Annotated in this window: 61 protein-coding genes, 2 pseudogenes and 1 other annotated feature; of the genes and pseudogenes, 51 read left to right on the top strand and 12 right to left on the bottom strand. The window is 38.7% G+C overall.

Annotated features, from left to right (window positions below; translation table 11 throughout):
• Positions 1 to 118 precede the first annotated feature (118 nt).
• Both J0J33_RS10135 and J0J33_RS10130 read left to right on the top strand, forming a co-directional pair.
• Positions 119 to 976, top strand: a complete 858-nt coding sequence (locus J0J33_RS10135; protein ID WP_117517750.1) for a methionyl aminopeptidase — start codon at positions 119 to 121, stop codon at positions 974 to 976.
• 51 nt (positions 977 to 1,027) lie between these two features.
• Positions 1,028 to 1,930 (top strand): YihY/virulence factor BrkB family protein, encoded by a 903-nt coding sequence (locus J0J33_RS10130; protein WP_086583086.1) that lies wholly within the window; start codon positions 1,028 to 1,030, stop codon positions 1,928 to 1,930.
• Positions 1,931 to 1,971: 41 nt separating this feature from the next.
• Here the strand turns inward: J0J33_RS10130 and J0J33_RS10125 are convergent, their stop codons facing one another.
• Together J0J33_RS10125 and arr are read right to left on the bottom strand one after the other, a co-directional pair.
• A complete protein-coding gene (locus J0J33_RS10125) occupies positions 1,972 to 2,427 on the bottom strand; it encodes a GtrA family protein (protein ID WP_003134318.1) in 456 nt (151 codons plus the stop codon).
• A 293-nt stretch (positions 2,428 to 2,720) separates the two neighbouring features.
• Complete coding sequence (gene arr, locus J0J33_RS10120) at positions 2,721 to 3,134, bottom strand: NAD(+)--rifampin ADP-ribosyltransferase (protein WP_206887770.1); 414 nt, start codon at positions 3,132 to 3,134, stop codon at positions 2,721 to 2,723.
• Positions 3,135 to 3,324: 190 nt separating this feature from the next.
• Here arr and J0J33_RS10115 point away from each other — a divergent pair, with 190 nt between their 5' ends.
• The 7 genes from J0J33_RS10115 to gndA all read left to right on the top strand — a co-directional run bounded on the left by J0J33_RS10115 (position 3,325) and on the right by gndA (position 8,636).
• On the top strand, positions 3,325 to 3,504 hold the full coding sequence (locus J0J33_RS10115; RefSeq protein WP_014025241.1) for a hypothetical protein: 180 nt from the start codon (positions 3,325 to 3,327) through the stop codon (positions 3,502 to 3,504).
• A 175-nt stretch (positions 3,505 to 3,679) separates the two neighbouring features.
• On the top strand, positions 3,680 to 4,603 hold the full coding sequence (hprK, locus tag J0J33_RS10110; protein WP_019293392.1) for an HPr(Ser) kinase/phosphatase: 924 nt from the start codon (positions 3,680 to 3,682) through the stop codon (positions 4,601 to 4,603).
• Between the two features lie 33 nt (positions 4,604 to 4,636).
• A complete protein-coding gene (gene lgt / locus J0J33_RS10105; RefSeq protein WP_207785850.1) occupies positions 4,637 to 5,398 on the top strand; it encodes a prolipoprotein diacylglyceryl transferase in 762 nt (253 codons plus the stop codon).
• Positions 5,399 to 5,529: 131 nt separating this feature from the next.
• Positions 5,530 to 5,883 (top strand): hypothetical protein, encoded by a 354-nt coding sequence (locus J0J33_RS10100; RefSeq protein WP_117517756.1) that lies wholly within the window; start codon positions 5,530 to 5,532, stop codon positions 5,881 to 5,883.
• 183 nt (positions 5,884 to 6,066) lie between these two features.
• Complete coding sequence (locus J0J33_RS10095; RefSeq protein WP_206921730.1) at positions 6,067 to 6,492, top strand: DUF948 domain-containing protein; 426 nt, start codon at positions 6,067 to 6,069, stop codon at positions 6,490 to 6,492.
• A 1-nt stretch (position 6,493) separates the two neighbouring features.
• Positions 6,494 to 7,093, top strand: a complete 600-nt coding sequence (locus J0J33_RS10090; protein WP_117517758.1) for a YtxH domain-containing protein — start codon at positions 6,494 to 6,496, stop codon at positions 7,091 to 7,093.
• A gap of 121 nt (positions 7,094 to 7,214) precedes the next feature.
• A complete protein-coding gene (gene gndA, locus J0J33_RS10085) occupies positions 7,215 to 8,636 on the top strand; it encodes an NADP-dependent phosphogluconate dehydrogenase (protein ID WP_061414650.1) in 1,422 nt (473 codons plus the stop codon).
• Positions 8,637 to 8,905: 269 nt separating this feature from the next.
• Here gndA and J0J33_RS10080 read toward each other — a convergent pair whose 3' ends face one another.
• From J0J33_RS10080 to J0J33_RS10065, 4 genes are all read right to left on the bottom strand, one after another.
• Positions 8,906 to 9,835: a metal ABC transporter substrate-binding protein gene (locus J0J33_RS10080; protein WP_165707050.1), complete on the bottom strand. Its 930-nt coding sequence runs from the start codon at positions 9,833 to 9,835 to the stop codon at positions 8,906 to 8,908.
• On the bottom strand, positions 9,832 to 10,686 hold the full coding sequence (locus J0J33_RS10075) for a metal ABC transporter permease (protein WP_206887767.1): 855 nt from the start codon (positions 10,684 to 10,686) through the stop codon (positions 9,832 to 9,834). Before J0J33_RS10075 ends, J0J33_RS10080 begins: the two co-directional genes overlap by 4 nt.
• A gap of 6 nt (positions 10,687 to 10,692) precedes the next feature.
• Positions 10,693 to 11,427 (bottom strand): metal ABC transporter ATP-binding protein, encoded by a 735-nt coding sequence (locus tag J0J33_RS10070; RefSeq protein WP_086583091.1) that lies wholly within the window; start codon positions 11,425 to 11,427, stop codon positions 10,693 to 10,695.
• Positions 11,428 to 11,780: 353 nt separating this feature from the next.
• Positions 11,781 to 12,713, bottom strand: coding sequence for a dihydroorotate oxidase (locus J0J33_RS10065; RefSeq protein WP_206887763.1), 933 nt, complete (start codon positions 12,711 to 12,713; stop codon positions 11,781 to 11,783).
• 159 nt (positions 12,714 to 12,872) lie between these two features.
• Between J0J33_RS10065 and J0J33_RS10060 the strand changes: the two genes are divergently transcribed.
• Genes J0J33_RS10060 through J0J33_RS10050 form a run of 3 tightly spaced genes read left to right on the top strand, consistent with a single transcriptional unit; the run spans position 12,873 to position 13,832 of the window.
• On the top strand, positions 12,873 to 13,199 hold the full coding sequence (locus J0J33_RS10060; protein ID WP_206887760.1) for a PadR family transcriptional regulator: 327 nt from the start codon (positions 12,873 to 12,875) through the stop codon (positions 13,197 to 13,199).
• Entirely contained in the window at positions 13,199 to 13,558 is a 360-nt protein-coding gene (locus J0J33_RS10055; RefSeq protein WP_061414632.1) for a DUF1048 domain-containing protein, read from the top strand. Before J0J33_RS10060 ends, J0J33_RS10055 begins: the two co-directional genes overlap by 1 nt.
• Position 13,559: 1 nt before the next feature.
• Complete coding sequence (locus tag J0J33_RS10050; RefSeq protein ID WP_019294245.1) at positions 13,560 to 13,832, top strand: DUF1048 domain-containing protein; 273 nt, start codon at positions 13,560 to 13,562, stop codon at positions 13,830 to 13,832.
• A gap of 39 nt (positions 13,833 to 13,871) precedes the next feature.
• Here the strand turns inward: J0J33_RS10050 and J0J33_RS10045 are convergent, their stop codons facing one another.
• Positions 13,872 to 14,042 (bottom strand): DUF3042 family protein, encoded by a 171-nt coding sequence (locus J0J33_RS10045; protein WP_014025228.1) that lies wholly within the window; start codon positions 14,040 to 14,042, stop codon positions 13,872 to 13,874.
• A 32-nt stretch (positions 14,043 to 14,074) separates the two neighbouring features.
• Positions 14,075 to 14,254: a DUF3042 family protein gene (locus J0J33_RS10040; protein WP_117517836.1), complete on the bottom strand. Its 180-nt coding sequence runs from the start codon at positions 14,252 to 14,254 to the stop codon at positions 14,075 to 14,077.
• Positions 14,255 to 14,441: 187 nt separating this feature from the next.
• On the opposite strand from J0J33_RS10040, the gene J0J33_RS10035 reads away from it, so the two are divergent.
• From J0J33_RS10035 to J0J33_RS09980, 12 genes are all read left to right on the top strand, one after another.
• Positions 14,442 to 15,863: a polysaccharide deacetylase family protein gene (locus tag J0J33_RS10035; protein ID WP_206887757.1), complete on the top strand. Its 1,422-nt coding sequence runs from the start codon at positions 14,442 to 14,444 to the stop codon at positions 15,861 to 15,863.
• Between the two features lie 132 nt (positions 15,864 to 15,995).
• Positions 15,996 to 16,889, top strand: coding sequence for a tRNA (adenosine(37)-N6)-dimethylallyltransferase MiaA (miaA, locus tag J0J33_RS10030; protein WP_019294242.1), 894 nt, complete (start codon positions 15,996 to 15,998; stop codon positions 16,887 to 16,889).
• The gene (locus J0J33_RS10025) at positions 16,879 to 17,547 is read left to right on the top strand and encodes a hypothetical protein (protein ID WP_165719931.1); all 669 of its coding nucleotides are present in this window, start codon (positions 16,879 to 16,881) and stop codon (positions 17,545 to 17,547) included. The genes miaA and J0J33_RS10025 overlap by 11 nt, the downstream gene beginning before the upstream one ends.
• A 48-nt stretch (positions 17,548 to 17,595) precedes the next feature.
• Positions 17,596 to 18,489: an SPFH domain-containing protein gene (locus tag J0J33_RS10020; RefSeq protein ID WP_017368540.1), complete on the top strand. Its 894-nt coding sequence runs from the start codon at positions 17,596 to 17,598 to the stop codon at positions 18,487 to 18,489.
• A 94-nt stretch (positions 18,490 to 18,583) separates the two neighbouring features.
• Positions 18,584 to 19,744, top strand: coding sequence for a family 20 glycosylhydrolase (locus tag J0J33_RS10015; RefSeq protein ID WP_206921729.1), 1,161 nt, complete (start codon positions 18,584 to 18,586; stop codon positions 19,742 to 19,744).
• A gap of 90 nt (positions 19,745 to 19,834) precedes the next feature.
• Positions 19,835 to 19,961 (top strand) — a sequence feature (ribosomal protein L20 leader region).
• Between the two features lie 55 nt (positions 19,962 to 20,016).
• Positions 20,017 to 20,511 (top strand): translation initiation factor IF-3, encoded by a 495-nt coding sequence (gene infC / locus J0J33_RS10010; protein WP_003136834.1) that lies wholly within the window; start codon positions 20,017 to 20,019, stop codon positions 20,509 to 20,511.
• 29 nt (positions 20,512 to 20,540) lie between these two features.
• The gene (rpmI, locus tag J0J33_RS10005; RefSeq protein WP_003133063.1) at positions 20,541 to 20,741 is read left to right on the top strand and encodes a 50S ribosomal protein L35; all 201 of its coding nucleotides are present in this window, start codon (positions 20,541 to 20,543) and stop codon (positions 20,739 to 20,741) included.
• 254 nt (positions 20,742 to 20,995) lie between these two features.
• Positions 20,996 to 21,355 (top strand): 50S ribosomal protein L20, encoded by a 360-nt coding sequence (gene rplT, locus J0J33_RS10000; protein WP_003133061.1) that lies wholly within the window; start codon positions 20,996 to 20,998, stop codon positions 21,353 to 21,355.
• A gap of 61 nt (positions 21,356 to 21,416) precedes the next feature.
• Complete coding sequence (locus J0J33_RS09995) at positions 21,417 to 21,902, top strand: GNAT family N-acetyltransferase (RefSeq protein ID WP_206921728.1); 486 nt, start codon at positions 21,417 to 21,419, stop codon at positions 21,900 to 21,902.
• 128 nt (positions 21,903 to 22,030) lie between these two features.
• The gene (eno, locus tag J0J33_RS09990) at positions 22,031 to 23,332 is read left to right on the top strand and encodes a surface-displayed alpha-enolase (protein WP_003133057.1); all 1,302 of its coding nucleotides are present in this window, start codon (positions 22,031 to 22,033) and stop codon (positions 23,330 to 23,332) included.
• Between the two features lie 137 nt (positions 23,333 to 23,469).
• Positions 23,470 to 24,201: a demethylmenaquinone methyltransferase gene (locus J0J33_RS09985; RefSeq protein WP_165719990.1), complete on the top strand. Its 732-nt coding sequence runs from the start codon at positions 23,470 to 23,472 to the stop codon at positions 24,199 to 24,201.
• 122 nt (positions 24,202 to 24,323) lie between these two features.
• Complete coding sequence (locus J0J33_RS09980) at positions 24,324 to 25,160, top strand: glyoxalase (protein WP_206887747.1); 837 nt, start codon at positions 24,324 to 24,326, stop codon at positions 25,158 to 25,160.
• A gap of 48 nt (positions 25,161 to 25,208) precedes the next feature.
• Here the strand turns inward: J0J33_RS09980 and J0J33_RS09975 are convergent, their stop codons facing one another.
• Positions 25,209 to 26,189, bottom strand: coding sequence for an aromatic acid exporter family protein (locus J0J33_RS09975; protein WP_086583146.1), 981 nt, complete (start codon positions 26,187 to 26,189; stop codon positions 25,209 to 25,211).
• A 224-nt stretch (positions 26,190 to 26,413) separates the two neighbouring features.
• Here J0J33_RS09975 and J0J33_RS09970 point away from each other — a divergent pair, with 224 nt between their 5' ends.
• Positions 26,414 to 26,944: a hypothetical protein gene (locus J0J33_RS09970; RefSeq protein ID WP_206887744.1), complete on the top strand. Its 531-nt coding sequence runs from the start codon at positions 26,414 to 26,416 to the stop codon at positions 26,942 to 26,944.
• A 48-nt stretch (positions 26,945 to 26,992) separates the two neighbouring features.
• Here the strand turns inward: J0J33_RS09970 and J0J33_RS09965 are convergent, their stop codons facing one another.
• Positions 26,993 to 27,391, bottom strand: coding sequence for a VOC family protein (locus J0J33_RS09965; protein ID WP_206887741.1), 399 nt, complete (start codon positions 27,389 to 27,391; stop codon positions 26,993 to 26,995).
• Positions 27,392 to 27,576: 185 nt separating this feature from the next.
• Here J0J33_RS09965 and J0J33_RS09960 point away from each other — a divergent pair, with 185 nt between their 5' ends.
• A complete protein-coding gene (locus tag J0J33_RS09960; RefSeq protein ID WP_003133025.1) occupies positions 27,577 to 28,494 on the top strand; it encodes a magnesium transporter CorA family protein in 918 nt (305 codons plus the stop codon).
• A gap of 41 nt (positions 28,495 to 28,535) precedes the next feature.
• Positions 28,536 to 30,227 (top strand): bifunctional lysylphosphatidylglycerol flippase/synthetase MprF, encoded by a 1,692-nt coding sequence (locus tag J0J33_RS09955; RefSeq protein WP_206921727.1) that lies wholly within the window; start codon positions 28,536 to 28,538, stop codon positions 30,225 to 30,227.
• Between the two features lie 69 nt (positions 30,228 to 30,296).
• Here the strand turns inward: J0J33_RS09955 and J0J33_RS09950 are convergent, their stop codons facing one another.
• Positions 30,297 to 30,734, bottom strand: a complete 438-nt coding sequence (locus tag J0J33_RS09950) for a universal stress protein (protein ID WP_003133021.1) — start codon at positions 30,732 to 30,734, stop codon at positions 30,297 to 30,299.
• A gap of 353 nt (positions 30,735 to 31,087) precedes the next feature.
• Between J0J33_RS09950 and J0J33_RS09945 the strand changes: the two genes are divergently transcribed.
• The 9 genes from J0J33_RS09945 to J0J33_RS09905 all read left to right on the top strand — a co-directional run bounded on the left by J0J33_RS09945 (position 31,088) and on the right by J0J33_RS09905 (position 39,302).
• Positions 31,088 to 33,442 (top strand): helicase C-terminal domain-containing protein, encoded by a 2,355-nt coding sequence (locus J0J33_RS09945; protein WP_206887736.1) that lies wholly within the window; start codon positions 31,088 to 31,090, stop codon positions 33,440 to 33,442.
• Positions 33,443 to 33,624: 182 nt separating this feature from the next.
• A complete protein-coding gene (locus J0J33_RS09940) occupies positions 33,625 to 34,068 on the top strand; it encodes a DUF5590 domain-containing protein (RefSeq protein WP_206887733.1) in 444 nt (147 codons plus the stop codon).
• Between the two features lie 3 nt (positions 34,069 to 34,071).
• Positions 34,072 to 35,265, top strand: coding sequence for a pyridoxal phosphate-dependent aminotransferase (locus J0J33_RS09935; protein WP_206887731.1), 1,194 nt, complete (start codon positions 34,072 to 34,074; stop codon positions 35,263 to 35,265).
• Entirely contained in the window at positions 35,255 to 35,584 is a 330-nt protein-coding gene (locus J0J33_RS09930) for a GIY-YIG nuclease family protein (RefSeq protein ID WP_003133012.1), read from the top strand. The genes J0J33_RS09935 and J0J33_RS09930 overlap by 11 nt, the downstream gene beginning before the upstream one ends.
• A 20-nt stretch (positions 35,585 to 35,604) precedes the next feature.
• Positions 35,605 to 36,942 carry an asparagine--tRNA ligase gene (gene asnS, locus J0J33_RS09925; protein WP_019294316.1) on the top strand — a complete coding sequence of 446 codons (1,338 nt, stop codon included), beginning with the start codon at positions 35,605 to 35,607 and terminating at the stop codon, positions 36,940 to 36,942.
• A gap of 123 nt (positions 36,943 to 37,065) precedes the next feature.
• Positions 37,066 to 37,413 (top strand): nucleoside triphosphate pyrophosphohydrolase family protein, encoded by a 348-nt coding sequence (locus J0J33_RS09920; RefSeq protein WP_206887728.1) that lies wholly within the window; start codon positions 37,066 to 37,068, stop codon positions 37,411 to 37,413.
• Complete coding sequence (locus tag J0J33_RS09915; RefSeq protein ID WP_165719999.1) at positions 37,410 to 38,027, top strand: thiamine diphosphokinase; 618 nt, start codon at positions 37,410 to 37,412, stop codon at positions 38,025 to 38,027. Before J0J33_RS09920 ends, J0J33_RS09915 begins: the two co-directional genes overlap by 4 nt.
• 9 nt (positions 38,028 to 38,036) lie before the next feature.
• Complete coding sequence (locus tag J0J33_RS09910; protein WP_061414580.1) at positions 38,037 to 38,957, top strand: Gfo/Idh/MocA family protein; 921 nt, start codon at positions 38,037 to 38,039, stop codon at positions 38,955 to 38,957.
• An 18-nt stretch (positions 38,958 to 38,975) separates the two neighbouring features.
• Positions 38,976 to 39,302, top strand: coding sequence for a heavy metal-binding domain-containing protein (locus J0J33_RS09905; protein ID WP_019294313.1), 327 nt, complete (start codon positions 38,976 to 38,978; stop codon positions 39,300 to 39,302).
• A gap of 50 nt (positions 39,303 to 39,352) precedes the next feature.
• On the opposite strand, the gene J0J33_RS09900 is transcribed toward J0J33_RS09905, so the two are convergent.
• Positions 39,353 to 39,652, bottom strand: coding sequence for a GIY-YIG nuclease family protein (locus J0J33_RS09900; protein ID WP_019294312.1), 300 nt, complete (start codon positions 39,650 to 39,652; stop codon positions 39,353 to 39,355).
• Between the two features lie 106 nt (positions 39,653 to 39,758).
• Here J0J33_RS09900 and uvrA point away from each other — a divergent pair, with 106 nt between their 5' ends.
• The 15 genes and pseudogenes from uvrA (at position 39,759) to fba (ending at position 55,857) form a co-directional block, all read left to right on the top strand.
• On the top strand, positions 39,759 to 42,578 hold the full coding sequence (gene uvrA, locus J0J33_RS09895; protein WP_191673183.1) for an excinuclease ABC subunit UvrA: 2,820 nt from the start codon (positions 39,759 to 39,761) through the stop codon (positions 42,576 to 42,578).
• A 156-nt stretch (positions 42,579 to 42,734) separates the two neighbouring features.
• Positions 42,735 to 44,657, top strand: a complete 1,923-nt coding sequence (locus tag J0J33_RS09890) for a fructose-1,6-bisphosphatase (RefSeq protein ID WP_206887718.1) — start codon at positions 42,735 to 42,737, stop codon at positions 44,655 to 44,657.
• Between the two features lie 46 nt (positions 44,658 to 44,703).
• A complete protein-coding gene (locus J0J33_RS09885; RefSeq protein ID WP_019291601.1) occupies positions 44,704 to 45,456 on the top strand; it encodes a MurR/RpiR family transcriptional regulator in 753 nt (250 codons plus the stop codon).
• Positions 45,457 to 45,586: 130 nt separating this feature from the next.
• Positions 45,587 to 46,735: an N-acetylglucosamine-6-phosphate deacetylase gene (gene nagA, locus J0J33_RS09880; protein ID WP_206887717.1), complete on the top strand. Its 1,149-nt coding sequence runs from the start codon at positions 45,587 to 45,589 to the stop codon at positions 46,733 to 46,735.
• Positions 46,736 to 46,876: 141 nt separating this feature from the next.
• A complete protein-coding gene (locus tag J0J33_RS09875; RefSeq protein WP_086583161.1) occupies positions 46,877 to 47,299 on the top strand; it encodes a PTS sugar transporter subunit IIA in 423 nt (140 codons plus the stop codon).
• Positions 47,300 to 47,575 carry a preprotein translocase subunit YajC gene (gene yajC, locus J0J33_RS09870; RefSeq protein ID WP_061415105.1) on the top strand — a complete coding sequence of 92 codons (276 nt, stop codon included), beginning with the start codon at positions 47,300 to 47,302 and terminating at the stop codon, positions 47,573 to 47,575.
• An 89-nt stretch (positions 47,576 to 47,664) separates the two neighbouring features.
• A complete protein-coding gene (agaV, locus tag J0J33_RS09865) occupies positions 47,665 to 48,141 on the top strand; it encodes a PTS N-acetylgalactosamine transporter subunit IIB (protein ID WP_003132995.1) in 477 nt (158 codons plus the stop codon).
• 151 nt (positions 48,142 to 48,292) lie between these two features.
• Positions 48,293 to 49,102, top strand: a complete 810-nt coding sequence (locus tag J0J33_RS09860; protein WP_019294305.1) for a PTS sugar transporter subunit IIC — start codon at positions 48,293 to 48,295, stop codon at positions 49,100 to 49,102.
• Positions 49,092 to 49,700, top strand: a pseudogene (locus J0J33_RS09855) (PTS system mannose/fructose/sorbose family transporter subunit IID); the annotation flags it as partial. The gene J0J33_RS09860 and the pseudogene J0J33_RS09855, both read left to right, overlap by 11 nt.
• Positions 49,691 to 50,137: pseudogene (locus J0J33_RS09850) on the top strand (PfkB family carbohydrate kinase); the annotation flags it as partial. The pseudogenes J0J33_RS09855 and J0J33_RS09850, both read left to right, overlap by 10 nt.
• Before the next feature lie 9 nt (positions 50,138 to 50,146).
• On the top strand, positions 50,147 to 52,075 hold the full coding sequence (locus tag J0J33_RS09845; RefSeq protein WP_206921726.1) for a fructose-specific PTS transporter subunit EIIC: 1,929 nt from the start codon (positions 50,147 to 50,149) through the stop codon (positions 52,073 to 52,075).
• Position 52,076: 1 nt separating this feature from the next.
• A complete protein-coding gene (locus J0J33_RS09840; protein WP_191673085.1) occupies positions 52,077 to 52,724 on the top strand; it encodes an HAD family phosphatase in 648 nt (215 codons plus the stop codon).
• Between the two features lie 154 nt (positions 52,725 to 52,878).
• A complete protein-coding gene (locus J0J33_RS09835; RefSeq protein ID WP_206921725.1) occupies positions 52,879 to 54,030 on the top strand; it encodes an SIS domain-containing protein in 1,152 nt (383 codons plus the stop codon).
• 14 nt (positions 54,031 to 54,044) lie between these two features.
• Positions 54,045 to 54,974: a tagatose-6-phosphate kinase gene (lacC, locus tag J0J33_RS09830; RefSeq protein ID WP_191673083.1), complete on the top strand. Its 930-nt coding sequence runs from the start codon at positions 54,045 to 54,047 to the stop codon at positions 54,972 to 54,974.
• A 25-nt stretch (positions 54,975 to 54,999) separates the two neighbouring features.
• Entirely contained in the window at positions 55,000 to 55,857 is an 858-nt protein-coding gene (gene fba, locus J0J33_RS09825) for a class II fructose-1,6-bisphosphate aldolase (RefSeq protein WP_086583168.1), read from the top strand.
• The last annotated feature ends 669 nt before the right edge of the window (positions 55,858 to 56,526 follow it).

Here is a 56,526-nt window from a genome sequence, read left to right as displayed (position 1 = left end):
AAGAAATTCCAGAAAAATCAGCTCCTGTGCATTTTTCGGGGCTTTCTACCACAGTATTTTTATGATAAAATAGGATTATCATTGCGATTAAAGAAATATTTAGAAGAAGGTAAAAATAGTGATTACATTAAAATCTCAACGTGAAATAGATCAAATGGATCGTGCCGGCTCTTTGTTGGCAAGTATCCACATCGGTTTGCGTGATTTGATAAAACCAGGTATCGACATGTGGGAAATTGAAGAGTATGTACGAAAAGTATGTAAAGAAAATAATACTCTTCCTCTCCAAATTGGTGTAGATGGTTCAATTATGGATTATCCTTATGCCACATGTTGTTCATTGAACGATGAGGTTGCGCATAGTTTCCCTCGTCACATGAAATTAAAAGATGGCGATCTTATCAAAGTAGATATGGTTTTGGGCATGGTTGAAGATGGTTCTGTCGATGTTTCAAAACTTGATTTTGATAATGTTCCTGAGATGAAGAAATATACCGAGGGTTTCAGCGGAGCTATTGCAGATAGCTGCTGGGCTTATGCTGTAGGCACACCATCAGAAGAAGTTAAAAATCTTATGGATGTGACACGTGAGTGTCTCTATCTTGGAATCGAACAAGCTGTCGTTGGTAACCGTATCGGGGACATTGGAGCAGCTATTCAAGAACATGCAGAAAGTCGTGGTTATGGCGTAGTTCGTGACCTTGTCGGACATGGCATGGGCCCAACCTTCCACGAAGATCCACTTGTGCCTCATTACGGAAAAGCTGGACGTGGTTTACGTTTGCGTGAGGGTATGGTTTTGACCATTGAACCAATGATTTCGACAGGAACTTGGGAAATTGATACGGATATGGAAACAGGCTGGATGCATAAGACATTGGATGGTGGTTTATCATGTCAATATGAACATCAGTTTGTCATTACCAAAGATGGCCCAGTAATTTTGACAAGCCAAGGAGAAGAAGGCACTTACTAATAAGTTTCTCCTATTTATTAAGACGTAAAAATGAAAGGAGGAGAAGACCAGATGAAAGCTCTTTTTCAACGTGTGTCGTCTTGGCAAACTTTGAAGGACTTTATGAACTTTTATAAAAGTTCAGAGATGTCCTTATCAAGTATTGCTGTGGCTTATTACTTGCTTTTATCCATTTTCCCGCTACTTTTGATTTTTGCCAACATTCTCCCCTTCTTAAATCTTGATATTGATATGATTTTGGATGTGCTTCATGATCAGATTCCGGAGCAGATTTATGATATGAGTGTTGGATTTATCCGAAATGTCTTGGAAAATCCCAATACAGGATTACTTTCGATTTCCGTTTTGGCTGGCTTCTGGACATTTTCCCGTGCACTTGCGACCTTACAGATGGCTATGAATAAAGCTTATGAGGTTTCAGAACATCGAGACTTCATTCTCAGCCGAATTATTGGTTTAGTTGTTGGCTTGGGGCTCATGGTTATGCTCTCTTTAACTATTTTAATTTCAACATTTGGTCAGGTGATTTTGACCTATGTGCATGAGAATCTCTTTGCCTTTGATGATCGACTGTACCGGACTTTGCAAACAGCTACCTTACCAGTTGTCATCATTGTTGTGCTTATTTCTTTGATTTTACTGTACTTTGTCTTACCCAATGTCAAAATACATAAACTCCGCTATATTATGCCGGGGACCATTTTCTCTACCTTGGTCCTTGTGGCACTGCCTCATTTTTTTGGGGCCTATTTAAGTCGAGCTTTAGGGCAAATGCGTGACTTTAAACTGGTTGGTTCCTTGCTTATTTTTGGTTTAATGATTTGGTTTATTTTTATTGCTAAAGTTATTATCATCGGAGCAGTATTCAATGCTACTTATCAGAAAAAGTCCTTTGGTCAAATCGAAACCCGACGTGGTGAGATTGTTGCATTTATTAAAGAAATTAGAAAATAAAAAAAACGCTCTGTTTTGGCAGACGTTTTTTTATTATACATTTATACTTTCGCTTTTTTACGGAAAACAATAAATTTAGAATAGAAGTAGTTCAAGACAATATTCAATACTTGGATTGCCAGTGAAAGGGCAAGAACAACTACTGGTTTTTTCAAGTGCAAGAGATCCATCAAAATTTCTGGATGACTATCAATAAACCACCACTTCAGAACGATGGCCAAAAGCATGAAGAATAAACGTCCGGCAGCAAAGTTAAGGAAATCGCGGAAAATGTGCGTAGATTTATGCTTGAAAACCCAAATTTTATTGGTAAAGAAAGCGAAGATAATACTAACAATTTGTCCGATAGCCTCTGAAATCGCCCCAGCGTTTATTCCGGGGTGATTAAGCAGGTAAAAGCTTGACTGCATAAAGACGTAATAGACAAGGGTCGTCAAGACGCCGAAGACGAGATAAGTGAAAGCTTCAGTCTTAGCAAAGTTTTTAATTTTTTCCATAGCACCTCATTTTACCAAATTTGTAGTTTTTTTGCTAGATGATATAGGAGAATAAGATTCAGTTGCCTTAGATTTTTAAGGCTTTAATCTTATTAACTTTTAGTTTATCTCCGTTTGTGGTAAAAGACCAGCGTTGCTTGAAGGCATCACGTGTCATATTGTTCCCTTTAATGATACGCTGTGTATTGAGTTCAATAAGAAAATCAATAGCTACAAATGAAATATCTATTTCAAACCGAGAGCTATCTTTTGGCTTTAAGCCGCTTTAAAATTTAGTTGGATGTAAGTGGGATTTAATTAATGATAGTTGATTTATTATTTGTAGTACGTGCAGCTATTTTTTCACGTAAACTATCAATCTTATCTTGAGGTTGCTCCACCCAATCGGTCACCTCAGCAATTATTTTTAGGGGTGCAGTAGAGCGATAAGAACGAGTTGGGTTACCAGGAAATTTTTTATCGGTCACATTGGGATCATTTTCATAAGGGCCTGTTGGTTCCACCAGATAGACATGCGGTACCTCAGCTTTTCCAGCAGCGATTTGTGCAGCAAAGCCAGCGCCATCTTTTAAAGCTGTAAAATAGATATGATTCATAGTCACACGTGAATCATAATTAGAGGCAAAACCCGCCCTTAAATAATCCCCTATTTTAAGTTTGGCTTTCGTCCCATGGTAGAAAGGACCTTCATCATGTACTTTTTCCATCAAGTAATCTTCTTTCTAAAATTGATCTCAAAGCTGCTGATGTGCTATGATCATAATGTATTATACAGTATCCCCAAACTTTTTTCTATCAGGAAGCGAAGGAAAAAACTATTGTAAAGAAAGTTACGTTGTGATGGAAATTTCGTTTAGCATATTTGACCTCAGTTCTTGGGTATGATATAGTTAATCTATGTTAAAATCACGATTTTACTCTTTTATACTTGGAACAATCATTGAAGCATGGATTTTTTCCATCGCCTTTTTCCAGGCCCAATGGTTTTGGTTCTTTATTGCAAGCTTCCTTTTAGGTCGCAGAATTTACGTGGCTTATAAAGTAGACAAGTTTGTAAAACTCAGCAAAATCAAATAATGGATAACATCCATTATTTTTTTTACTATTTTTAGCTCTAAGATGAACCAGTATGCCAAGTTATACTTTAGCTATCAAACTGGAATAAAATATTACACTTTTCTAGCCTAAGCAAAAAGGATTATTATCTATATTTTGATATAATAAGGGGAGAAAATGACAAGAGGAGACATATATGACAGTCACAGTGCAAGATCTCATCAAAAAAATCAAGTTTAATGTTATCTACTCGACAGAAACAGCACTTCAAAAAGAAATTACCACCTCAGATATTTTACGCCCCGGTTTGGAAATGTCTGGTTATTTTGAATACTTTACGCCTGAACGGATACAACTTTTCGGGATGAAGGAATGGTCCTACATGATGAACGAGGTAGGCGATGCGCGTTATGATATTCTTAAAAAAGTAATGACAGAGATAACTCCTGTCGTTATCGTGGCACGTAATCTTGAAATTCCGGAAGAGATGGTGAATGCTGCACGTAAGCATGATATTGTCTTATTGCAATCACGTGAGACAACTAGCCGTCTGAACAGTATTCTGACCTCTTACTTAGATGAAGAGTTGGCAGAGCGTGTCAGTGTACACGGTGTGCTGATGGATATTTATGGTGTTGGTGTTTTGATTCAGGGAGCAAGTGGAATCGGGAAATCAGAAACGGCTTTGGACTTGGTGGCGCGTAATCACCGACTTGTAGCTGATGATCGTGTTGATGTTTTCCAAAGAGATGCCTTTACTTTAGCAGGGGAACCTGCGCCAGTCTTGCAAAATTTCTTGGAACTTCGCGGTGTCGGGATTATTGATGTGATGAGCTTGTACGGTGCGCGTGCAGTCAAAGATCAGACGGATATTGATTTAACAATCTATCTTGAGCCTTACGAAGTTGGGGGCGAATTTGACCGTTTGGGCAATGGTGTGAAAAATATTATCCTCGCCGATGTTGAAGTGCCACAAATTAAGATTCCTGTCAAAACAGGGCGTAATGTTTCGACTATCATTGAAGCTGCTGTGATGAACTACCGTGCCAAAGATATGGGCTATGATGCAACAGCGCTTTTTGAAGATCGTTTGACACATTTAATCGAAAACAATAGCTAAGGAGTTAAAGTGAACAATTTTCCATATTTAGCAATGAATAAGATTGCTTTAGAGTTGGGCCCTTTTTCCATTCATTGGTATGCGATTTTTATTGTGACGGGGGCTGCTCTCGGTGTCTGGATAGCGTGTAAGGAAGCACCGCGGCGAGGTTTGACCTCAGATGATGTGATTGACTTTATCTTGTGGGCTTTCCCCGTCGGACTTATCGGTGTCCGGGCCTACTATGTTGCTTTTCAATGGGATTATTATAGCCAACATCCAAGTGAAATTATCGCTCTTTGGGATGGTGGTGGTGCCATTTATGGCGGACTGATTGCAGGAGCAATTGTCCTGTTTGTCTTTTCTTATTATCGGATGATTAATCCTCTGGATTTACTGGATGTGAGTATTCCGGGTGTACTTATTGGCCAAGCTTTTGGACGTTGGGGAAATTTTGTTAATCAGGAAGCCTATGGCGATGCGGTAAACAACTTAAATTATCTGCCGACCTTTATTCGGGAGCAGATGTTTATTGATGGAGCTTATCGAATACCTACTTTCCTCTATGAAAGTATCGGAACCTTTTCAGGTTTCCTCCTCATTATGATTTTCCGTCATCGTATTCCAGGACTCAAGCGTGGGGAAATCTTTGCTTTCTATCTTATCTGGTATGGGGCAGTACGCTTTATTGTGGAAGGCATGCGGACAGACAGTCTGATGTGGGGAGCATTCCGCGTATCACAGGTCTTCTCAGCTTTAATGATTATTGCCGGGATAGCGTTTGTGCTTATCAGACGTTTGAAAAAAATTGATTAAGAAAAGAATGTAAAAGTGTATCTTTTGTAGCAAGGCAAAAGATACATTTTTTTTATATTACAAAAAAGTAAGTTCAACTTCAGGATAGTAAGCGTAAAATAGAGGTATTAAGAGGAGAAGAGGAGCGAAAAATGAAACGTACACTTGCACTTGTGACAACTGTTGGACTCATCACATTTGGTATTTTTAATATACTCCATCAGCAAACGAGGACCGTCCGTACCATTCCCTCAGATACTCTCAACATTCACAAAACAACTGTCCCACTGAAAAAGACAAATAAAGATGCGCTTAACATTTATACCCCAAATATAACAAAACGAAGCGTTTCACTAGATAAAGATAAATTGTTTGACGAAAGAGGACAAAAAGAAGCACCTATACAAAAAGCCAAGAATTCCGAAAAATTTTACAGCAAAAGCTACACTTTCATCACTGAGCTTGTCAAAGAAGCTGGCAATCTCTCACATAAACTTTTACGGTAAGGACGAGTTTTTTCTGAGGAAAGAATAAAAAAGGGATAAAGCTAAAAATCCTCCAAAACGCTGGTACGAGTGCCCTAAATACCGAGGTGAAATTTATGTGCCAAATTAGTTTATAAAAAATATTAATTTTGCTATAATAAAGTAAAATTACCGTTTGAATTTAAGCGGTTTCGGAGGTGAAGTATGGGAGAAATTAGTGTACAAAATATAGCCTGGCTGATCATTGCAATTGCTTTTGCAGCTTTGGTTATCTTCTTAGTTGTACTTTTAGTTAAAGTTTCAAAAGTTGTTGAGGAAGCCAATCGTACGGTGAAACTCGTTTCTAGTGATGTCGATGTTTTGCTTCACCAAGCGGATGGCTTGATGGCAAAAGCCAATGTTCTTTTAGACGATGTTAATGGAAAAGTTGCAACAATTGACCCTCTCTTCGTTGCAGTAGCAGAGCTTTCAGAGAGCGTTACTGCGGTGAATAAGAGCAGTCGCGACATGGTTGAACGTTTCTCAAGAAAATCGGGAACCGTGGGTCGTTCAGCTTCAACCTTAGTATTGGCTAAAACAGCAAATAAATTTATGAAGAAGAACAAGAAAAAGAAAGTGGAGGATAAATAATATGTCTAAAAAATCAGGATTTTTAGCAGGAGCTTTGATTGGTGCCGCTGCAGCTTTGTTTTTCGCCCCTAAAAAAGGAAGCGAAATGCGTGAAGATGCGAGCAAGATGTACGACGACTTTAAAGATGATCCAGAAGCCGCATTGAACAACTTACGCGATTTTTCGACAGAAAAATTCAATGATATTAAAGAACGCTTTGAATCAGGAGAAATTTCTGCAGACTCAGCAAAAGATTATTTAACAAGCAAACGTGATCTGATTAAAGAAAAAGTTGACTCAGGTGAACTTTCAAAAGACTCTGTTATCGAATTTTTCAATAGTACACGTGATGCGATTGTTGATAAAATCAATCAAGCCAAAGAAGACACCGAAGAACTTTTCGATGAAAACGAATCAGAAATTACTGACGAAGTAGTGGAAAAAACTGCTGAGTTTAAAGAAAAGTTGGATGACAGTGCGGATGCTGTAGCAGATAAGGTTGAAGATGTTAAAGAAGATGCTGCAGAAGTAGTAGAAGATAATGTTGACTTTGGTAAGATTTCTGAAGAAGCTGAAGAGCTTGAAAAAAAAGCTAAAGACCTCTCAGGTACAGAGTGGTAAAAGAGATACTGTCTACGGGCAGTTTTTCTTTTTGTAAAAATGTTACAGTGTTTATTTGAGCTTTTGTAAAGAAATTGCGTTATAATGGTTTTATCAAAAATAAAAAATCGGAGGATTTACAATGACTCAAGCTAATTTTGGCGTAGTCGGTATGGCCGTAATGGGTAAAAACTTAGCCCTCAATGTTGAATCACGTGGATATACGGTTGCCTTATTTAATCGTACGACTGCAAAAACAGAAGAAGTTGTAGCTGAACATCCAGATAAAAATTTTGTCTTGACAAAAACAATCGAAGAATTCGTAGCTGCGATTGAAAAACCACGCCGTATCATGCTTATGGTACAAGCTGGTCCAGCAACTGATGCGACAATTCAAGCACTTTTACCACATTTGGATAAAGGGGACATCTTAATTGATGGTGGAAATACACATTTCCCAGATACAATGCGTCGTAATGCAGAGCTTGCAGACTCAGGCATTAACTTTATCGGTACAGGTGTTTCAGGTGGTGAAAAGGGTGCTCTTGAAGGTCCTTCAATCATGCCTGGCGGACAAAAAGAAGCTTACGATTTGATTGCACCAATCTTTGAACAAATCGCAGGTAAAGCACCTCAAGATGGTAAACCATGTGTGGCTTATATGGGTCCTAATGGTGCAGGTCACTATGTAAAAATGGTCCACAATGGTATCGAGTATGGCGATATGCAACTCATTGCTGAATCTTATGATCTTTTGAAACGTGTACTTGGTCTTGATAATGCTGAAATCCAATCGATCTTTGAAGAATGGAATGAAGGTGAGTTAGACAGCTACCTTATCGAAATCACAAAAGAAGTACTTAAACGTAAAGATGATCAAGGTACAAACGGTTATATCGTGGATAAAATCCTTGATAAAGCCGGTAATAAAGGTACAGGTAAATGGACGTCACAAAGTTCACTTGACTTGGGAGTTCCATTGCCATTGATTACTGAATCCGTGTTTGCCCGTTTCATCTCAACTTATAAAGATGAACGTGTGAAAGCAAGCTCTATCTTATCAGGTCCAGAAGTGAAATTTACAGGCGACAAAGCTGAAATTGTCGAAAAAATCCGTCAAGCGCTCTATTTCTCAAAAATTATGAGCTATGCCCAAGGTTTTGCTCAACTTCGTCAAGCTTCTAAAGAATACGATTGGGATCTTCCTTACGGTACAATCGCTCAAATCTGGCGTGCAGGATGTATCATTCGTGCGGAATTCTTGCAAAACATTACAGATGCTTTTGACAAAGATGCTGACCTTGAAAATCTTCTCTTGGATGAATACTTCATCGATATTACAAAACGTTACCAAGCAGCAGTACGTGATGTTGTAAGCCTTGCTGTTCAAGCAGGTATCCCAGTACCAACATTCACAAGTGCAATCAGCTACTATGATAGCTACCGCTCAGCAAACTTGCCAGCAAACCTTATCCAAGCACAACGTGACTACTTCGGTGCGCACACATATGAACGTACTGACATGGATGGAATTTTCCACTATGACTGGTATACAGAAGACTAAGAGGGAAAACCTTGCTGAGCTAAAGCTCAGTCTTCGTTCACAAGCTCACTACGCTGTCCACTTTTTCTAAGTGCTAAAGCACTAAGACAAGTGGCACTTCGGTGCGCACACATATGAACGTACTGACATGGATGGAATTTTCCACTATGACTGGTATACAGAAGACTAAGAGGGAAAACCTTGCTGAGCTAAAGCTCATGTTTTGAAAGAACAAATCAAAAAACTACCAAGACATTGGTAGTTTTTTGATATTCTTAAGAAAATGACGATTACTTACCACTCAACCCATCGGTAATATGCTCAATATTCCATTGGAGCATATCGTAATAGGTATCACCTTTCTGACCTTCGTCTGCAAGAGAGTCAGTAAAGATTTTTGAGTAGATTTTTACACCAGTTTGTCTAGAGACAGATTCCATCGTTTTTGGTGAAACACTGGTTTCCACAAAGAGTGCTTTGACATTTTTGTCTTTGACAATCGTGTTAATGCGGTTGAGTTGGGCTGGTGTACCTTGGTTATCCGTATTGATTTCCCAGATATATTCAGCTGTCAGACCATATTGTTTTGAGAAATACTTAAATGCACCTTCACTGGTAACCAAGATGCGGTCTTCCTGCGGGATGGTTGCAATTTTAGCTTTTGCTTCTGTGTCCAGTTGTTGCAATTTATCCGTGTATACTTTGAGATTTTTTTGATAATCTTCTTTATTCTGGGGATCTTTCTTTGAAAGCTCTTTTTCGATATTTTGGGCATAGATAATGCCATTTTGAATATTAAGCCAAGCATGCGGGTCTTCTTCGCTTTCTTTGCCTTTTTCACTTAAGTGAATGGGAGTAACACCTTGACTGACCATAAAGGTTGAATCTTCTTTACGACTATTTTTAATCAGTTTATCAAACCAACCTTTTCCAGTTTCCAAATTGAGGCCATTGTAAAAGACAAGGTCGGCTTTTTCAACAGCTTGGGTGTCATTGGGTTTCGGATCGTACTGATGGGGATCAGTGCCACGTGGAACCATGCTATAAACATCAACATGGTCTTTCCCGATATTTTCAGCAATATCGGCAATAATGGAATAAGTGGTTACAACCTTAAGTTTATCTGATGCCTTACTTTCTTCTTTTTTGGGCGAGCATGCTGTAAGAAGTAACAAAAGTGAGGCTAAAATGGTAATTAAAGAGAGTTGTTTGCGGTTCATGATTGAGGTCCTTTCTTAGGATAGCGGATAAATCCGTTGCGAGGGCTGAGGAAGAAGGAGAGAGCAAAGGTGAGTGCCCCAACGATTACAATAGTTGCGCTTGTAGGCAAATCATATTGGAAACTGATAATAACGCCCAAAATACCAAAGAGTACTCCTAAGATAGAAGACAACGCGATCATATGTGGCAATTTATTCACCCACAGATAAGAAATTGATGCAGGTATAATAAGCATCGCAACTACAAGTACAATCCCGACTTGTGACAAGGCAGAAATTGTGAAAAGCGTCAGTAAAATCATCAATAAATAGTGATAAAAAGTATTGTTTAAACCGTAAGCTTTAGACATAGTTGGATCAAAGGAAGTAATAAGCAACTCCTTGAAGAAGAGTTTGACTACCAGAACAACACCAACCAATAAAGCCAAAGACTGAACAAGTTCGTGTGGTGTAACAGCAAGAATATTTCCAAAAAGAATATGATTAAGATCCGCACCACTTTCAGCTTTTGTAATTAATATGATTCCTAGAGCAAAGAAGCTACTCAGGATGATACCAATCGAAGCATCTGTCTTCAAACTACTATGTTTGATGATAAATTGAATCAGAATTGCACCTAAAATCCCAGATACTGTTGCGCCAATCAAAACATTTATCCCTAGCATATAAGAGATTGCAACACCTGGTAAGACCGCATGAGATAAAGCATCGCCCATAAGAGAAAGACGTCTCAAAACGATAAAGCTCCCTAAAATTCCGGAGATAATCCCTAACAAAATGGAAGCGATAAAAGCACTCAGCATGGTTACAGTAAGGCCGGTTATATCTGAAAGAAAAAATAAAATATCCACTGTGACTTAGCCCTCGCTTTCCTTGATGATGATATTGCCTAGGGCTTCACCGTAAGCTTTTTGAAGATTTTCATTAGTGAAACATTGGGCTGTATAATCAGCGCCAATCAGTTTTTTATTAAGAATAATCAGATAATCAAAATACGCTTTAACATTATGAAGATTGTGGTGAACGATGATAATCGTTTTACCGTTCTGTCGTAACTCTTCAAGTATGTTAATAATGATTTTTTCGCTCATCATATCGATACCAACGAAAGGTTCATCTAAAAAGTAATAGTCAGCTTCTTGCGCCAACGCACGAGCGATGAAAACACGTTGCAATTGTCCACCGGACAAAGCGCTTAGCTGGCGATCTTTAAAATCATCCAACCCAAGTTTATGAAGTGCATGTTCGGCTTTTTGTCTTTCTTTTTTACGGGGCTTTTGAAAGAGCTTTAAGTTTGGATATGTACCTGTCAAAACCGTATCAAAGACCGTGATTGGAAAACTGAGATCAATCTCACTACGTTGTGCAACATAGGCAATCTTTCTCTTGAAATTCTTGAGTGGAGTTTCATTGATAGTAACAGAACCGGATTTGGTTGGAATCATCTCTAAGATACTTTTCATCAAAGTTGATTTGCCCGCACCGTTAGGTCCAATAACTCCTGTACAGGAGCCTTCAGGTATGTGCAGTGATATATTTTCTAAGGCAAGGTTGCCTTTATACTCGACGGATAAATTTGAAATTTTTAACATTATTTCCCTTGTTTTTAAAGTTCACAGTGAGCTACTGTTGGCGCCCAAGATTTAGTTTGGTGTCGATAGCGTGATTTGAGTTTTGAAAATTTGGGTATATAAAAATAAACTTCATACTGAGGGAGTGTGAAAGGTATGTAGCTTAACATTTCTTTCTATAAATTTTGTTTTCTTCCTGCTCTGTCTTAGCATAAAATGGAAGGGCATAAATTCTAAAAAGTAAAAAGAATTTCTTGTATGAAGTGTTAAATACTATTTTACAGTACATACTAAATAAAGTCAAGTTATTTATAGGGTGCCCTATAAAATTGAAAAAGAAAAACTAAGGTTTTACCTTAGTTTAATTTTTTATATTAAAGACTTTTGAGTTTACCGCGGAATTCATCAATAGATTGGTAGCCTTTTTTGTCCATGATTTCTTGAAGTTCTCTAATGATTCTTGGGAAAATCTCTGGACCTTCTTTGTGGAGGGCGGTCCCAATTTGGAGCAAGCTTGCACCACAGAGAAGATGTTCAAATGCATCTTGTCCTGTTTCGATACCGCCTGTTCCGATGATTTGTATTTCTGGTTTAAGACGCGTGTAGAAGGCACGTACGTTGGCTAAAGCTGTTGGTTTGATGTATTGGCCACCAAGACCACCAAAGCCATTTTTAGGTTTAATTACAACAGCTTCCTCTTCCGTATCGATATAGAGGGCATTTCCGACACTATTGACAGAGTTGACGTAAGTGAGGGGAAACTTGTTAAGAATATCAGCCATTTGATCGAAATGTGCCAAGTCAAAATATGGAGGAAGCTTTACACCCAAAGGTTTCTTGAAGAAAGCAAATACTTTTTCTAACAGTTGCTCTGTTGCTTGGAAATCATAGGCTAATTGAGGTTTACCGGGTACATTTGGACACGAGAGGTTAAGTTCAGTTATACCTGAAAATGCACTCTTTTGAATACGATCCAGCATTTCAAGGTTCTCTTCTGGGCTCATACCAGCAATGGAGAAAAAGGTTGGCTTATCTTGATTTTGTTGTACTTCCAAAACATAATCTAAGTAATAGTCGAAACCTAGATTAGGAAGACCCATAGAGTTAATGCTTCCTAAAGCTAAGTCTACATAACGAGGAGAAGGATTTCCTTCTCTCTTTTCCAAGGTACAGCTTTTAGTGATATAAGCTCCAGTATCAGATTTTTCTAATTCTTGCAGATCCTCGATAGTCATACAATGTACACCAGATGCATTCATAAAAGGATTGGCAAATTTAGTGTGAGCAAAAGTTGTTTCTTGTTTCAAGTCTCTAAAACCTCTTTCATAATTTTTACTATTCTATCATGATTAGATGAGAAATCAAATGATAAAGCTTAAATAGCATAAAAAAAGTATTTTACTTTGTTATATCACTAATGTGTGTTACTATATAGTTGTACTAAGTAATACATATTAGAGGTTGTAATGGAAAATAATACGGAAATGCTCAAAGGTGTTTTAGAAGGTTGTGTCTTACAAATCATCAGCCAAGGTGAAACATATGGTTACGCCATCACACAGCAATTAAAAGAATTAGGATTTACAAATGTTGCAGAAGGCACAGTTTACACGATAACTTCTCGCCTTGAACGACAAAACTTACTGGAAACGGAAAAAAAAGCCTCAGAGAAAGGTCCATCACGTAAGTCTTTTAAGTTGAATACTGCAGGAAAAGAGGAACTAGCAGCTTTTTGGTTCCGTTGGGATTTCATCTCAGAAAAACTTTCTGAGATAAGAAGTAAGGAGAAATGATGAATTTTTGGGAGAGAATAACAGGAAAAGATATGACTGTGGCAAGGGCAGATTTTTCAGCAAGAGTGAAACGTCTGCCGGAGAGTTACCAACGCATATGGGCAGAGCTTGATGGAGAAATCCAAAGATATAGTGATTTGACAGGGCGAAATCTGATCCCCATCATGAGTAGCTTACTTGAATTTTTTGAAGAAACAGCATTTGATCATGAAGATGTATCGGCTGTTATTGGTGAAGATAAGGAAGCTTTTGTTGCGGAACTGTTCGACCAACGGCGACCTATCCCCAATAAATCCTACCGAGACAAATGCCGTGAGCAACTTAATCAAAATGTAGCAAAAAAATTAGGGAGGCAATAAAATGAAGCTCAAGGAAATCATCGAAGGAAAAAAAGAGTGGTACACTCTGCAAAATGCAGTGAAAAAACTGCCGAAAGATTATAGTATTGTTTATAAGGAGATTCAGAGATACTATTTTAAGATTGGTGTATCTGATCTTCAGGTTTTTGAAGAATTGCTTACAATTTTTGAAGACGGTGTGAAGCGCAATCAAGTTGTGCTTGATGTTACAGGAAAAGACGTTGCCGCCTTTAGTGATAGCTTGCTTGATCAAGAAGAGAATTTTGACAAATAAAAAATGCGTTCTACCTCTAAGTAGTACGCATTTTTTTAATTAATGAGCAATACGTTTACGATTTGCTTTTTTACGACTTTCTTGTGCAAACTCCCATTTGTGTTCAATCGGGTCAACAACACGTTTTTTGTAGATTGCGCCTGCAGTGAACAAAGCAGCAAGAGTGACAATGTTACCGGCAACGAAACCAGTGATGAGATTTTTATTCATAGGTAGACCTCCAAAAGTAATTTTAGTAAGTTTTAGCGCGCAAGTCGTTTGCGTTTTGCGCGTTTTTGATTTTCAGCAAAAGCGTCTTCTTTAAAGGTAGGACGCATTTCCGCATCAATTAATCCTTTATGTCTAGCAACCATTACCGCAGTACCGGCAACCGTTATTTCAATGGCTTTACCTATTAGGTAGCCTTTAAGATATTTATTCATGCTTTCCTCCTTATAGTCTACAATAATCTTACACTTTGATAAACTTATAAAGTTATTATAACATTTGTAAGGCTCTATCCCCAATATTTTAAGCTTCTTTTCCTAGAAAGTATACTAAATATTTGAAAGTGTCAAAAATTATTGTTATCTTAACAGTAGAGATAATAGAGGAGAAAAAGAGGCAATTATGAAGAAGAAATGGCTGAAAGCAGGCAGTGTCTTACTCGCGCTTACGATCGTTTTGGGAGCAGCCAGCCTACTGGTAAGAATAACAGAAAAAGAAAACAAGAAAACTTCCGAAAATACTTATATTCGAAGTACAGCGTCTAAAGGAGTAGGTATTGAAACGAAGGAGGAAGATCAAGGCTATCATATCTTGATGAATTATCCCAAGACAAAAAATAAAGTGATTAATCAAAAGTTGGAAGAATTTTCCAATAAAGAACTATCTTCTTTTAAAAACTGTACACCAGAAAAGGATACGGCTGAGAAGGGTTCGTTGTTTCAATCCTTTGAAGCTTATGAGTTTTCCCCAAATATCGTAAGTTTCAAATTTAATGTGATGCGCAGAAGCAATGCGCGTGTCCAAGCCGAAAACCAAGTCATCACTAAAACTTATAATTTGAAAGAAAATAAGGAATTACAGCTTGCTGATTTATTTAAGAATAAGGCCGATCTCAGCAGTGTCGCACAAAATATTTATGAGAAAATGGTGAAGCTCAAAGAGAATTCAAACCAGAGAACCAAGCAGGTGTTAAGCGAGGGCTTACAGCCGATGGAGAAAAATTTTAATGCCTATATCTTGGATAATAAATGCCTGGATTTCTTTTTGAGACCTGGTCAAGTCAACAGTAGCACAAACTTATATACGAAAGTTTCAGTGCCCCTGAGTGAGTTAGGAGAGATAGTTAAACCGCAGATTCTAGTGGGAAATTTAAAAGAAGAAGCGCAACACTCGAAAATAAAAATTCCTTCTGCCCAACAGGTGCAAAGTAAAGCGCTGGCTCATAAGAAATTAGTGGCTTTAACTTTTGATGATGGACCAGATCCACAGACGACACCACGCTTGCTTTCCATTTTAAAGAAGGCAAATGTCCCTGCAACATTTTTCGTACTCGGAAACCGTCTTGAAATGTATCCAGAATTAGTTAAAAAGGAACATGCTTTAGGAAATCAAGTGGGATCGCATACTTATAATCACGAGAATCTACCACAGCTTTCAGCAAAACAAGCCCAAGATGAAATCAAAAAAACTTCAGATTTGATGCAGAAGACAGTGGGGATTCGTCCTCAAGGTTTACGTCCTCCTTACGGTGCCACAACACCTCAAATTAATAAAATAGCACAAACTCCGATTATTCAGTGGAGTGTGGATTCTTTAGATTGGGAAAGTAAAAATGTGGATCAGATTGAACAAGTTGTCATGAATGAAGTTTATGATGGCTCCATTATCCTCATGCATGATATTTATGATACATCTGTCGATGGAGCAGCAAGAGTTATTCAAAAGTTAAAAAATCAAGGTTACACCTTCGTCACAGTCAATCAACTCATACAAGCACGGGGCAAACTTGAAAATTCTCACGTTTATTATAATGCAACACGATAAATGAAATCCTCATGTGTAAGATGAGGATTTTTATATGGTAAAAGAGTCACAAAACGGAAAAATGTTATAATAAAAGAATGTATCTTCATACACAGGACAAAAGAAATAAGAAAAAATAATAGAAAATAATATATGAAAAAAAATAAAGTAATTGTCGTGGTCGGACCAACAGCTGTAGGTAAAACAGCTTTGGGAATTCAGCTGGCCCAAGTTTTTGATGGTGAGATTATTTCAGGTGACTCGCAACAAGTATATCGTGGCCTCGATATTGGTACAGCCAAGGCAAGCTTGGAAGAACAGGCCGCAGCAGTGCATCATTTAATTGATGTACGAGATGTAAATGAGAATTATTCTGCCTTTGACTTTGTTCAAGAAGCTACCGTTTGTATAGAACAAATTATTTCTCGCGGTAAGCTTCCAATTATTGTCGGTGGAACGGGACTTTATATTCAGAGTCTAGTTGAGGGCTATCACCTGGGAGGGCAAGAAAATCATGAGGCAATGATGGAGCTGCGTCGAAGATTAGAGGAACTTTCTGATGAAGAGTTATTTGCGCGTGTTCCCCAAAATATTCCTGAGCTAAATCGGAGAAGAGCAATACGTTTTCTTGAGCTGGAAGCTTTTGGTACAGGTGAAAATCGAGTGTCTGACTATGAGTTTTGTCTCCTCGGTCTGAATGCTGAAAGAGCAACACTCTATGATCGAATCAATCATCGGGTAGACGGTATGTTGGAGCAAGGCTTGCTTGAAGAAGCACAAACTTTATTTGAAAAATACCCAGAGGTTCAAGCTGCAAAAGGAATTGGCTATAAGGAGTTTTTTCCTTATTTCTCAGGAGAAATCTCACTTGAAGAGTCAGTAGAACTTGTAAAAAGAAATTCACGAAGATATGCTAAACGTCAATTGACTTGGTTCCGCAACCGGATGAATGTCAATTTTTATGATGTCTTTGCTGAAGATTATCCAGAAAATGCTATAATATGTGCAAGAGAATTTTTAAATATGGAGGAAAAAAGTGAAAAATAAGGAATATATTGATTTAGGTTTGAAATACGGAGGCTACATGGCTCAAGATCGTGCCTTTTTGGAAAATCGTTTAGCAAATTTAGACGATGAAAAGGAGAAAATGCTGTTGGTTACTCCGCCATCAAGTGTAATCAATGCTTATTTTGCAGAGCTTTATCAAAAACGTTCTCCACAAGATGCTACAGACTATTTCTTTGAGTTATCACGTGATTTGGAGATGTTTCAGGACCAGCCAAATTTTCATCTTGAAGGAAAAGAAGGCACAGAAAATTTCCGCTTTATGCGCTTAAATCTATCAGGTAAATCTTTTGGTTTTTGCTACCGCAATGCCCAGGAAGAAGCAGTTGTCTTTAGTGAGTTTCCCCTGAAGATGACGGCTCAAATCATTTATGAAGTCGCACAAATTTTTCCACATTATGTTTTGAAACAAGAAGGCGATTATATCATTATGAGAAAAGCGAATTTTGAAGGTCAATTCACTGATGCACAGGAACTATCAGATTTGACAACGGCTGATGAAAATGAGGACTATATTCGTTTGACGGGCTATAATTTTGAGGATTTGGTGCTTCAAGCTGAAAAAATTCGTTATATTCACCCTCTCTTGTATCAAGCAGAGCAAAATAAGTGCTACATGTACATTTCTAAAGGACTTTGATTGGAATATTCTAAAAATTAAAGTATAATTAAAAGAAAGGAGAGTTTTATGTTAACAGTTTCACTTATTATTACCGTGCTCGTTATTATTATCATTTTGGCGAGTGCAGGAACATTGTTTTATGTTATTAAACAACAAACGGTTGCAATCATCGAACGATTTGGGAAGTATCAAACGACCTCTTCGGCTGGCTTCCATGTGAAATTACCTTGGGGAATTGATCGTGTTGCGGCACGGATTCAACTTCGTCTTTTGCAAAACGAAATGACCGTTGAAACAAAAACAAAAGATAATGTTTTTGTGACCATGAATATCGCAACACAATACCGTGTCAATGAAGAAAATATTAAAGATGCTTACTATAAACTGATGAACCCTTCTGAGCAAATTCAAGCCTACATTGAGGATGCGCTTCGATCTGCTGTGCCTAAGTTGACTTTGGATGAAGTTTTCGAGAAAAAAGATGAAATCGCTCTGGAAGTACAGCATCAAGTTGCAGAGGAAATGACAACATACGGTTATATTATTGTTAAAACATTGATTACACGTGTAGAACCTGATGCCGAAGTTAAGCAATCGATGAATGAAATTAATGCCGCGCAACGTAAACAAGATGCATCGCAAATGCTTGCAAATGCAGAAAAAATAAAAATCGTTACTTCGGCCGAAGCCGAAGCGGAGAAAGATCGCTTACGTGGTGTGGGTATTGCTGAACAACGTAAAGCTATTGTTGACGGACTCGCTCAACAAATTATTGAAATTAAAAATACTGGGGCAAGTTTAACAGAGGACCAGATTATGTCTATTCTTTTAACCAACCAATACCTTGATACGCTTAATCAATTTGCTGATGCCGGAAATTCTACAATCTTCCTTCCAGCCAGTGCAGATGGTATAGAAGACATGCGTACACAAATTTTGAGCGCATTGAAAGCAAAATAAAAAGTCGTCTTCGGACGCTTTTTTATTGGGGTTTTTGTTGTTCTATTTTCATTTTGTTATAATTTTTATATAGTTGGATAAGGAAAAGGTGTCTATGAATAATAGAAAAGTCTTCAGTGTATGTGCGGTAGTAGGGATAGTTGTATTTTTAATGACGATGATAAATCAAACAGAAGTAAAAGCGGAAAAAAATTTAACTCAAATACTACCAGAAAAAGGAATTGCTTTAGATATTTCCCGTAAGTTTTATAAAGCAGAAGTTATCAAACAATTCATAGATGATTTAAGCAACTATCCTAATAGTTTTCTCCAGTTACACATGTCTGATAATCAAAATTTAGCTGTGGAGATGGCTGCGGTCGGTCAAACAACAGATAAAAATGCGGTTTATCAAGACGGACAATGGTTGAATACACAAACCAAACGGCCATTTCTTTCGAAAAATGATGTGATGGATTTGGTCTCCTATGCCCGATCAAAGAACGTTGTTTTAATTCCAGAGATAGAAGCTCCGGCACATATGCAAGCTATCCTCGAACTTTTAAAGATCAATGATCCTAAGCGGTATGAGGCTATTAAATTACCTGATGGAGCGCCAGAACAGTTTAATCTGATTGATTACACAAAAGTAGAAGCTATTGATTTTGTCCAAGAGATGTTAGCAGAATACACGCCACTTTTTGCTGGGCAAGCGAAAGCTTATTTTCATATCGGTGTTGATGAAATTGACTGGTTGCCTGTAGAATCAAATAGGAACTTAGTGAACTATGTGAATACTTTGGATAATTTTTTAAAACATCAAGGTTATACTACAAGGATGTGGAATGATCGAGTGGCTAAGGCAGATCTTGCGGACTATAATAAAGATATCCAGATTACTTATTGGTCACAAATTGGTGGTTGGGATATTAATAGCACTGATGAGCGCGCAAGTACCGGCCGAAAATATACGGCAAGCGCTCAAGAACTTTTAGATGCAGGTTTCCAGCTTTTAAATTACAATGCTTATTATACCTATTTCTTGCCGGGACAGCGGATGTGGCAGCCAGAAAGTTATGCCTATACGATTAACGATTTGGTTGCAAATTGGGATCTTTCAAAATTTGAGCTGAACAGTGGAAAACAAGTAAATTCAACAGAAAACGTTATAGGTTCAGCACTTACTTTTTGGGGTGAAGAAGCTGGAGATTATACAGATAGTCAAATTCAACAAAAAATGCAAAGTTTTGTGCAGCCTTATTTAAAAAAAGAATGAACAAAGATGCAAAAAATAAGTAATTTTGAAGATTAAGTGAAAAAACAAAATTATTGTTGACATAAGAAATATTTGTGGTATAATAGAGAAGTTGAAAAGCAGAAGCACCCGCTTCTCGCCTGAGTGGTAATAGCCCTGGGCAACAAAATGGAATTATTCACAAAACGAATGTTTTCATTAGCGGGGCGCATTATGCGTTCCGCTTTTGTTTTTCTAAAAAATTTTTTAGAAGGAGAATAGACATAGCAAAGCAAGACAACAGAAAACCTTTGATGAACGGTCAAATCCGTTCACGCGAAGTACGTCTTATCGGTGCTGAAGGCGAACAGCTTGGTGTTACACCTACAGCTGTTGCACTTACTCAGGCCGAGGACCTTAACATGGATTTGGTTTTGATTTCAAATCAAGAACCACCAGTTGCCAAAATCATGGATTACACTAAATTCATGTTTGAGCAAAAGAAAAAGCAAAAAGAAGCTAAGAAGAAACAGGCAACTGTTACTTTGAAAGAAGTTCGTTTGAGTCCAGTCATTGATAAAAATGACTTCAATACAAAACTTCGTCAAGCAACTAAGTTCCTTGAAAAAGGAGACAAAGTTAAAGTTTCGATTCGCTTTAAAGGTCGTATGATTACTCACCAAGATGTGGGTCGTCAAGTAATGGATGAATTTGCTGAAGCAGTGAAAGACATCGCTGTAGTAGAGCAAAAAGCCAAAATGGATGGTCGTCAAATGTTCTTACAATTGGCACCAATCAAAAAGAACTAAGTTCTTATTATTAACCAAGGAGAATTAAAATGCCAAAACAAAAAACTCACCGCGCATCAGCTAAACGTTTCAAACGTACTGGTAATGGCGGTCTTAAACGCTTCCGCGCTTACACTTCACACCGTATGCACGGTAAAACTGTAAAACAACGTCGTCAACTCCGTAAAGGCCGTATGGTTTCAGCAGGTGACTTCAAACGTATCCGTCGTATGGTTGCGAACATGCGTTAATAACAGTCCTGTGGACTGTTATGCATGAGAGCAATTGACGCGTAGGCGGAAGCCGTACAAGGAAGAACATGCGTTAATAACAGTCCTGTGGACTGTTATGCATGAGAGCAATTACTCTCCCCAGTAACATTTCACGACTGATTAACTCATAAGCATTACATAAGACTTATAGGATTTCACTCGAAATCAATCAACCATTTAAATTAACTGTCGATGACAGGATAAAAATTTTCTAAGAAACAAGGAGAACACACATGGCACGTGTTAAAAATAGCGTTGCAACTCGCAAACGCCGTAAACGTATTTTAAAACTCGCTAAAGGTTACTACGGTTCTAAACACCGTCTTTTCAAGACAGCTAAAGAACAAGTAATGAACTCATACTACTACGCATTCCGCGATCGTCGTCAAAAGAAACGCGACTTCCGTAAATTGTGGATTGCACGTATCAATGCAGCTGCTCGTATGAATGGACTTTCATACAGCAAAATGATGCACGGTTTGAAATTGGCTGAAATCGAAATCAACCGTAAAATGCTTGCTGATATCGCTATTGCTGACGCAGCTGCTTTCACAGCTCTTGCTGAAGAAGCTAAAAAAGCATTGGCTAAATAATTTTGAAAACTTCCTTTTGGAAGTTTTTTTATTTATAAAATTGAAAGTAATCTGTTATACTATGGCTATGAAGTTAATCGCTTACAATGATACCTACAAACAAGCAGTTATTGATTTGATACTCTCTATTCAGAAGGAAGAATTTGGAGTTGCTGTTGATTTGGCAGATCAACCCGACTTGCAAGATATTCATACACATTACAGCCAATTTTGGCTTGCTGTTGATGAAGAGAAGGGAGTTGTTGGGACACTTGGTATCGTCAAATTTAATACACAACAAGCTGTTCTGAAAAAGATGTTTGTCAATGTTGAATACAGAGGGAAGTCTGTTGCACAGCTTCTTTTGGATAATTTGTTTGAATACTGTCGCATAGAGAATATCAAAGAAATTTATCTTGGAACTGTTAAACAATTCAAAGCGGCACATCGTTTTTATGAAAAAAATGGCTTTCTATCTATCAATGAAAAAATACTGCCTGAACACATGCCAAGAATGGAGGTGGACACGATATTTTATAAAAAAAATATCACAGAAATAAAAAGTTGAAATGTAACCGCATACCTTGTATAAAAAGCCTTTTAGCTTGTTTTTCACTTGAAATAAGGGCGGAAAAATAGTAAAATCATAGTGTATTAAAAAGTGCAGAAAGCACTTAAAACAATAAGGAGATAAAAATGTCAATTATTACTGATGTTTATGCTCGCGAAGTCCTTGACTCACGCGGTAACCCAACAATCGAAGTTGAAGTTTACACTGAAGACGGTGCATTCGGACGCGGTATGGTACCTTCAGGTGCTTCAACTGGTGAACACGAAGCTGTTGAACTCCGTGACGGTGACAAATCTCGTTACCTCGGTCTTGGTACTCAAAAAGCTGTTGACAACGTAAACAACGTAATCGCTGAAGCTATCATCGGCTACGAAGTTACTGAACAACAAGCTATCGACCGTGCAATGATCGCTCTTGACGGTACAGAAAACAAAGGTAAATTGGGCGCTAACGCTATCCTTGGTGTTTCTATCGCTGTTGCTCGTGCAGCTGCTGATGAACTTGGTGTTCCACTTTACAACTACCTTGGCGGATTCAACGCTAAAGTATTGCCAACTCCAATGATGAACATCATCAATGGTGGTTCTCACTCAGACGCTCCAATCGCTTTCCAAGAATTCATGATCGTACCAGTTGGTGCACCTACATTCAAAGAAGCGCTTCGTTGGGGTGCTGAAATCTTCCACGCATTGAAGAAAATCCTTAAAGCTCGTGGTCTTGAAACTTCAGTTGGTGACGAAGGTGGATTTGCTCCACGTTTCGAAGGTACTGAAGATGGTGTAGAAACTATCCTTAAAGCTATCGAAGCTGCTGGCTACGAAGCTGGCGAAAACGGCGTTATGATCGGTTTCGACTGTGCTTCTTCAGAATTCTACGAAGACGGCGTTTACAACTACGCTAAATTCGAAGGTGAAGGTGGTGCTAAACGTACTGCTGCAGAACAAATCGATTACCTTGAAGAATTGGTTAACAAATACCCAATCATCACTATCGAAGATGGTATGGACGAAAACGACTGGGATGGTTGGAAAGCCCTCACAGAACGTTTGGGTAACAAAGTTCAACTCGTTGGTGACGACTTCTTCGTTACAAACACTTCTTACTTGGCACGTGGTATCAAAGAAGAAGCTGCGAACGCTATCTTGATCAAAGTTAACCAAATCGGTACTTTGACTGAAACATTTGAAGCAATCGAAATGGCTAAAGAAGCTGGTTACACAGCTATCGTTTCTCACCGTTCAGGTGAAACTGAAGATTCAACAATCTCAGATATCGCCGTTGCTACAAATGCTGGCCAAATCAAAACTGGTTCACTTTCACGTACAGACCGTATGGCTAAATACAACCAATTGCTTCGTATCGAAGACCAATTGGGTGAAGTTGCCGTTTACAAAGGTCTTAACGCATTCTACAACCTTAAAAAATAAGGTTTAGAGAGCAACTAATGCTTTAAGAAACATTCCTTCTATGCTTAACTTTTAAACATAGGAAGAGTGTTTTTTTGTTTGCAAATTGAGAGACAAGAAGCAATGGTGTAAAGGTTAGCTTATGCTATAATGAGTACATGAATAAGGTTAACGAAGAACGTGTACACGAAATATTTAATAATATATCCACTGATTATGACAAAATGAATGCAATCATAAGTTTCAAACAGCATGACTTATGGCGGGATAAAACCATGAAAAAAATGGGGAATTTGTCCGGCATGACTATTTTGGATTTGTGTTGTGGTACTGGGGATTGGACATTCGACCTTTCAAAAGCTGTGGGTCAGAAGGGTAAGGTCGTGGGCTTAGACTTTTCTGAAAATATGCTGAAAGTTGCCCAAGCTAAACTTGATAAAAAAGACAACAACAACATTGAATTTATTCAAGGAAATGCTATGGCTATTCCTTTTGAAAAGGAAATGTTTGATGTAGTTACGATTGGTTACGGCTTGAGAAATACTCCTGACTATCTCACAGTATTACGAGAAATTTTTCGTGTCTTAAAACCCGGAGGAAAAGTAGTGTGTATTGAAACTTCTCATCCGACTTTGCCTATTTACAAGCAAGCATTTGAACTTTACTTTAAAAAAGTGATGCCTTTTCTGGGTAAGGTTTTTGCCAAGTCTTTGAGAGAATACCAATGGCTTCAAAAATCTGCAGAGAATTTTCCTGATGCAAAAGCTTTGGCTTTGTTATTTAGTAAGGCTGGATTTTCTACTGTAAGCTATCAAAAATATGGTGGTGGAGCCATTGCTACGCACTTTGGGACCAAAGACTTTCCTGTAGCAAAAGAAGACTCAAAATAAATTTAGAGCGACAAAAGACTTTGTTTACGTTTGTAAACAAAGTCTTTTGCTTTCTGAATTTTAAGTGATATACTAACAACATATAAAGAACGAAGTAAAATTCAAAAGAAATGAGAATAAGTATGTACACCCAACCCTTTAATATTAAAACTATTACTTTGAAAGCTTCCAATCGACAAGTCATGCGTTATTTTTATGAGGAATTATTAGGCTTTTATCTTGCAGAGGAAACAGAAGATACACTTTCTTACTCATTCAGAGAAAAAGAAGTTCCTTTTTTGAAACTTGAGTTTGGGGGAATTTCTAGTCCAGAAAAAACAACCGGACTTTTTCATTATGCTATTCTTTTTCCCAATCGTGCCTCAAAAGCTGGACTTATTGAACGACTCATTAAGGCAAAATATCCGCTAGGAGCGGGGGATCATCTCGTAAGTGAGTCTTTCTATCTTAGTGATCCTGAAGGAAATGGAATAGAACTCTATCATGATCGCGATCCGAAAAATTGGAAGTGGGATGGTGAGGGGCAGGTGGAAATGGGGACCTTTGCTGTTGATGTTGAGGCTGTTTTAGCAACAAAAAAAGAAGGAAAATTTAGTTATCCGGCAAAAATGAGTATTGGACATCTCCATTTCACAGGAAATTCTCTCGCACAGGCTGATACACTCTTTATTAATATACTTCAGACGGATTTAGTTGCGCGAGTGGGTAATACAGCTCATTTTTACTCGCAAAATCATTACCATCATCACTTTGCGACAAATCTCTGGGAAGGGACAAGCTTGAAAAAACGAAACCTACACAAAAATGGTATTTTAGCTTGGGAGATTGAAGTTGGAAAAGAATATTATGAAGCAGTTTTGGAAAGACTGGAGGCAGCGGAAAGGACTTATGAAAGAAGAAGTAAGAGCATTATCTTAGAGGATCATGTCGGAGTGCAACTTGTAATAACGCAGATATAAAAAACCTTGCTGGATCATATGAGCAACAAGGTTTTTTATATTTTCAGTTTAGGAAGCATTGTTGGTCTGATTCAATGCAAAAGTATTTTTTTCTTGAATCAGTAGTTCAAGCAACTGGAGCACTTGGAAAAGACCTGCACGATTTTCAAACTCTTCACGTGTTTGAGGCAAGTCCATCTGACGATAATGAGAATAAGCATTTTCTATTTTCTTTAAGAGCTCACTGCCGTCATTATGTGCAGCATAGGTGAGTGACAAAGTTTCAAAAATGTTAGAAATTTCGGCGATATGTGTGCTGTCCACATCTATTTCTTCTAGTTTCATAATAATATCTTTGAGCAGTGTAATTTGGATATGGCGCATGTCGAAATAACGTTGATAAAATGTATTATTTCTTAAAAGATTATTCTCTGATTTTTCAGTAGCAATCTTACTGCTGGCATCGATAAGTTCCAACAGGTTGTCACACTGAGCAACAAGATCTTGGAGATCTTGCTTTTGATTTAAACAGATCACGAGATGTGCTGAAATATTTTTGAATTCCTTTTCTAAAATATTGAGATTGTTTTCTAATAATCTTTCATTACTTGGCATATATATGTTTGCCAAAAGTGCTAAACCTACCCCAATAAACATTAATGAAAACTCATTTCCTACGAGAGGAAAAGTTATTTCTTGAGCTAGAAGGTAGTGGGAAAAAAGAACGGAGTTTACGACAATACCTTCACTAGTATTTGTGGCGACAGAGATGGGAATAAATAAAAGTAAGAAAATACCAAAAGATAAAGGTGTAAAATTAAATAAATTTAAAACGATGAAGGCGAGTAAAGTAGCGATGATAAGTCCTAAAACACGCATAAAGCCTAAACGTAAGGTACTTTTCTGCGTGTTCGTAATGGAGAGAATGGCAATGATTCCTGCACTGGTCGCAGATTCTAAGTGGAAAAATTGTGCAATAATAATGGCTAATGTTGCACAAATTGCTGTTTTGATTGTTCTTTGCCCTATTTTGATATGGCTGTAGTTCACATTTTGTCTCCTTGTGATAGTATATAAGCAGTGAAAGACATTTCTCAAAGACATAATGTGTTTTGAGAGCTTTCTTAACTAGAGTAATTATACCAAAAAATAGGATAGAAACAGAGGCAACACTTTCAAAATTTTAGCTAAGAAGAGTTTCTTTTGTGTTTCAGAGCAAATGAGACGAGTGGAATGAAAAAACTGTGTATAATAGAATAAAGGAGAAAAAACAGATGAAAAAGTATATTATTGTAGGGATGTTTTCGTTCTTACTCGGAGCAATAGTAGCCTTAGGGATATCTAATATTACTCAATCACCTGCTACACCGATGGCAAAGGAAAGTTCTAGTTCCTCGACGTCCAAAACGGAGAGGAGCTCTTCAAGTAGTTCCTCTGAAGTTAAAACAACTCCATCTTCCACTTCAACAAGTAGTAGTGAACAGTCTATCTCTTCTCTCTATCATCTTGTCCCACCTCAAAGCGCCTATAAGAATTTAATTGTAGCTAAGACAGCGGAAGCAGAAGCTTATATCCAAACCAATGGTTACAATCTTATCAGTAAAACGAATAAGGACTTGAATGAAAAATCACTCATCAGCGAAGCATCTACAGAACTGCCGAATCCGGTTGATACCTCCGGGAAAGAAAGCTATCTTTACTTTTGGACAAATGATGCGCAAGCAAACGAGCTTGGGGCCGTTCGAATGGATAATAAAGTTGTTTTCTTTAAAGCTACAGATGAATACTTAAGTCGTTTGAATTAAAAAAGACAGGATGTAAATCCTGTCTTTTTTTGTAGGAAAAGTATTAACTCACATAGCCATCCATACAGGCTCTAAGCAGTTTCCGTCTGGATCTTGAACTTCAAGACCATACATGACGTCCTCAGGGATGCCATTTTCTAAATGAAGGGATTGTCCGCCATTTTGACTGGCAAGTTTGCCGAATGCTTTGACAGCATCCGCACTTGGAAGAGTAAAGGCAGCAAGGGCACCACTCACTTTGTGTGTATCAGCGATTGTTTTATCACCAATGAATGTTTGGTAGCGCTCATGCGAAAGTAACATGATATAAAAATTTTCATCCCAGACCATACAGCTTACTAAGTCGTCTGAAAAATCAGAATTCTTTTCGAACCCAAGCTTTTCATAAAAGTCTGTGGAAACCTGAATATCTGAGACCGGAAAGTTGACGAAAACCATTGTCGACATATGAAATCCTCCTTAAAATAAATTTTATGTCAGAACATTCTTAACTTTAACCTAATTGTAGCATAAATCATATTTTTCATGGCTTGATTGGTTTAGAAAATGCTCTCAAAAAAGTAAGGTGAAAATCATGGGAGAAAACAGCGTTTGAGACGTTTATTTAAGAGATTTTCTGTTAAAATATAACTATGATTAAAAACTATGAATTGTCAGCTGAACATCGGCTAGTCTCTACGGCAGAGATGAGGAATTTTACATACGTACTTAATCCGACGCGCGAAGAAATTGGTAGTGTCTCGGAGTACTTTCAACTGCCCTTTGACTACCTTAGCGGCATTCTCGATGATTATGAAAACGCCCGTTTTGAAACGGATGATATCGATAATAATCTGATACTTTTACAATATCCAGCCTCATCAAGCTATGGCGAGGTAGGGACATTTCCTTATTCTTTGATTTGGACAAAAAATGAAGCGGTCATTTTAGCTTTAAATCATGACATTAAGGGAGAACATATATTCGGTAGAGAATATAGCTCTACACGCTATAAGCATGAAATTATTTATCAGGTTATGTATCAAATGACACATGACTTCCATGATTATCTACGGGAATTTCGTCTCCGTCGTCGTCGGCTTGAGGTAGGAATCAAGAACTCAACAAAAAATGATCAAATTGTTGATATGATTGGTATTCAAGCCAGCCTTATTTATTTTGAAGATGCTTTGAACAATAATCTCGAAGTGTTGAAGAAATTTATTGATTATCTGCGTGAAGAAGATGAAGATGGTTTTGCTGATAAAATTTACGATATTTATATTGAAACGGATCAGGCCTACACGGAAACACGTATTCAGCTTAAACTGTTACAAAATCTACGTGATTTATTCTCAAATATTGTGTCCAACAACTTGAATATTGTCATGAAAATCATGACTTCAGCAACCTTTGTTTTGGGTATTCCAGGTGTTGTTGTCGGTTTTTATGGAATGAATGTCCCCATACCTGGCCAGGAAATTAGTTGGGTCATGTGGGCCATCTTAGGGTTAACGCTTATATTTTGTGGCATTGTCGTTTGGGCTTTACGCAAAAAGGACATGCTGTGATCGTTTAACAATTACAAGTTATCATAAAGGAACAGTTATTCATGTATAGATTACGTATTTTTGCACAAAATTTAGCAATCTTCCTGTCCGTAGTGATTGATATTGGAGCAATTTTAGCTTTTTATTTGCATCGATCACCTGTTTTGAGAGAGTATTTTCCTTCCTATAGTTTCATGCCGCATTATATTTTAGGCTTTGCTTTAGGGCTTTTGGGCCTTTTGGTCTCTCTCAATCTCTACCGACGGGTAAGGTCAGCTTGGATTATTACGATCGTCGTTCAATTTGTCATTCTGCGCTTGAACTTTATTTCTACTCAAAGGTTTTTTAGTATTGGTTCACTCCTTTCACTTATCATTCTGGTTGTTCTCGGACTTACTTATCGTGATTTTAGTCGAACAATGGACCGTAATTATGCAAAAAAGGCAGTGTTTCTCGGTTTCATCCCACTTGTTTTGGCTTTCTTTAACACCTTACTGAGTTTAAGTTTTTTGAAACGCGATTATTTAGGAAATCCAGATGTCTATTCTATCTTTAAGCAATCCTTGCATTTTCTTTTTACAATGGACATTCGGCAAGCGCATTTCAATTCTCATGTACATGGTTTTTATATGGTTGGCCTGATTATCATCACTTGGATTTGTGTGATGTTGGCACTCTATTATATCTTAAAACCGTTGGTATATTACCCGATATTGAGCGGGCGTGAAAAAGAAAAAGCAATCGCACTTGTTGAAAAATATGGTCAAAATCCGATGGCTTATATGACTATCGATGGTCAAAAATCTTATTTCTTCAGTGTTACTGTTGAGGGGATGTTGGCGTATACCGTCGTAAACAATGTACTCGTTGGTTGTGGGGATATCGTTTGTGACCCTAAAGATGCTGCTCGTTTTATGGGAGAACTGGTTCACTTTTCTCGTCGGAATGGATGGAAAATCTTGTTTATGGACATTACAGAAACGATGCGTTCTGCTTATGAATCTTATGGTTTTTCGATGATTAAGATTGGTGAAGATGCCTGTTTACGTTTAGAAGACTTTAACCTTAAAGGAAAGAAAACAGCAAAGGTTCGTGCCAATATCAATCACGCGCGCCGCTTAGGTATTACTGTTGAAGAATACAAGCCAAACGAAAAACGAGATATAAAAATTGAAAATGAACTTCAAGAAATCTCAGACGAATGGTTTGGCTCCAAAGGCCCCGAGCTTGGCTTTATGTTAGGAGGCTTGGCTTTAGAAAATTCTCTCGGTCGCCGTTATTTTTACAGCCGTGATGAAGCGGGAAACATGTTGGCTTTTGTAATTTTTGTTCCTTATGCTGAAGGCGAGGAAAGAGGTTATATGGCTGATGTTACGCGCCGCCGTACGCAAGTACCTAATGGTTCTATGGAAGTGTGTCTTCTACAAGCCTTTGAAACAATGCGCGAGGAGGGAGTGACTTGGGGGAATCTCGGTCTCTGCCCTTTGGCAAATATTCAAGATGACGAGGACAGTAGCAAAGTTACAACACAGCTCTTCCAGTTTATTTATGAAAATATGAATGGCGTATATGGCTTCAAGGGGCTTTATCAAGCCAAGAAAAAATGGAATCCAAGTGATTGGCAAGCGCGTTATATTGCTTATGCGCCCAAACCTTTCAGTTTCAGCTATTCATACGCTATGTTGAAGGCTCAAAATCCTAAAGGGATAAACAAACTAATCCTTGAGAAACTCCGGACAAAGATTGAAAAATAAAAGCACCGCAGCTTTTGCGGTGCTTTTTCTTAATAAAAAACCTCTCAACGAGAGGACGAAATATAACAATTATTTACGGACGACAAGGGTATCACATGGCGCATTTTTAATGATATAGTCAGCAACAGAACCGATAAAGATACGTTCAATGTAGCTCAAACCAGTTGCACCAAGAACGATAAGGTCAATGTTTTCTTCTTTTGGAAGTGTTTGTCCCAACATAACTTTTGGTGAGCCGAATTCGACACGAGTAGTTACTGTTTTTACACCAGCGTTTTTCGCTTCAGTTGCAAAGTCATTAATGAGGTTTTCAGCACCTTTATGTGTATCATCAGCTACGACAGAATCATAAGCAGAAATAGACTGAAATGCACGCAAGTCAATGACGTTAGCGATGACTAATTCGGCATCGTTACGAAGAGCAGTGGCAACAGCTTTATCAAAGGCTTTTGTTGATTCTACAGAACCGTCAAGACCAACGAGGATTTTTTTGTAATTATCGAGCATAGTGGGACTCCTTTTCTTTTTTTTACTATACTCTAATTTTACTCTAATTTGAAGCATTTGTAAAAGAAAAACTATTTTTGGAGTCTAGTTTTAGCGCAGGAGGCGCTTAATCAAACACGAGGTGTCAAGGCAAATGCATATACCAGTGTACTTTGCGATATTTTCACAGTCTTCTTACTGCAAAATCATGTTTTTGACGAATCAAGTAGCGGGGCAAAGTTGCTGTATGTTTAGAAGCACAACTATGTGCTGTCCTCATTGCGTCTAATTTGGTATAATTATAAAGATCTATTTTTAAACGGCCAAGTAAAGCAAAGCCTTATAAAAATAAATAGAAGTTGAAAGGTAAAAAAATGACTCGATATGCTGTGGTGGACTTAGAAGCCACCGATGCGCACAGCTCGCAGAATAAAATTATCCAAATAGGTATTGTGCTAGTCGAGGGTGGAGAAGTGGTAGACACTTATACGACAGATGTCAATCCACATGAGTCGCTTTTGCCGAGAATTGCTAACCTTACAGGCTTGTCTGACCGTCGCTTGTCAAAAGCACCAGACTTTTCAGAAGTTGCAGAAGAAGTGCGCCAAAAACTGGAAGGTACCATCTTTGTAGCTCACAATGCACGTTTTGATTACTCTTTATTAATGAAAAGTCTTTTTCCTTTAGGTTTGGATTTGGAGTTACCGCGCGTAGATACCGTTGAGCTGGCACGAGTTCTTTTTCCTACCTTTGAAAAATATGGGATGGAAGCTCTTAGTGAGCGACTAGACTTATGTCACGATCAGCCTCACGCTGCTTTATCAGATGCTTTAGCTACAGCAGAGTTACTGCTTAAGATGCAAGATAAGATTCGAGAGCTTCCACGTGCTGTTTTAGAGGAGATTATTCGCCATTCGGACAGCTTACTCTATGAGACGAAAGAATTCTTAAAAGAGCAACTGCCCTATACATCACTCAACGTTGAACATCTTTATGTAGTTCATAATATTGCTACCCGTAGAGAAAAAGTTAAAGAAAACAGACAGCCCCTTGCCAATTCTTTTGCTAAAAATATCTCTCGTTTGGGTCTTAAAGTCCGGAAAAATCAAGAAAAGATTGCCGAAAAAATAAAAGAAGAACTTACACAAAGTCGCCCTTCTTTCATTGAAGCCCCCACTGGCATCGGGAAGACATATGCTTATCTTTTACCTTTGCTTGCAGAAGGACGGGAAATTGTTGTATCAACGCCGACTAAAGTTCTACAAAATCAGATGATTCATGGTGTAGCACCTATTCTTAAAGAAAAATTTGGTGTGAATTTCTCTAAGCTTTTAGGAACGAAGAATTATATTTCTTTAGAAAAATTTTCACGGCTTTTGCTGGCAAATACTGAAGGAAAAAACTTCGAAATTTTTAAGATGAAAATCTTGGTTTGGTTGACGGAGACGCTTACAGGGGAGCTAGACGAGCTCTCCAAAGTGATGACCAATGAGGAGTACTTTGCTCAGATTGCGCATGATGGCTATGTTAACAATAAACAACTGCATTATGAACAGGACTTCTGGCTGAAAGCACAACGCCGAGCTGAAATTTCGCAAGTCAAAGTCGTCAATCATGCTTACCTAATTGAACGTCTTGCAGATTATCCTGAGACTTTCTTACAGGAACGTATTTTAGTTGTGGACGAAGCACAGCAACTCTTTACAACACTGGAAAGAGCCAATCAGAAAACAGTTAAAATCTCGGAGCAATTGGAAACCGTCGATATAGAAAATTCGCATTTAAATAAACGCCTTGTGGAAAGTTTGACATTTCAGCTCAAAAATAAAAATCTGGACAGTGAGAAAATCGCTCTTGATGCGAGAGAGCTTGGTTTAAAAGAACTGACTGAAATTTTTGAACATCCAGAGCAGAACTTTATTTGGCGTGAGGGAGATATGGTTCACGCTTCAAGTACGGATTTTTATAATTTTGAAAAACTGGTACCTTCAGGAACTAAAATATATATGCTGGGAGCAACCTTATCTCTGACAGAAGACAAACCTATTTTCCCAGAACTTTTGGGCTTTAAGGACTATCGTTTCTTCAAATTTGACAGCCATCCCGCCGATAACCAAGAAATATTTATCGTGTCTGATGGGCCGCATATCAAAAATACAGGTGTTATGGCTTACGCGCATTATGTTGCGGATAGAGTTTCCGAGGTTGCTGAGCTGGGTGCTCAAGTTGTCGTTCTCTTTACAGCAAAAGTGTCTTTAACTTTTGTAGCAGAGCAACTGTCCGCTGAAGGTTGGGATGTATTGGCTCAAGATATTAATGGGACTGCTGCACAAATCAAGAAAAAATTTGATAAAGGAGAAGGGCAGATTCTTCTGGGCTTATCTTCCTTCTGGGAGGGTGTGGATTTTGAGAAGCAAGATCATCTTGTTTTGATGATTCCCCGTCTGCCCTTTGCTACGCCAGATGATATTTTAACGAAAAAGTATGCAAAACGTTTTAATAACCCTTTTTACGATTTTAATGTCCCTATGGCAACTTTGAAGTTGCAGCAAGCTCTTGGACGTGTCAATCGCCGCCATAATCAGTATTCCAAAGTTGTGATTCTTGACAATCGATTAGCAGGAAAATCTTATGCGAAAAGAATGCGTAAAAATCTTGCGCAAACTGCGCCGCTTAAAACACTTGAAAATAGTGAATTAGTGGAAAAAATTATTGAATTCCTGATGTGAAGTGATACCCGATACAGATAAGTCCAAGAAGAAGTTAAGAAAAGACACCGAAATTCTTCAGTGACAAGGCTACGGAAAATTATGGATTTAACTTTTTCCGGCAGAAGACCTTTGTAGAGAAGCAATTTCGCTGCTTTTTTGCTATAATTAAATAGATTATCTAAAGGACAGAAAGGTAGGCTATGAGAAGAAGACGAATGACTCTGCATACACAGATTATTATCGGTATTTTAACGGTAATTCTGGCAGGTTTTATTGCGATAAGCCTCTTTATCTGGAGAGCAATCAGCCCTTATAATACAGCAAGAAGCACTGCAATTGCTATAGCAAAGGATAAAACTGAGCTGAAAACTCCAACAGCTTTTGACATTGCAACTACAGATAGCACAGATTATTCTTTACTTGGCAAAACTGAAAAAGGCAAAGAGATAGGTGTTTTAATCCCTGAAAAAGGGGGAAATTTAACAGTTATTGACATGGCAACAGGTGTTAAGCCCGAAACGCTTCAGGCGGATAATACGACATCTATTGTCTTGGCCCTTTATAAAAATCAGCCAGTATGGCAGGTAAATAGTCGTGAAGGTTTTAAACTTTATGATTTCAAAACGGGTAAGGAGCTGTTGTAATTTATGAAAAAACTATCTGATTTTGTTTTAAATATTGAAGAGTCTGTGACTCTAGCTGCTGCGAAGCGTGCTAAAGATCTCGCAAGCCAAGGAAAAAACATTATTGATTTAACTTTAGGGCAGCCAGATTTTTCCACCCCAGAATTAATCGGTGAAGCAGCTATTGATTCTATTCATTCAGGCAAGGCAAGTTTCTATACACAAGCTTCTGGCTTACCTGAGTTGAAAAGTGCTGTGCGTAATTATTGGGATAAATATTATGGTTACGCCATTGAAGATAAGGAAATTTTAGTTACCACGGGTGCTAAATTTGCGCTTTATGCCTTCTTCCAAAGTGTTTTAGATAAAGGAGATGAAGTCATCATCCCAGCCCCCTATTGGGTGAGCTATGTGGATCAAGTAAAAATGTCAGGAGGTCAACCTGTTGTCGTTTCGACTTTGCAAGAAAATGACTTTAAAATCACAGTTGAACAACTTGAGGCAGTAAAAACCGAAAAAACGAAGGTGCTTTTATTAAATAGTCCATCCAATCCAACAGGAATGATTTATTCAAAAGAAGAATTACTGGCTTTGGGAAATTGGGCTGTTGCTAATGATTTGTTAATCTTAGCAGACGATATTTATCACCGACTGGTTTATAATAAAAGCGAGTTTACAGCTATTTCATCCTTATCAGAGGAGATTCGTCAACGCACGATTGTTATTAATGGTGTATCGAAAACCTTTGCGATGACTGGTTGGCGCATTGGACTTGCAGTTGGTGATAGCGAAATTATTGCAGCAATGACGAAGATTGCAGGTCAAACAACCTCAAACCCAAGTACAGTTGCTCAATATGCAGCCATCGAAGCCTTTAATTCTGATGAAGCGGCAGTCGAAAAAATGCGTACAGCATTTGAATCAAGGCTAAACTTGATACATCCTATGATCAACCAAATACCTGGCTTTGAGGCTATTAAGCCTAATGGTGCATTCTATCTCTTTCCTAAAGTTGAGAAAGCAATGGCACTGAAAGGGTATGACAATGTTACGGATCTTGCGACAGCGATTCTTGAAGAAACTGGAGTGGCTCTGGTGACGGGGGAAGGATTTGGGTCACCCGTACATGTGAGGTTGAGTTATGCCACTGACTTTGAGAGTTTGACAGAAGCAGTAAAACGTCTTCAGATTTGGATGGAAGAGTCGCATGATAGATAAAAAAGAAGCAAAATCAGCTTATAAGCTCCAAGAAAAACTAGGTGCTGTTGTAGCTTATAAAAATATTTCAAAAAACAAGTTTTATCTTGATATAGCACCAGATTTGCCTGGTTTGAAAAATCGCTTTGAATTTTCACGAAAAACAGGTATCGGTGTTCCCCTAGCCATTGACAAAGATTGGAAGTCTGATGACTTTGAACTCCTGGTGTTGGAAGAGCTTAAAAAAGATGAATTACAGACACCAAAAGCTTTTAAAGAAGATTTGAAAACTTTGAAAGAAATCTGGTTAGAGAAATTTATAGACAAAGATTTATATTAATAAAAGAGAAGGAATTATTTATGAAAGACTTAGTATCAATCATCGATGTGAAAGACCACGTCGGAGAAGAAATTAAAATTGGCGCTTGGGTTGCAGACAAATCAGGAAAAGGAAAATTGCAATTTCTCCAACTCCGTGATGGTACAGCTTATTTCCAAGCTGTCGTTTTCAAACCAAACATGATTGAAAAATTTGGTGAAGAAGCAGGACTAGAAAAGTTCACTGAAATCAAACACTTGGCTCAAGAAACATCAGTAATCGTAACAGGGATTGTAAAAGAAGATTCACGTTCAAAATTTGGTTACGAGCTTGATGTCACAGACCTTGAAGTCGTTGGTGGATCTGTGGATTATCCTATCACACCAAAAGAGCATGGTACAGATTTCTTGATGGATAACCGTCACTTGTGGCTACGTAGCCGCAAGCAACATGCTATCATGCTTGTACGTAACGAAATTATTCGTGCAACATATGAGTTTTACAATGCCAATGGCTTTGTTAAAATTGATAGTCCAATCTTGACAGGCTCAGCTCCTGAAGGAACAACAGAACTCTTTGAGACAGATTACTTTGGACAGCCTGCTTACTTGTCACAAACTGGTCAGCTCTATGCAGAAGCGGGTGCGATGGCATTTGGCAAAGTCTTTACCTTTGGTCCAACTTTCCGTGCTGAAAAATCAAAAACGCGCCGTCATTTGACAGAATTCTGGATGATTGAGCCAGAAATGGCCTTCACAACTCATGAAGAATCTTTGGATATTCAAGAAGCTTATGTCAAACATTTGATCAAATCAGTCTTGGAAAACCAACGTTATGCTTTAGAAAGTTTGGAACGTGACATTGATTTATTGGAAAAATATGTCAATGAACCATTCAAACGTGTCACTTACGATGACGCGATTGAACTTCTTCAAAAAGAAGAAGCAAATAATGATTATGATCATATCGAGTGGGGTGACGACTTTGGTTCACCACATGAAACATTTGTTTCTAACTACTATGGTGTGCCAACATTTATCATCAACTACCCTAAAGCGATTAAAGCTTTCTACATGAAACCACATCCAACACGTGAAGATGTTGTGATTTGTGCCGATCTTATCGCGCCAGAAGGATATGGTGAAATCATTGGTGGTTCAGAACGTGCGACAGATTATGATTACTTGGTTGAAAAAGTAAAAGAATTCGGGCTTTCAGAAGAAGAGTACAGCTGGTACCTTGACTTACGTAAATTCGGTTCTGTGCCACATTCTGGTTTTGGACTTGGCTTGGAACGTGCGGTAACCTTTATTACAGGCAACCAACATATCCGTGAAGCTATTCCATTCCCACGTATGCTTGGACGTATTCGCCCTTAAAGCTTAAATAAAAGTTCTCAAGTTACTTGAGGGCTTTTTTGTATAAAACCAAGGGGTGAAACATCCTTTTTCAGTGGAGTTTTTGATATAATAAGAGGGAGAATTAAAGGAGGAACCTTATCTATGGAACTTAAGGATTATCAAAAGGAAATAATAAAATTTGATGTCAATGGTCCTCTAGCGGATATTGAGCAGATAAATTTTGCTTTTTTAGATAAGGTACTCGGTTTAGCAGGGGAATCAGGAGAAGTTGCGGATAAGATAAAAAAAATCATCCGTGATCAGGATGGCATTATTAAAGATGATGATAAAAATGCTTTGGGAAAAGAATTAGGCGATGTCTTATGGCATGTAGCAACCTGTGCGCGCTATCTGGGGCTTGATTTGGAACAAGTCGCTCAAGCCAACTTAAATAAACTGGAAAGTCGTCAGCTGAGAGGCAAAATAGCGGGGAGCGGGGACGAGCGATGAGAGTACTTATTCACGCAGGGAGGCCAGCAAGCTTACCTGAAGAAAGCTATGATTATTATGTCGGTATTGATCGTGGAGCTGTATTTTTACTTGAAGACCATCAAAATATAGACTTAGCGGTTGGTGATTTTGACTCTGTAAGTATGGAAGAATTCGGCAAAATATCAGAAGCTACTCATGAACTTGTTAAACTTCCGGCAGAGAAGGATCAGACGGATTTAGAAGCTGGTTTAGATCAGGTGCTTTCGCGTTTTCCAGATGCAGAAATCATGATTATTGGTGCCCTTGGTGGAAGGCTTGACCATCATTTGACCAATGTGTATCTGCCCCTGAATTTTGACTGTCCTGAAAGGATTTCTTTGAAGGACAAGCAAAATTTTGTAAAATATCTGACTCAAGGGCAGCACACCATTCGCAAGATTGAAGGCTATCCATATTTGGGCATTGTTCAGGTCGGCACAAAAAGAAGTTTAGAGATTAAAAACGCAAAATATCCACTTAAAGCTGAGGATAACTTTGCGGACATCTACGCAAGTAATGCTTTTATCAGTGAGACGATGGATTTAAAAATTGCTCAAGGCAAACTTATCGTCATTTATTCAAAAGACAGTTAGAGAGACTATATGATTATTGGAATAATTGGTGCAACATCAAATATCGCAGGTAAGGCCTATCTGCCCGTTTATGCAAAAATGCAAGCCGAGCATCGTTTTATTTTGCATTCGCGAACATGGGAAAAAGCTGAAGAGATTCGAAAAAAATACAAGTTTGAATATGCGACAACGGATTTAGGCGCGTTGGAAACTTGTGATATGGTCGTCATCCATGCAGCCACGGCTCAACATTTTGAGCTTGCAAAACGCTATTTGAGTGCAGGCACACATGTCATGATGGATAAGCCGATTTCCGAAAACTTTGATGAGGTCCAAGAACTTCATCGCTTGGCTGAGGAGAATAATGTCCTCTTTGTTATCGGTTTTAATCGTCGTTTTGCCCCAATGACAGACAAACTTAAAGAGGTCAATCAAAAAAACTTTATCAAGGTAAGTAAAAATTTAGCAAATAATGCCGACGAAGTACAATTTAGTTTGTATGATATTTTTATCCATCCTTTGGATACGTTGATTTACTTGCTTGATGACGAGATTGAACGTTACAGTTATCAATTAGCGATGACACCGGACAAAAAACTTTCACGTGTGATAGTCACACTGAGAACGCAATCTTGTATGGGCATCGCCAGCATGAACTTGACTTCAGGCGCTTTTTCTGAGGAATTTACTGTCGAAGCAAGCAGTGGAACCTATCGTCTATCAGAACTTACGGAGTTAGAAATCCTTACTGGATTAGACAAGCAAAAAATCGGAATTAATGGTTGGCAAAGTGCCACATATAATCGTGGTTTTGAAAGTTTGGTTTTTGACATGGTTGAAGCAGTAACTCATTTTGATGGTCATAATAGAGATGAACTTATGAAACAGATGAAACAAACAAATGTTCTAGATTCGCATGAGATCATCCATGAAATTTTGGATAAAATGTAACCTATAAGGAGTAAGTAAATGAAAGATATGCTAATTTTAACTACAAATGATGCACCTGGCTATCGTGTTGTTGAGGTCTACGGTGAGGTTTTTGGTTTAACAACTCGTTCACGTAACGTCTTCTCAAGTACTGGACAACAATTAAAAACGATTGTCGGAGGAGAAATTGCCGGCTATACGAAACTCCAGCATGAAACGCGTGAGAGTGCTATTGAACGTCTTGCAGAAGAAGCACGAGATAAAGGTGCTAATGCAATTCTCGCTATGCGTTTTGACTCTTCGACATTTGGTAATGTGGACTCAGTTGCTGCTTACGGTACAGCTGTTAAACTGGAAAAACTATAAAAAGCAAACTTGAGTTTGCTTTTTATAATTAAACTGAAAAAAGGGATGTTTTATCCCTTTTCTTTAGCTAGAAGTTCTTTTTCAAAAGTTTCTTTGATTGCTCTTTCTTTAATTAATTTTAATTTTTGTGAACGATTGAGTTTATGCTTAAACCACCATTCGCATTTTAAGGCGTGTTTCTTATCTGAAAATTCAACGGAAGTCAGAAGTTGAAGGGGACGACGTGCTTTAGTATATTTAGCACCTTTACCAGAGTTATGGGTTTCCAGTCGTTTCGTAACATCGTCTGTATAGCCACAATAAAGCGTATCGTCAGCACAACGCAAAACATAGACAAAATAAGATTTCATGATAAGGCTATTGTACCTTAAAATGTAGTATAATTGAAGTATCTTTATCGAAAATAAGAAATTCAGTCTCAGTAAATATGGGATAGAAGTGAGAAGGGAAGAGTAAATGCCCCAAGATAAAATTGTTATACATGGTGCTCGAGAGCACAATTTAAAAAATATAGATGTTACCATTCCACGTGATAAGTTGGTCGTTGTTACAGGTGTTTCGGGTTCAGGGAAATCTTCTCTGGCTTTTGAGACTTTATATGCTGAAGGACAACGACGTTATGTCGAATCATTATCTGCTTATGCCCGTCAGTTTTTAGGTAATATGGATAAACCAGATGTGGACAGTATTGACGGCTTGTCGCCAGCTATCTCTATTGACCAGAAAACAACTAGCAAAAATCCACGCTCTACTGTTGGAACAGTAACGGAGATTAACGATTATCTCCGTTTACTTTTTGCGCGTGTCGGAAAACCTTTCTGTATCAATGGACACGGAGAAATTTCAGCACAATCGGTTGAAGAAATTGTGGACCAAATCCTCGAATTGCCTGAAAAAACACGCCTACAGATTTTAGCACCAATTGTGCGTGGTAAAAAAGGACAGCACGTTAAAGTTTTTGAGCGTGTGCAAAAAGAGGGCTATGTGCGTGTCCGCGCTGATGGTGAAGTTTACGATGTAACAGAAGCACCAGAGCTTGATAAAAATAAAAAGCACAATATCGAAGTCGTTATTGACCGTATCGTTGTAAAAGAAGGTATTCGTTCACGTTTGTTCGACTCTGTTGAAGCAGCACTTCGTATTGCTGAAGGCTATGTTATTGTGGACAAGATGGATGGGGAGGAACTCCTTTTCAGTGAGTTTTATGCCTGTCCTGTCTGTGGTTTTACAGTTCCCGAGTTAGAACCACGTCTCTTTTCATTTAATGCGCCTTTTGGTTCTTGTCCAGACTGTGATGGTCTAGGGATGAAAAATGAAGTCGATCCTGACTTGGTTATTCCTGACGACAGTAAGACCTTACGTGAAGGTGCTGTCGCTGCCTGGAATCCTATCTCTTCAAATTACTATCCAACCATGTTGGAATGTGCTAGCCGTGATTTTGGAATTGATATGGATACACCATGGGCTGACTTGCCGGAAGAACACAAAGATATTATTCTTAATGGTTCTGGTGAGCGTAAATTTCATTTTTACTATGTCGGTGATTTTGGAAATGTGTCTGATAAAGACATGGTTTTCCCTGGTATAATCAATAATATCAACCGTCGTTTCCGCGAAACTTCAAGTGATTATACACGTGAATACCTTCGTGGTTACATGACGGAGTTAACATGTACGACTTGTCACGGCTATCGTTTGAACGATCAAGCCCTTTCGGTTAAGGTTGATGGGAAACATATCGGAGAACTTTCTAACTTAGCTATCGGTGACGAGTTAGAGTTTTTAGCTACTCTTACTTTATCTACAAACGATGAAATGATTGCGCAACCTATTGTAAAGGAAATCAAAGATCGCTTATCTTTCTTAAAAAATGTGGGTCTAGATTATCTGACACTTTCACGGGCTTCAGGTACTTTATCAGGTGGAGAATCGCAACGTATTCGTTTAGCGACACAGATTGGTTCTAACCTTTCAGGTGTCCTTTATATCCTTGATGAGCCATCAATTGGTCTACATCAAAGAGACAATGACCGCTTGATTGAATCCCTCCAAAAAATGCGTGATTTAGGAAATACACTTATCGTGGTTGAGCACGATGAAGATACGATGAAAGCAGCAGATTGGCTGATTGATGTCGGACCAGGCGCTGGAGATTTAGGTGGTGAAATCATTGCTGCTGGTACGCCGAAACAAGTAGCGAAAAATAAAAAATCTTTGACAGGACAATATTTATCAGGAAAACGTTCCATCCCTGTACCTGCCAAACGCCGTAAAATCGATAAAAAACGTATGGTGAAGGTCACTGGGGCTTCAGAAAACAATTTACAAAATATCGATGCCCAATTTCCTTTAGGGATTATGACAGCTGTAACTGGTGTTTCAGGGTCGGGTAAATCAACCTTGGTTAATTCGATTCTGAAGAAAACCTTGGCGCAAAAACTCAATCATAATTCAGAAAAACCAGGTAAACATAAAAAAGTTACCGGTTATGAAGAAATTGAACGTTTGATTGATATTGACCAATCTCCGATTGGACGCACACCACGGTCAAATCCAGCAACCTATACCTCTGTATTTGATGATATCCGTGGACTCTTTGCTGAAACCAATGAAGCCAAAATACGTGGCTACAAAAAAGGACGTTTTTCATTTAACGTGAAAGGCGGACGTTGTGAAGCTTGTTCGGGTGACGGGATTATCAAGATTGAAATGCATTTTCTTCCAGATGTGTATGTCCCATGTGAAATCTGTCATGGCAAACGCTATAATTCAGAGACTTTGGAAGTACATTATAAAGGAAAAAATATTTCGGAAATTCTTGATATGCGCGTGTCGGATGCTTTAGAATTCTTCCGTCATATTCCCAAAATCGAGAGAAAATTGCAAACCATCGTTGATGTCGGCTTAGGCTATGTTACTTTGGGACAACCAGCTACAACCTTATCTGGTGGTGAAGCTCAAAGGATGAAGCTTGCTTCCGAATTGCAAAAACGCAGTACAGGCAAGAGCTTTTATATCTTGGATGAGCCCACAACAGGCTTGCACAGCGAAGATATCGCCACATTAATTAAAGTTTTGGATCGCCTTGTGGATCAAGGCAATACCATCGTGGTTATTGAACATAATCTTGATGTGATCAAGACCGCTGACTATATTATTGATCTCGGACCAGAAGGCGGTGCTGGCGGCGGAACAATCCTAGCTACAGGCACACCAGAAGAAGTTGCTGAGGTTGAGGAATCTTACACCGGACAATATTTAAAACAAAAATTATAATTGTCTGATTAAAAAAAGAGTAAAGTCTGATCTTTACTCTTTTTTGTGTAGGGAAAACACATTTAGAAGAAAGCGCTTTACTATAAATGTTAAAAATACTATAATGTAGGCATGTTGCTTTTATCAAGAAGCAAGAATTAGAGGAGAAAACAGATCATGGATGAAAAGTACTATAAGCTGCTAAAAGAACAGTTTGTATCCAAAGAAGCAGTCTTAACCGAAATCATAAACCTCAGCGCAATTTGTGAACTTCCTAAAGGTACAGAACATTTTGTGAGTGACATACATGGGGAATACGATGCTTTTAATCATGTCTTGCGTAATGGCTCAGGTTCGATTAAAGAAAAGCTCCGCGAATGCTTTCCTGACTTAGATCCTACCGAGATTTCAGAGCTTGCAACTTTAATTTATTACCCAGAAGAAAAGCTGGCTTCCAAAGAAAGTCAGCTTTCGCAAGAAGCATTTGCATATTATTGCCGTGAGAACCTGATTTCCTTATTGAAACTCGCTCGATTTGCAGGGAAAAAATATACACGGTCGAAAGTACGTAAAGCTTTTCCAGAAAAATTCCGCTATATTCTGGAGGAATTAAAACATGAGGTTGAGTCGAGTTCAGAAAAACGTGCTTATTTTGACTCCATTATTGAAAAACTTCAACATCTGGGTGAACTTCCGAACTTAATTATTGCACTTGCAGATAGTGTGAGACGTTTGACCGTTGACCATTTACATGTGGTGGGCGATATTTATGATCGTGGCCCTTTTCCGGATAAAATTATCGATCGCCTGATCAGTATGCCTTCGGTTGATGTTCAATGGGGCAACCATGATATTATCTGGATGGCAGCCATCGCAGGTTCACCGCTTGCGATGATGAATGTTATTCGGATTAGCTCGCGTTATGGGAACTTGGATATTCTTGAAGATTCATATGGGATTAACTTACGTCCGCTGATTGAATACGCGGAGCGGTATTATGAGCCCAGTCCAGCCTTTGCCCCTCGTTTGACGGAAGGAGAATATCTGTCACAGGAGGAGTGTGACTTGCTCAATAAACTCCAACAAGCTACGGCTATCTTACAGTTCAAGTTAGAAAGTCAATTAATTGCACGACGCCCAGATTTTCATCTGGAAGAGCGGGATGTCTTGCATTTTATTAATTATGATGAAGAGCGTATCACGCTCAAAGGTAAACAGTATGATTTACAGGAATTTCAGGCACCCACGGTTGATCCAGTTCAACCGGAGCAGTTAACAGACGAGGAAGAAATCTTACTGAAAAAACTGCTGAAAAATTTTCAGGCTTCTCAAAAACTCAAAAAACATATTGATTTTCTTTTAGAAAAAGGTTCAATGTATCTTTCCTACAATGGCAATTTATTGATTCATGGTTGCCTTCCTCTCCATGAAAACGGGGACTTCAAGTGTTTCAGACTTGAAGGAGAAGCTTATTCTGGGCGCGAATTGCTCGATCTTTTTGAAGATCATGTGAGAAAGAGTTTGGCGCATCCTGATGTGAAAGAAGATTTATCTACAGACTTACTCTGGTATCTGTGGGTGGGAGAATCTTCTTCACTTTTTGGTAAAGAAGCGATGACCACTTTTGAGCGTTATTATATCTCGGATAAAGCAACACATGTTGAAAAGAAAAATCCATACTATCGTCTAAGAGAAGAGCCAGAGACGATTAGTCGTATCTTGAAAAATTTTGGGATGGATGAAAAAGGACATATCATCAATGGACATACGCCGGTCAAAGAAAAGAAAGGTGAAGAACCAATCAAAGCTGGTGGTAAACTGATTGTAATTGATGGCGGTTTTTCTAAGCCTTACCAAAAAGAAACTGGGATTGCGGGATACACTTTGCTTTATAACAGCTATGGTATGCAGTTGGCAGCTCACGAGCCTTTTAAAACGATAAAAGCAGCTGTCGAAGACGGCAGCGATATTGTAAGTGTCAAGCGATTGGTTGATCGAGTAGAGGAAAGAACCTGTGTTAAAGATACCAATATCGGTCAGGAGCTTTCGAAGACAATTGATGATTTAGAGTATCTTTTTGAAAATTATGAAAAATATTGACTTGCAATGCTCGAAAATACAAATTTTGAAGTTAAAGGAGTGACAATTGAAAACCTTAAGTGAAGCAGAGTCGTATTGTTGGAATCATATTCAAGATAATTTAAATCGGATTCCTAATCTATCTATCTCGATATTGGCCACAGAATCACATGTCAGTGTTTCCACAGTTAATAGAACCTTGAAAAAAATGGGCTACGATGGTTATTCTGACTTTAAACAAACTATTCGTAATACCAAAAACGAGCGCCGCAAAAATGGCTTTTCAAAAGAGGTTAATCAGGCGATCCGTAAAAATGAAATAGAAATTACACGGACGATTAATCAACTTTCAGCGGATGATATTGAAGCTGCTATTAAGTTGATTGATCATCATAGCAAAATTATGATTTTTTGTGCAGGGCTGAGTGCTAATGTTGCACGGGAAATGATGGATAAGCTGCAACTTTTTGGAAAACTTTGTGTTATTCACGATGATTTTGATTATATGCAGTATTTTGCAAGTAAAGCCAACCGTGATTATCTTATCGTTGCCTTTTCTTTGAGTGGCGAAACACCCGAGATTGTACAAGCACTTCATAAAGCGAAGAATCGGGGAGCAAAGATTATTGCACTTGTGGGAGCAATGCCGAGTGCCATTGGAAGTCAAGCTGATGTTTACATCCATGCTTACAAATCAACTCAAAAAACGATTAATTTTGGTTTAGACGTGGGGAGTCGCCTATGTTTACAAGTTGTGAATCGTATCTTGTTGGATGCTTTTGCCCTTTACAAAAATTTAGCACCTATTCGTGAAGATTAAATAAGACAAGCAGAGAAGATAAAATCTCTGCTTTTTTTGGGAAAATTTTCCACTTATATAAGGGACTTTTTGGAAAATTTTCCCCTTATTTCTGATTTATACTAAGAAAAAAGATAAATGGAGGTAAGGCATGACTTACTATATTAAAGCAGATAAATTTTTTTATCCTTATCAAACGCTCAGTGGTGGCTATTTAGAAATTAAAGCGGGTAAATTTGGCAAACACATGCAAGAAGTTCCTGAAGATGCTGAGGTCAAAGATTATACAGGATACTGGATTGCGCCAGGATTGGTGGATACACATATACATGGTTTCGATGGCGCAGATGTGATGGACGGAGAGTCAGAGTTGCTTGATAAGATGAGTCAGAGTTTACTTAGAGGGGGTGTAACTTCTTGGATAGCTACACCATTAACAGGGAAACATGAGCGCCTTAGAGAAGTCTGCGAAGTAGTTGGAAATTATAAACCAGCAGTTACAGGGGCCAAAATACAAGGTCTTTTCTTTGAAGGACCATACTTTACTACTCAACATAAAGGTGCGCAAAATCCCGCTTATATGACAGATCCAGATGTGGAAGAATTTGAAAATTGGAACCAAGCAGCGCATGGTATGATTCGAAAAATAGCCGTTGCACCTGAAAGAGAAGGAAGTATCGAATTTATCCGAGCTTTAACAAATCGAGGAATCACGGTTGCTTTAGGACACTCTAACGCTACTTTAGCTCAAGCAACAGCAGCAGTAGAAGCAGGTGCTACTGTCTTTGTCCATACATTTAATGGCATGAGTCCCTTTAACCATCGGGAACCCGGAATGGTTGGTGCGGCACTGAGCCTTCCGAATACATATGCCGAGCTTATCTGTGACGGACATCATGTTCATCCGACAGCGGCTAAAATATTAATTCAAAGTAAGGGAGCATCGCACACGGTCCTGATTACCGATGCGATGCGTGCTGCAGGAATGCCCGATGGAGATTACATGTTGGGAGAATTTCCTGTACGTGTTGAAGGAGGCGCTGCTCATCTTAAAGAAGGAAATAGTTTGGCTGGTTCTATCCTCATGTTAAAGGATGCGGTTAAAAACGTAGTAGATTGGGGAATTGCAACAGCGGAGGAAGCTCTTATGATGGCGACCTTAACTGCTGCCAAGTCTGTTAATATTGATGACCGCTGTGGTCAAATTAAAGAAAACTATAATGCTGACTTTATCGTTTTAAAGTCCAATATGGAACTTTCAGAAGTCTACGTCAATGGTGAACAGGTCATGTCGTCTTAAAACGCGAAAGTATATAAAGACAAAACATAGTTGTAAGCGGTTAATTCAGGAAAATTTACCAAAAATATAGGACTTATTTGGAAAAATTTCCTATAATTCATAGCTTATAATAAAACTAAATTGAGAAGACAAGGAGAAATGATGAAAGCTTTAATTTCTGGGCATGCGCATTTTGCAGAAGGTATGAAGAGTGCGGTTGAATTAATTACCGGACCACAGGCAGACTTAATCACACTTACTTTTGATGAAGCAACAAACCTTGAAGAGTATCAAGAGGCTTTAAATAATTTTTGTAAAAATGGTGAAGAAGTAGCCATTTTTACGGATCTACTTGGAGGGACACCTTTTAATAAAGCAATGATAGCTAAAGGAGATAGTGAGAACGTGCATATTTTTACGGGTACGAATCTTCCGATGCTGATTGAGTTTGTTTCTCAAGGAATGATGGGAACAGAGGGTGATTTAATACTTGATTTGTCTGTTTCTACAGCTAAAGATGGTGTCACTCTTGACTTAGCGCTCGGCAAAAAAATGCTAGAAGTTGAAGAAAGCGATGGCATTTAAATGACGGCACAATTTATTATCAACAGTTCACTTGTCTTTATTGGTTTTATTCTTCTAGGCGGTGCTTTTTATAGCATTGTTAGTGGTCTGCAGTTTAGCAAGCGTAAGAAAGTTATCGCCGAGTTGCATCAGAATCTTGCCGTAGGAAGTGAGGTCATGTTTAGTGGCGGCTTGACAGGAGTTATTACTGATTTAGACGAAGAATTCTGTCGCATAAAGCTTGCGGATAAGTTGGTGATTAGAGTTTCACGTTATGCCATCACGCAGATATTGTAAAACGTTCATTTTCCTAGTTTCTAGGGTATTAAATAAAATTTGAATACGAACAAACAGGTTCCTATTCTCTATTAAGAAAGGTCATTATTATGCCAAATATTTTACTTACTCGTATTGATAATCGCTTGATTCACGGTCAAGTTGCCACACAGTGGAACAGCTTTGTCGGCTCCAACCTTTTGCTTGTTGCAAATGATGATGTGGCAAGCAATCCACAGCGTCAAGCACTGATGGATATGGCTGCACCGACTGGAGTTGCGACACGCTACTTTAGTCTCCAAAAAACGATTGACATTATTAGTAAAGCTGCTGATCGCCAATTGATTTTTATTATCTGTGAAAATCCTCAAGATGTGTTACGTCTTGTTGAAGGTGGTGTACCCATTAAAAAAGTGAATATCGGTAATATGCACATGTCAGAAGGAAAACGTCAAGTTGCAACTGTTATTGCCGTGGATGACGATGATGTGGCAGCATTTAAGAAACTGAAAGAACTTGGTGTTGAGCTTGAGATACAGCGCGTGCCAACGACAGCAATAGAGCCATTGGATAAGCTCTTCAAATGATACTCGTGATACATTTCTAATTTTGGTAACAAGAGGATTTTGCAAGAAAATAGAGTATTTATTGTCAAGTGAATTTATTTTTCTCGTTTTGATATTATAGGCTCTCAATTTTTTGGTTAAAATCCAACAAAAAAATATAAGGAGAAAACTTATGGATGCTTCCATTTTTCAGATTATTTTGATCTTTGCAGTGACTTTTGTCGTTGCCATTGACCAATTTAGTTTACTTCAATCTTTGTACCAACCTATTGTCACCGGTTTGGTTATCGGCCTTATTCTCGGTGATGTTCAAACCGGTTTGATTGTTGGTGGTACTTATCAACTGATGACTATTGGTAATATGCCGGTTGGTGGGGCTCAACCACCAAATGCGGTTATCGGTGGTATTATGGCAACAGTCTTGGCTATCACTCTGGGTCTCCAGCCCGCCGCAGCCGTTGCCACTGCTATCCCATTCTCATTGCTAGGTCAATATGGTGTAACCTTGATCTTCACAGTTATGGCTCCGGTAATGGGTGTCGCGGATAAATATGCAGAAGAAGCAAACCCAGCCGGAATCGCGAAAATTAACTGGCTAGCGATGTGTGCACTCGGAACAATCTTTGGTATTGTCGTAACGCTCTTCTTTATTGGAGGGAAAGCCTTTGGAGATACAGTAGTAAATGCTATTCCAGCCTGGCTTATGAGTGGACTCGGTGCATCCGGAAACATGATGCGTTATGTCGGTTTTGCAATCTTGATTAAAGTTATGGTTTCAAAAGAACTTTGGGGCTTCTACTTCCTAGGTTTCGTGCTTGCTGTTATTGTTACCGGTATTGAAGCGCTCAAAGGTCCAGCATTACTTTTACTCGCCGTAATTGGTTTTGCATTCGCCTACTGGGATTTCCAAATGAATACAAAACTCAAAGCAGCTGCGGCAGCAGCACCAGCTAGTGAAGGAGATTATGAAGATGGTATTTAATATTCCTGATAATTATTCTAACCAAACGCCAGCACCACAACTTGATAAAAAAACACTCAACAAAATGGTTTGGCGCTCCGTTTACCTCCAAGCATCTTTTAACTATGAACGGATGCAAGCCGGTGGATGGCTCTACTCGATCTTGCCCGGTTTGGAAAAAATCCACACGGACAAAAAAGACCTTTCAGCTTCAATGGCGCACAATTTAGAGTTTTTCAACACACACCCATTTTTGGTTAACTTTGTAATGGGGATCGTGCTTTCACTTGAGCAAAATAAAACAGATATTCAAACGATACGTGCCGTTCGTGTTGCAGCGATGGGACCACTTGGAGGGATTGGTGATGCACTCTTCTGGTTCACGCTTGTACCAATCACGGCAGGGATAACAGCTAATATGGCGATTGCTGGAAATATCGCAGCACCGTTCATCTTCCTCTTTATTTTCAATGCTGTACAGTTCGGCTTGCGTTACTTCCTGATGCATTGGTCTTACCGAAAAGGAACAGATGCTATCAGCATCATGACTGCTAATGCAAAAGAATTTACACGCGCAGCTTCTATCCTTGGTATTTTCGTAGTGGGGGCATTGACTTCAGCTATGCAGAAGTACTGGAGACTTTGTCTTACAAACCTTTCTTACTTAAACCCAATGATGAGGAACTGGCGCACTGGTTTAATGTGGAGCTAAAAACGCCAGAAGATGTGATCTATTACGGTAAAAAATTGGTAGAGCAAGGTGCACAAAATGTTTTGATTTCCTTGGGGGAAAAAGGTGCCTTGTTTATCAATTCGGACCAAATCTTATCTGTAAATGCTCCGCAAGGAGAAGTTGTCAACACAGCTTGTGCAGGCGATAGCTTGCTTGGAACTTTCTTAGCCGGAATAATCAAAAATGAAGCTATCGGAAAAAATTTGCAATTAGCAATTGCAGCTGGCTCTTCTACAGCTTTTCAAAAGGGCTTGACTGATTTTTCCGATGTTCCACAGCTGATGAAACAAATTACTGTTACTGAAATTATGAATAAACTATAAGGAGGATTTATGGGAAACTATAAAATAATCGCTGCGACAGGTTGTCCAACAGGGATAGCACACACGTTTATGGCACAGGAAGCTTTAGAAGCAGCGGCAAAAAAAGCAGGTGTATCAATCAAGGTGGAAACACATGGACAGATTGGTGTAGAAAATGAATTGACAAACGAGGACATTCGTCATGCAGAAGCTGTAATTATTGCAGCCGATAAAGATGTCCATGCTGAGCGTTTTGCCGGTAAACGGGTCATTGAAGTTTCTGTTTTAGCAGGGATTAAAGAGGCAGACCACTTGATTAAGGATGCCCTAGCTGGCAAAGGAAAAATCAAAGATGGCACAGCCACTTCGGAAAATACCTCAACAGCACCAGATGTATCTAAAATCGGGCACAGCATCTACAAAAACCTTATGAACGGTGTCTCGCATATGTTGCCTTTCGTTGTTGCTGGTGGTGTTTTGATTGCAATTTCTTTTGCAGTTTGGGGGATCCATTCTGCAGAACCAGATCATGCTACATATAATGCCACAGCAGCGATGATCAAGGATATTGGCGGACAAGCTATGGGAATGATGGTACCAATATTGTCAGCTTTCATTGCTGAAAGCATTGCTAAGCGTCCCGCGCTTGTCGCAGGTTTGATTGGTGGTATCGTAGCAAATGCAGGTGGCGCAGGGTTCTTAGGAGGAATTCTATCAGGCTTCTTAGCGGGTTACTTAATTCTTTTCCTTCAAAAACTCTTGCGTAAGATGCCCAAATCTCTTGATGGATTAAAAGCTGTCTTTATTTTACCGGTTCTAGGAGTGGCAATTGTCGGAATAGCTATGTATTTGCTGGCAGCTCCTATGGAAGCCATCAATCAAGCTATGATGAATTTCTTGGCTGGATTTGAAAACAGTAACCCGATTGTTTTAGGACTTATTGTTGGTTCAATGTGTGCCTTTGATATGGGAGGTCCGGTCAACAAAGCTGCCTATGTTACAGGTACAGCGCTCTTAGCTCAAGGAAATTACTCCTTTATGGCAGGTGTGTCAGCTGCTTGTATTGCGCCGCCATTGATTACAAGTGTTGCAACGCTTGTATTTAGAAAATATTACAATACTGAAGAACGTAATGCAGGGATTGTGAACCTCATCTTAGGTTCCACACATATCACTGAGGGCGCAATTCCTTTTGCAGCCAAAAATCCCTTGATTATTTTGCCTATTTTTATGGTGGGTTCTTCAATAGCTTCAATTTTAACTTATCTTTTCGGAGTAAAGGTTCCTGCGCCACATGGAGGATTTCTGGTTTTACCTGTTGTCACAGGTGCTTTCCAATGGGTTTTATCAATTTTGATTGGTTCGGCAGTAGGTGGAATTTTACTTGGCCTCTATCAAAAACAACGCTGGGAGAAGGAAAAACGTGAAAATAAAGAATTAGCCACTGAAGAAATTCTAGCTCCCTCTGCATTCCTCTCTGAAAATGACGTCTTTCTCCATCAGACATTCAATACACGAGATGAAATGTTCGACTTTTTAGCAGAAAAAACAATCCAACGAGGAATCGCTACACACAAGGAAGAAATCAAGGAAAAGTTAGTGGCGCGTGAACTTGAAGGAACTACAGGAATGATGGACGGCTTTGCCATACCACATGCTAAATCGTCAAATATTAATAAAGCCAGTTTGATTATTGTAAAAAATGAGAAAGGCATTGCTTGGGATAGCTTAGATGGTCAACCAATTACCTTTATCATTGGACTTTTTATACCCGAACATCAAAAAGGAACGGCACACCTACAATTGCTCTCTTCTGTTGCGAAAATGCTCATGATACCTGCGGTGATAGATCAGCTAAAAGCAGCGAACAGCCAAGCGGAGATTGTGTCAATCATTAACCAAAAACTAGTTGAAAATAGTGAGGAAGCTTCAGAAAGCCTTGTATATGCAGGAGTATAAGATGAGCTTTAATACGATTATCTTTGATATGGACGGTGTTTTAATCGATACGGAGTATCATTATGCCCAAGTATTTGATGCCTTTTTCGATAAAAAGGGCATTCCGTTAGCACATCTAAATCGGCGTGAGCTTTTAGGGCGCCCTCTGAGAGACTTGTGGCCGTTCATTTTGGGAGAAGATTTTGATAAGAAAGATGCGGCAAGGTTACAAAAAGAGTTCTTCACCTATAAAAAGAGTAGCCATTTTCCCATCGAGGAAATGCTGTTTCCTGATGTGAAAGTTGTCCTGCAACGCTTGTCTGAAACAAAACTAAAGATTGGTTTAGCCACAAGTTCGTCACACGATGAAATTGCAGAAGTTCTTGATACACATAATCTTCGTAAATATTTTGAGGTTATCTCATCTGGCGAAGATTTTCCAGAGTCTAAGCCCCATCCTGCCGTTTATTTGTCTGCTATGAAGCAGTTGAATGCCAGAGCATCTGATGTGCTTGTCATTGAAGATTCACCCAATGGTATTGCAGCGGGAAAAGCAGCGGGAGCAACCGTTTGGGCGATTAGAGATCAACGATTTGATAGTGACCAGAGTCAGGCAGACAGACATGTTGAGCATTTAACTGAAGTACTGGAAATTCTTGGCTTTTCATGATGTGACGAAATAATTCTATGGAGCATTGAAACATTCCCTTGAAATCAGGAAAAATTTCCGTTTTGGTAAAGTGCCATTTGGAAAATTTTCCTATGGTTATCACCTTATAATAGATACCATAAGCTTAAAGAAAAATAGAAATCGAGGGAATAATATGCTTCAATTACCAGAAGAACGACTCAAAGAACTAGGTGCGGCTATCACCGTTAAAGAAACTTTAGGGCAGCCAGACTTATGGCGCAAGGTTTTCGCAGAATACGCAGAAAGAAAAACAGAGATTGATGCTTTCTTAGCAACACTTATCGAAAAACATGGCTTTATCCGAGTTATTTTCACTGGGGCAGGTAGCTCGCAGTATGTGGGTGACACCGTACTTAAAAGTTTAATTGAGCTGGGAGATACGAAACATTTCCGTTTTGAATCAATCGGAACAACAGATATCGTAGCGGCACCACAAGCTACGTTGGATCAGAATACACCGACCTTGTTGGTTTCATTTGCACGCAGCGGAAACTCCCCTGAATCCGTTGCAGCAGTCAATATTGTAGAAGAGCTAGTCCAAGACAGTTATCAGTTGGTAATTACTTGCGCTAAAGAAGGCAAGCTCGCTCAGCAAGCCCTCACGATGGAAAATGCGTTGACTTGCATCTTGCCAGATGAGTCTAACGATAAAGGGTTTGCAATGACAGGATCATGCAGTTCAATGACGCTTTTATCAACGCTTATTTTTTCAACAGAAGAACTTTCGGATAAAGAAAAGCAGGTCAGCATTGCCGCGGATTTAGCTGCAGATGTTTTTCAGCGAGAAACGGAAATTGTAAGTTTTTTAAATGACGATACAGACCGGATGGTTTACGTGAGCTCAAGTACACTTTCAGGTTTTGTACGTGAAGCTCAACTCAAGGTTTTGGAATTAACGGCAGGAAAAATAGCAACCATGTTTGACAGCTCGATGGGCTTCCGTCATGGACCTAAATCTTTCATTAATGAAAATACTGTCGTTTTCGTCTTTGCTGCCAATAACGCTTATACACGTCAATATGATTTGGATCTCTACAAAGAGGTTGCCGGTGATGCAATTGCTCAGCGAACAGTCGTCATCGGACAAAATCTTACTGAAGGTTTTACGTATAAGGAAGCGCCAGAGCTTAAAGAAGCCTATCTTGTCTTCCCAGCATTTGCATTTGCTCATGTCATTGCCTTGAATGCTTCAATTTTGGTGAAAAACACGCCTGATACACCCTCAGCATCAGGCACAGTGAACCGTGTCGTAAAAGGTGTGATTATCCATCCTCTGGAAAAATAGGAGAGCAGTAAACCATGAGTATTTTAACAGTCACACTCAATCCTGCTATCGATATTTCTTATCTATTGGAAGCCTTTCACTTAAATACGGTCAATCGTGTGGCACAGGTTGGTAAAACGGCTGGTGGTAAAGGGCTTAATGTATCACGTGTGCTGAAAGAACTAGGTGCAGATGTCTTGGCGACAGGATTTGCTGACGATATCTTAGGTGCGGAGATTGTCGAGAACTTAAAAAGTGAAGGTATTGATAGTCGATTTACTAAGATTTCTGGGAAGACACGCAACTGTATTGCGATTTTACACGAAGGACAACAGACCGAGATTTTAGAAAAAGGACCACGGATTTTAAGGGAAGAAGCAGAAGAGTTTATTGACAATTTTAAAGCAATGTTAGCTGAAGTTGAAGCAATTGCCATTTCAGGTTCTCTGCCTGATGGCTTACAGGAAACTTTCTATTCTGAGCTTATCGCAATTGCCAACAAGCAGGAGAAAATAGTTGTTTTGGATTGTTCGGGGCGCTCACTTGAAGCAGTGCTTAAAAACCCACATAAGCCAAGTGTAATCAAACCCAACTTGGAAGAGTTGACGGATTTGTTAGGGAAGGAAGTCACCTTAGAAAATATCAAAGAAAGTTTACAGGATAGGCTTTTTAACGGTATTGAGTGGATTGTGGTTTCTCTTGGAAAAGAAGGCGCGTTTGCTAAAGTTTCCAATGACTTTTATCGTGTGCAAATCCCCCAAATAGTTGTAGTAAATCCTGTCGGATCCGGTGATGCGACTGTTGCAGGACTTGTTTATGGGATAAGCCAGAATGAAACGGTTGAGAATACCTTGAAAGGTGCTAATGTATGTGGCATGCTCAATGCGCAGGAGGCGAAGACAGGTCATATTAATCGGACAAATTATCAAGCTTTGTTTGACCAACTCAAAGTAGAAAAACTATAAAACAAAGACGCGAAGAGGAGAAAAAATGGTACTTGTAAAAAGTAAAGAAATGATAGAAAAGGCATTTAAAAATGGCTATGCCATTGGTGCTTTTAATGCAGAAAATATGGAAATGGCGGAAGCAATCGTAGAAGCAGCGCAAGAGATGAATGCCCCCGTCATTGTCCAAACAACTTCGGGTACGCTCAATACGACCCCCCCAGAAATGTTCTACCATATGGTTAAAGCAGCAGCAGACAAGGTCTCAGTGCCTGTAGTGATGCATCTTGATCATGGGGATGATTTTGAGCGTGTAGCACGTTGCTTACGTACAGGTTATACTTCGGTAATGATTGACGCTTCGAAAAAAACATTTGAAGAAAATGTCGCAATAACCGAAGAAGTGGTCAAGATGGCACATTCGATGGGTATTCCAGTAGAAGCTGAACTAGGTATTGTTGGTGGCAAAGAAGATGGCAATAATGCAGAGACGGTAGCTTTTACCGATCCAGAAGAAGCTGAAAAATTTGTCAAAGCTACAAATGTTGACTTTTTAGCTATTGGCATCGGCAACTCACATGGCTTTTACAAAGCAGAGCCAAAGTTACAATATGATATCTTAGAGGCTGTCAAAGCGAAAACGGGTGATGTACCATTGGTCCTTCACGGCACGTCAGGAATCCCTGACGAAGATGTTTCAAAAGCTGTTGCTATGGGCATTGCTAAGGTTAACTATGCCACTGAACTCCGCGCTGTTTTCACAAATGCTATCAAATCCTACATCTCCGAAGATGAAAAAGTCGTAGATCCGAAAAAATACAACTCCGCAGCTAAACAAGCAGTCAAAGAACTTGTGAAACAAAAAATTCAAGTGCTTGGTTCTGATGGAAAAGCTGAGGAGTGATGGTACGTATATAACACATTAATATCCCCCAAAATAAAGCTTTAAAAGTGAAGCTTTATTTTTTTATGCATATATACATAAATATGTAACAATAATGTAAAGTAGAGTAAGGAAATAGGAAATACTTTTAGCTTAATGAGATATACTCTTCTTGATATCACATTATTTTGATGTTATAATAAAGGTAAATAAAAAGGACTTGCTTCCAACAAGTCCAATGTAGCCGATTAAAAGTCGGTGGCAGAATTAAAGATCTAAGAACCGTTAACTCTCCAAAGCTAGACGGTTCTTATTTTTTTTTGTGATTGTTTCAATCAACAAAACGATAAATGTGAGCAAGCTAATAAGTAAACTACAAACTGCAGTTACTAATAGTGCTACATTAATCAATAAGTATGCTCCTTTCTGTTGGATTTTGCACTTACATTCATAAGCCTCACCACCTTTCAAGAACCACCGTCTACTAAACTTCTACACAGCAATTATAATATATTGGTTAATAGAGAAATCAAGGAGAAATCTTATCGAAAGAAAGCTTCTTATCCAGGTTAGAACTGCTTTTCTACTGGTTTCGTCCACTGTTTAATAAAAAATACTGAAAATTAATATTTTGGTGTATTTTCTTTCTCCAAGTATTTCCAATCATTATATCTAATATAAAAAAATAAC

Origin of the sequence: Lactococcus sp. LG1267 (assembly GCF_017309545.1) — a bacterium.
Taxonomy (GTDB): Bacteria; Bacillota; Bacilli; order Lactobacillales; family Streptococcaceae; genus Lactococcus; species Lactococcus petauri.
The sequence above is the reverse complement of the archived record's forward strand: the minus strand, read 5'-3'. Positions and strand labels throughout refer to the sequence as shown.

What these genes read in the sequence shown, in the direction of transcription:
- J0J33_RS10130 (WP_086583086.1), top strand. Translation starts at nt 1,028, where the DNA reads ATGAAAGCTCTTTTTCAACGTGTGTCGTCTTGGCAAACTTTGAAGGAC.
- J0J33_RS10125 (WP_003134318.1), bottom strand. Translation starts at nt 2,427, where the DNA reads ATGGAAAAAATTAAAAACTTTGCTAAGACTGAAGCTTTCACTTATCTC.
- arr (WP_206887770.1), bottom strand. Translation starts at nt 3,134, where the DNA reads ATGGAAAAAGTACATGATGAAGGTCCTTTCTACCATGGGACGAAAGCC.
- J0J33_RS10115 (WP_014025241.1), top strand. Translation starts at nt 3,325, where the DNA reads ATGTTAAAATCACGATTTTACTCTTTTATACTTGGAACAATCATTGAA.
- hprK (WP_019293392.1), top strand. Translation starts at nt 3,680, where the DNA reads ATGACAGTCACAGTGCAAGATCTCATCAAAAAAATCAAGTTTAATGTT.
- lgt (WP_207785850.1), top strand. Translation starts at nt 4,637, where the DNA reads ATGAATAAGATTGCTTTAGAGTTGGGCCCTTTTTCCATTCATTGGTAT.
- J0J33_RS10100 (WP_117517756.1), top strand. Translation starts at nt 5,530, where the DNA reads ATGAAACGTACACTTGCACTTGTGACAACTGTTGGACTCATCACATTT.
- J0J33_RS10095 (WP_206921730.1), top strand. Translation starts at nt 6,067, where the DNA reads ATGGGAGAAATTAGTGTACAAAATATAGCCTGGCTGATCATTGCAATT.
- J0J33_RS10090 (WP_117517758.1), top strand. Translation starts at nt 6,494, where the DNA reads ATGTCTAAAAAATCAGGATTTTTAGCAGGAGCTTTGATTGGTGCCGCT.
- gndA (WP_061414650.1), top strand. Translation starts at nt 7,215, where the DNA reads ATGACTCAAGCTAATTTTGGCGTAGTCGGTATGGCCGTAATGGGTAAA.
- J0J33_RS10080 (WP_165707050.1), bottom strand. Translation starts at nt 9,835, where the DNA reads ATGAACCGCAAACAACTCTCTTTAATTACCATTTTAGCCTCACTTTTG.
- J0J33_RS10070 (WP_086583091.1), bottom strand. Translation starts at nt 11,427, where the DNA reads ATGTTAAAAATTTCAAATTTATCCGTCGAGTATAAAGGCAACCTTGCC.
- J0J33_RS10060 (WP_206887760.1), top strand. Translation starts at nt 12,873, where the DNA reads ATGGAAAATAATACGGAAATGCTCAAAGGTGTTTTAGAAGGTTGTGTC.
- J0J33_RS10055 (WP_061414632.1), top strand. Translation starts at nt 13,199, where the DNA reads ATGAATTTTTGGGAGAGAATAACAGGAAAAGATATGACTGTGGCAAGG.
- J0J33_RS10050 (WP_019294245.1), top strand. Translation starts at nt 13,560, where the DNA reads ATGAAGCTCAAGGAAATCATCGAAGGAAAAAAAGAGTGGTACACTCTG.
- J0J33_RS10045 (WP_014025228.1), bottom strand. Translation starts at nt 14,042, where the DNA reads ATGAATAAAAATCTCATCACTGGTTTCGTTGCCGGTAACATTGTCACT.
- J0J33_RS10040 (WP_117517836.1), bottom strand. Translation starts at nt 14,254, where the DNA reads ATGAATAAATATCTTAAAGGCTACCTAATAGGTAAAGCCATTGAAATA.
- J0J33_RS10035 (WP_206887757.1), top strand. Translation starts at nt 14,442, where the DNA reads ATGAAGAAGAAATGGCTGAAAGCAGGCAGTGTCTTACTCGCGCTTACG.
- miaA (WP_019294242.1), top strand. Translation starts at nt 15,996, where the DNA reads ATGAAAAAAAATAAAGTAATTGTCGTGGTCGGACCAACAGCTGTAGGT.
- J0J33_RS10020 (WP_017368540.1), top strand. Translation starts at nt 17,596, where the DNA reads ATGTTAACAGTTTCACTTATTATTACCGTGCTCGTTATTATTATCATT.
- J0J33_RS10015 (WP_206921729.1), top strand. Translation starts at nt 18,584, where the DNA reads ATGAATAATAGAAAAGTCTTCAGTGTATGTGCGGTAGTAGGGATAGTT.
- infC (WP_003136834.1), top strand. Translation starts at nt 20,017, where the DNA reads ATGAACGGTCAAATCCGTTCACGCGAAGTACGTCTTATCGGTGCTGAA.
- rpmI (WP_003133063.1), top strand. Translation starts at nt 20,541, where the DNA reads ATGCCAAAACAAAAAACTCACCGCGCATCAGCTAAACGTTTCAAACGT.
- rplT (WP_003133061.1), top strand. Translation starts at nt 20,996, where the DNA reads ATGGCACGTGTTAAAAATAGCGTTGCAACTCGCAAACGCCGTAAACGT.
- J0J33_RS09995 (WP_206921728.1), top strand. Translation starts at nt 21,417, where the DNA reads ATGGCTATGAAGTTAATCGCTTACAATGATACCTACAAACAAGCAGTT.
- eno (WP_003133057.1), top strand. Translation starts at nt 22,031, where the DNA reads ATGTCAATTATTACTGATGTTTATGCTCGCGAAGTCCTTGACTCACGC.
- J0J33_RS09985 (WP_165719990.1), top strand. Translation starts at nt 23,470, where the DNA reads ATGAATAAGGTTAACGAAGAACGTGTACACGAAATATTTAATAATATA.
- J0J33_RS09980 (WP_206887747.1), top strand. Translation starts at nt 24,324, where the DNA reads ATGTACACCCAACCCTTTAATATTAAAACTATTACTTTGAAAGCTTCC.
- J0J33_RS09970 (WP_206887744.1), top strand. Translation starts at nt 26,414, where the DNA reads ATGAAAAAGTATATTATTGTAGGGATGTTTTCGTTCTTACTCGGAGCA.
- J0J33_RS09965 (WP_206887741.1), bottom strand. Translation starts at nt 27,391, where the DNA reads ATGTCGACAATGGTTTTCGTCAACTTTCCGGTCTCAGATATTCAGGTT.
- J0J33_RS09960 (WP_003133025.1), top strand. Translation starts at nt 27,577, where the DNA reads ATGATTAAAAACTATGAATTGTCAGCTGAACATCGGCTAGTCTCTACG.
- J0J33_RS09955 (WP_206921727.1), top strand. Translation starts at nt 28,536, where the DNA reads ATGTATAGATTACGTATTTTTGCACAAAATTTAGCAATCTTCCTGTCC.
- J0J33_RS09950 (WP_003133021.1), bottom strand. Translation starts at nt 30,734, where the DNA reads ATGCTCGATAATTACAAAAAAATCCTCGTTGGTCTTGACGGTTCTGTA.
- J0J33_RS09945 (WP_206887736.1), top strand. Translation starts at nt 31,088, where the DNA reads ATGACTCGATATGCTGTGGTGGACTTAGAAGCCACCGATGCGCACAGC.
- J0J33_RS09940 (WP_206887733.1), top strand. Translation starts at nt 33,625, where the DNA reads ATGAGAAGAAGACGAATGACTCTGCATACACAGATTATTATCGGTATT.
- J0J33_RS09935 (WP_206887731.1), top strand. Translation starts at nt 34,072, where the DNA reads ATGAAAAAACTATCTGATTTTGTTTTAAATATTGAAGAGTCTGTGACT.
- J0J33_RS09930 (WP_003133012.1), top strand. Translation starts at nt 35,255, where the DNA reads ATGATAGATAAAAAAGAAGCAAAATCAGCTTATAAGCTCCAAGAAAAA.
- asnS (WP_019294316.1), top strand. Translation starts at nt 35,605, where the DNA reads ATGAAAGACTTAGTATCAATCATCGATGTGAAAGACCACGTCGGAGAA.
- J0J33_RS09920 (WP_206887728.1), top strand. Translation starts at nt 37,066, where the DNA reads ATGGAACTTAAGGATTATCAAAAGGAAATAATAAAATTTGATGTCAAT.
- J0J33_RS09915 (WP_165719999.1), top strand. Translation starts at nt 37,410, where the DNA reads ATGAGAGTACTTATTCACGCAGGGAGGCCAGCAAGCTTACCTGAAGAA.
- J0J33_RS09910 (WP_061414580.1), top strand. Translation starts at nt 38,037, where the DNA reads ATGATTATTGGAATAATTGGTGCAACATCAAATATCGCAGGTAAGGCC.
- J0J33_RS09905 (WP_019294313.1), top strand. Translation starts at nt 38,976, where the DNA reads ATGAAAGATATGCTAATTTTAACTACAAATGATGCACCTGGCTATCGT.
- J0J33_RS09900 (WP_019294312.1), bottom strand. Translation starts at nt 39,652, where the DNA reads ATGAAATCTTATTTTGTCTATGTTTTGCGTTGTGCTGACGATACGCTT.
- uvrA (WP_191673183.1), top strand. Translation starts at nt 39,759, where the DNA reads ATGCCCCAAGATAAAATTGTTATACATGGTGCTCGAGAGCACAATTTA.
- J0J33_RS09890 (WP_206887718.1), top strand. Translation starts at nt 42,735, where the DNA reads ATGGATGAAAAGTACTATAAGCTGCTAAAAGAACAGTTTGTATCCAAA.
- nagA (WP_206887717.1), top strand. Translation starts at nt 45,587, where the DNA reads ATGACTTACTATATTAAAGCAGATAAATTTTTTTATCCTTATCAAACG.
- J0J33_RS09875 (WP_086583161.1), top strand. Translation starts at nt 46,877, where the DNA reads ATGAAAGCTTTAATTTCTGGGCATGCGCATTTTGCAGAAGGTATGAAG.
- yajC (WP_061415105.1), top strand. Translation starts at nt 47,300, where the DNA reads ATGACGGCACAATTTATTATCAACAGTTCACTTGTCTTTATTGGTTTT.
- agaV (WP_003132995.1), top strand. Translation starts at nt 47,665, where the DNA reads ATGCCAAATATTTTACTTACTCGTATTGATAATCGCTTGATTCACGGT.
- J0J33_RS09860 (WP_019294305.1), top strand. Translation starts at nt 48,293, where the DNA reads ATGGATGCTTCCATTTTTCAGATTATTTTGATCTTTGCAGTGACTTTT.
- J0J33_RS09845 (WP_206921726.1), top strand. Translation starts at nt 50,147, where the DNA reads ATGGGAAACTATAAAATAATCGCTGCGACAGGTTGTCCAACAGGGATA.
- J0J33_RS09840 (WP_191673085.1), top strand. Translation starts at nt 52,077, where the DNA reads ATGAGCTTTAATACGATTATCTTTGATATGGACGGTGTTTTAATCGAT.
- J0J33_RS09835 (WP_206921725.1), top strand. Translation starts at nt 52,879, where the DNA reads ATGCTTCAATTACCAGAAGAACGACTCAAAGAACTAGGTGCGGCTATC.
- lacC (WP_191673083.1), top strand. Translation starts at nt 54,045, where the DNA reads ATGAGTATTTTAACAGTCACACTCAATCCTGCTATCGATATTTCTTAT.
- fba (WP_086583168.1), top strand. Translation starts at nt 55,000, where the DNA reads ATGGTACTTGTAAAAAGTAAAGAAATGATAGAAAAGGCATTTAAAAAT.